The 57671-nt window shown below is 50.3% G+C and carries 28 protein-coding genes and 1 tRNA gene (1 of these 29 running past the window's edge); 22 read left to right on the top strand and 7 right to left on the bottom strand.

Annotation, left to right across the window (positions count from 1 at the left end; translation table 11 throughout):
• From ACQ9LF_RS07690 to ACQ9LF_RS07650, 9 genes are all read left to right on the top strand, one after another.
• A protein-coding gene (locus tag ACQ9LF_RS07690) for a LamG-like jellyroll fold domain-containing protein (RefSeq protein WP_462488805.1) crosses the window boundary here: on the top strand, positions 1-1893 show its 3' portion. Its footprint begins 216 nt before the window's first position; 1893 of the gene's 2109 nt are visible here — the last part of the coding sequence; its start codon lies beyond the left edge, outside the window; its stop codon occupies positions 1891-1893.
• Between the two features lie 479 nt (positions 1894-2372).
• Positions 2373-8498 (top strand): lamin tail domain-containing protein, encoded by a 6126-nt coding sequence (locus tag ACQ9LF_RS07685; protein WP_462488804.1) that lies wholly within the window; start codon positions 2373-2375, stop codon positions 8496-8498.
• A gap of 301 nt (positions 8499-8799) precedes the next feature.
• Entirely contained in the window at positions 8800-11220 is a 2421-nt protein-coding gene (locus tag ACQ9LF_RS07680; protein WP_462488803.1) for a glycoside hydrolase family 31 protein, read from the top strand.
• A 249-nt stretch (positions 11221-11469) separates the two neighbouring features.
• Positions 11470-14247 (top strand): beta-L-arabinofuranosidase domain-containing protein, encoded by a 2778-nt coding sequence (locus ACQ9LF_RS07675; protein ID WP_462488802.1) that lies wholly within the window; start codon positions 11470-11472, stop codon positions 14245-14247.
• Positions 14248-14608: 361 nt separating this feature from the next.
• Positions 14609-15574, top strand: a complete 966-nt coding sequence (locus ACQ9LF_RS07670) for an NAD-dependent epimerase/dehydratase family protein (protein ID WP_462488801.1) — start codon at positions 14609-14611, stop codon at positions 15572-15574.
• A 40-nt stretch (positions 15575-15614) separates the two neighbouring features.
• Positions 15615-17570, top strand: a complete 1956-nt coding sequence (gene xrt / locus ACQ9LF_RS07665) for an exosortase (protein ID WP_462488800.1) — start codon at positions 15615-15617, stop codon at positions 17568-17570.
• Positions 17567-19849, top strand: coding sequence for a polysaccharide biosynthesis tyrosine autokinase (locus tag ACQ9LF_RS07660; protein ID WP_462488799.1), 2283 nt, complete (start codon positions 17567-17569; stop codon positions 19847-19849). Before xrt ends, ACQ9LF_RS07660 begins: the two co-directional genes overlap by 4 nt.
• Positions 19850-19971: 122 nt before the next feature.
• Positions 19972-21576 (top strand): sugar transferase, encoded by a 1605-nt coding sequence (locus ACQ9LF_RS07655; RefSeq protein WP_462488798.1) that lies wholly within the window; start codon positions 19972-19974, stop codon positions 21574-21576.
• A 34-nt stretch (positions 21577-21610) separates the two neighbouring features.
• Positions 21611-25060: a tetratricopeptide repeat protein gene (locus ACQ9LF_RS07650; RefSeq protein ID WP_462488797.1), complete on the top strand. Its 3450-nt coding sequence runs from the start codon at positions 21611-21613 to the stop codon at positions 25058-25060.
• Positions 25061-25127: 67 nt separating this feature from the next.
• On the opposite strand, the gene ndk is transcribed toward ACQ9LF_RS07650, so the two are convergent.
• From ndk to ACQ9LF_RS07635, 3 genes are all read right to left on the bottom strand, one after another.
• Positions 25128-25586: a nucleoside-diphosphate kinase gene (gene ndk / locus ACQ9LF_RS07645; protein ID WP_462488796.1), complete on the bottom strand. Its 459-nt coding sequence runs from the start codon at positions 25584-25586 to the stop codon at positions 25128-25130.
• 8 nt (positions 25587-25594) lie between these two features.
• Positions 25595-26380, bottom strand: coding sequence for an OmpA/MotB family protein (locus ACQ9LF_RS07640; protein ID WP_462488795.1), 786 nt, complete (start codon positions 26378-26380; stop codon positions 25595-25597).
• Positions 26381-26519: 139 nt separating this feature from the next.
• Positions 26520-27518, bottom strand: coding sequence for a helix-turn-helix domain-containing protein (locus ACQ9LF_RS07635; protein WP_462488794.1), 999 nt, complete (start codon positions 27516-27518; stop codon positions 26520-26522).
• Between the two features lie 2088 nt (positions 27519-29606).
• Here ACQ9LF_RS07635 and ACQ9LF_RS07630 point away from each other — a divergent pair.
• The 6 genes from ACQ9LF_RS07630 (at position 29607) to ACQ9LF_RS07605 (ending at position 44927) form a co-directional block, all read left to right on the top strand.
• Positions 29607-31964, top strand: a complete 2358-nt coding sequence (locus ACQ9LF_RS07630; protein ID WP_462488793.1) for a LamG-like jellyroll fold domain-containing protein — start codon at positions 29607-29609, stop codon at positions 31962-31964.
• Between the two features lie 392 nt (positions 31965-32356).
• The gene (locus tag ACQ9LF_RS07625) at positions 32357-32878 is read left to right on the top strand and encodes a sigma-70 family RNA polymerase sigma factor (RefSeq protein ID WP_462488792.1); all 522 of its coding nucleotides are present in this window, start codon (positions 32357-32359) and stop codon (positions 32876-32878) included.
• Positions 32871-34532, top strand: coding sequence for an NPCBM/NEW2 domain-containing protein (locus ACQ9LF_RS07620; RefSeq protein WP_462488791.1), 1662 nt, complete (start codon positions 32871-32873; stop codon positions 34530-34532). The genes ACQ9LF_RS07625 and ACQ9LF_RS07620 overlap by 8 nt, the downstream gene beginning before the upstream one ends.
• Positions 34533-34609: 77 nt before the next feature.
• Complete coding sequence (locus ACQ9LF_RS07615; protein WP_462488790.1) at positions 34610-36985, top strand: LamG-like jellyroll fold domain-containing protein; 2376 nt, start codon at positions 34610-34612, stop codon at positions 36983-36985.
• Positions 36986-37150: 165 nt separating this feature from the next.
• Positions 37151-42610: a lamin tail domain-containing protein gene (locus ACQ9LF_RS07610; protein ID WP_462488789.1), complete on the top strand. Its 5460-nt coding sequence runs from the start codon at positions 37151-37153 to the stop codon at positions 42608-42610.
• A gap of 367 nt (positions 42611-42977) precedes the next feature.
• Positions 42978-44927, top strand: a complete 1950-nt coding sequence (locus ACQ9LF_RS07605; RefSeq protein ID WP_462488788.1) for an FG-GAP repeat domain-containing protein — start codon at positions 42978-42980, stop codon at positions 44925-44927.
• Positions 44928-45027: 100 nt separating this feature from the next.
• On the opposite strand, the gene ACQ9LF_RS07600 is transcribed toward ACQ9LF_RS07605, so the two are convergent.
• Positions 45028-45783 (bottom strand): SIR2 family NAD-dependent protein deacylase, encoded by a 756-nt coding sequence (locus tag ACQ9LF_RS07600; RefSeq protein ID WP_462488787.1) that lies wholly within the window; start codon positions 45781-45783, stop codon positions 45028-45030.
• A gap of 198 nt (positions 45784-45981) precedes the next feature.
• On the opposite strand from ACQ9LF_RS07600, the gene ACQ9LF_RS07595 reads away from it, so the two are divergent.
• The 3 genes from ACQ9LF_RS07595 to ACQ9LF_RS07585 all read left to right on the top strand — a co-directional run bounded on the left by ACQ9LF_RS07595 (position 45982) and on the right by ACQ9LF_RS07585 (position 50529).
• Positions 45982-47493, top strand: coding sequence for an oligosaccharide flippase family protein (locus ACQ9LF_RS07595; protein ID WP_462488786.1), 1512 nt, complete (start codon positions 45982-45984; stop codon positions 47491-47493).
• Between the two features lie 152 nt (positions 47494-47645).
• Entirely contained in the window at positions 47646-49265 is a 1620-nt protein-coding gene (locus ACQ9LF_RS07590) for an alkaline phosphatase family protein (RefSeq protein WP_462488785.1), read from the top strand.
• A gap of 1 nt (position 49266) precedes the next feature.
• The gene (locus tag ACQ9LF_RS07585; protein WP_462488784.1) at positions 49267-50529 is read left to right on the top strand and encodes a glycosyltransferase; all 1263 of its coding nucleotides are present in this window, start codon (positions 49267-49269) and stop codon (positions 50527-50529) included.
• A gap of 40 nt (positions 50530-50569) precedes the next feature.
• Here ACQ9LF_RS07585 and ACQ9LF_RS07580 read toward each other — a convergent pair whose 3' ends face one another.
• Both ACQ9LF_RS07580 and ACQ9LF_RS07575 read right to left on the bottom strand, forming a co-directional pair.
• Positions 50570-51124: a hypothetical protein gene (locus ACQ9LF_RS07580; protein ID WP_462488783.1), complete on the bottom strand. Its 555-nt coding sequence runs from the start codon at positions 51122-51124 to the stop codon at positions 50570-50572.
• A 328-nt stretch (positions 51125-51452) separates the two neighbouring features.
• The gene (locus ACQ9LF_RS07575) at positions 51453-52190 is read right to left on the bottom strand and encodes a polysaccharide biosynthesis/export family protein (RefSeq protein WP_462488782.1); all 738 of its coding nucleotides are present in this window, start codon (positions 52188-52190) and stop codon (positions 51453-51455) included.
• A gap of 221 nt (positions 52191-52411) precedes the next feature.
• On the opposite strand from ACQ9LF_RS07575, the gene ACQ9LF_RS07570 reads away from it, so the two are divergent.
• Both ACQ9LF_RS07570 and ACQ9LF_RS07565 read left to right on the top strand, forming a co-directional pair.
• Positions 52412-52502: transfer RNA gene (locus ACQ9LF_RS07570), tRNA-Ser, on the top strand.
• A 58-nt stretch (positions 52503-52560) separates the two neighbouring features.
• Positions 52561-53751 carry a sialidase family protein gene (locus tag ACQ9LF_RS07565; protein WP_462488781.1) on the top strand — a complete coding sequence of 397 codons (1191 nt, stop codon included), beginning with the start codon at positions 52561-52563 and terminating at the stop codon, positions 53749-53751.
• Positions 53752-53850: 99 nt separating this feature from the next.
• On the opposite strand, the gene ACQ9LF_RS07560 is transcribed toward ACQ9LF_RS07565, so the two are convergent.
• Complete coding sequence (locus tag ACQ9LF_RS07560) at positions 53851-54861, bottom strand: substrate-binding domain-containing protein (RefSeq protein ID WP_462488780.1); 1011 nt, start codon at positions 54859-54861, stop codon at positions 53851-53853.
• A 496-nt stretch (positions 54862-55357) separates the two neighbouring features.
• On the opposite strand from ACQ9LF_RS07560, the gene ACQ9LF_RS07555 reads away from it, so the two are divergent.
• Both ACQ9LF_RS07555 and ACQ9LF_RS07550 read left to right on the top strand, forming a co-directional pair.
• Complete coding sequence (locus tag ACQ9LF_RS07555) at positions 55358-56065, top strand: PEP-CTERM sorting domain-containing protein (RefSeq protein ID WP_462488779.1); 708 nt, start codon at positions 55358-55360, stop codon at positions 56063-56065.
• Between the two features lie 187 nt (positions 56066-56252).
• Positions 56253-57671 (top strand): PKD domain-containing protein (locus ACQ9LF_RS07550; RefSeq protein WP_462488778.1); only part of this gene is annotated, 1419 nt, incomplete at its 3' end.

The following is a 57671-nucleotide window of genomic DNA, read 5'->3' as shown; positions in this document are numbered from 1 at the left end:
TCCAATCTGATCGATGATACCGGCGCTGCCACGGGCGTGAATGTTTCCTGGAGAAGCTCGAATACGTGGTATACCGGTGAAGGTACCGGCAGCGACGAGGCCAAGCTGTCTGTCGGCTATCTGGATGACGGCGTGACCACCAGTCCGTATGGCGTCCAGGTGATCTTTACCAATATCCCGTATGCCCGGTATCGCGTATATGGTATGTATGCGTCAGATACGAACCAGAATACCTCGCCATATATTGTCACCATGCGGAATTTTGAGGTCAACGGTGTCTGGGTTCTGGGCGGAACGGATGCCACGACCGCACAGGCCTATGGCCGAGCGGATCGCAACTTTACGGCCAATGGTGCGTATTGGACCAAAATTGAGCCAGGTGTCAAGGTCGGCAATTATTGGACGATTGAAACCTCTGGGGCAACCCTGACCATCAGAGGGTTACCGAGAAATGGGTCTCAGCGAGGTTCGCTTTCCGGTGTGGTAATTCAGGAACTGGATCCGTTCCTGGGTTATGATCCTGATCCTGCGGTTGGCAAGGAAGTTCCGCTCAGCCAGGTGTTGAGCTGGAAACAGGTTCCCCAGGTCGGCGGTCTGGGCGTAACCTATAAGGTCTATTTCGGGACCGATCCCAATTCAGTGAATCTGCCTCTGGTCAAAACCACCACGACTGATTCGGCTGATTTCTTCTATGATCCCGATCTGGCCAACAGTATGAAATACTACTGGAGAGTGGATGCTCTGGAGCCTAATCTGGCGGGATCTCCGATTGTTCATACAGGCGATACATGGTGGTTTACCACCCAGCCGCCTTCACCACGCATCGAAACCAACCCGGTCAGTATGACGGTCCCGGCGGGTACAGCACAAGTGCAGTTTTCGGTGAAGGGCATCAATATCGCCACCTATCAATGGTACAAAGATGGAGTTGCCCTGACGGCAGCCCCGGCTCTGTATACAGGCCAGAATACCGATACCCTGACCATTCTGGATGTTCAGGTGGCCGATGAAGGCTTCTATTATTGCGTGGCTGATAACAGTCTGAATCAGCCTGCCACTTCGACTTCGGCTCAGCTTCTGACTAAACGCCTGGTTGGCTGGTGGAAACTTGACGGTGATTTGACGGATTCGGTTGATGAAGTGATAGCCGGTGCACCCGCTCACGACGGCGTCTCTGCCGATCCGAACTATGTCGTTGGCAAAGACGGCAGCGCATTGCAGTTCTTTGGCGGTACAGATGATATTGTTACGATCAACAACAGCGTGGACTTCTTCAATTTCTATCCGCGTGGTTATACCGTCAGTGCCTGGGTGAATATGCAGGAAAAAACCGGTGCTGACTGGGGTGCCTTTGTGGCCAAGCAGCAGCGCGAAGACGGAGCCAGCTGGAAAGGCTTTATTCTGAGCCATCAGTCTGCAGGCCAGGCAGTATCTACTCTGCGTCAGTCATTCAATGATCTGGGATCAGGTACCGATGTGGATGACAACAAATGGCATCTGGTCGTCGGAACCTATGATGCGGCTACCCAAGTGGGTAAGGTCTATGTGGATGGTGTTCTGAAGGGACAGGCTACCAATACCGCTGCGGTGGAGACGAATCCCAGAGCCCTGATTTTCGGGGAAGAAGTATCGACAAGCAGGATTTCGCCTTATATCGGCCAGCTTGATGACGTTCGCATCTGGAGTTATGCGATTGATCCGGTTACGGTTGCAGTGCTGTACACGGATTTCAATCCGGGTGCCGAAGTCTGCGTTGAAAATCCGGAATATGATGTGGCCGGCCCGGATGGCATTGGCGATGCATTCCGCGATTGCCGCGTCAATCTGTATGATTTTGTGCCGTTTGCGAACGCCTGGCTCGATTGCAATATCGTGCCGACCTGCATCCCCTAACCAGGATGTAAAATACATGGTATCGCATTTGTGAATTCAACGGGACTGGAAAGCCCTGAACTCTTGGGGCTTTCCAGTCTTTTGCGGCTTTGCTTGTTGATATGAGTTGATATTACAGGAGGGCTGCTCAGAGGTGGGGGTAGGGAAGGGGGAGTGTGCATCTATCAAAGAGGAAACGTCAGGTTAGTATTTGCTAATCTGTTCAGGAAATTATGCCCCACGTTGCTTGTTGCAAGTTAACAAGCAAAAAAAGTGCGTGGTTGATACTCTCGTGCTCAGTTGAAATGAGCTGGAAAATATAAAGCTGGATTCGGATGCATAACCCATAAATAATGGATGATCGTATTTGGGCGTGATTTTCCTGGTTTTGTGTTTTTCCGGTCAACTTCAGAGGTCATTTTGACGTATTCATGAGGGGGCATTTATCGAGATATAGTCCGGCAGGACAAATTCATTGTTTTCTGCACAGAGGAAAAAAGATGAATATGAATATCCATCGGCCGTTTTATCTTGCAGTTGTTACTTTATTGTTTTGTTATGTAACGGCCTGGGGCGGGTTATTTGAACCGCCGCTCCAAAACGCCAGCTTTGAAGATAACCCCCTCGCGCCGGGAGCTGTGACTTATACGTTCAACAACTGGCATGACATCAGCGGCTGGGTGGAATATACCACCGGCCCGGCCGGTAATGGCCTTCCTCTGACACCCTATGGCAATATCTGGGCGGGGTTTATAGGGAATGCCCCGAATCCCAATACGGGTTTAATTTACCAGCAGGTCGGGACCTGGTCGGAAAATATGGGGTGCGAAGTGATTTTTCTTTTTGGGAAACGAGCCGGCAAGGCGGCTTTCCCGATGCGAATTGCCCTCTGGGCTGGCGGCACCGTGGCCAGCGCTGCTGATGGCGTGTCACTGACGGCTATTGGGGCGACCATGATTGACAGTGTGATCATAACCCCCGATTTTGGCGGGCAGGATGTCGCAACCCTCGAAAGCCATGTTTTTTTGACTACAGGGACCGGCCGTTCAACAACGGATGCCTTATGGCTTGAATTTAAAAGCATGGGGACAATTGACAGCCAGATGTATATTGATCATGTCCAAATCAGGGCCGCGGTTCTTTGCAATACTCCCTTCCCGGCCAACGGCGCAGTCCGTGTCCGCCCGAGCCTCGAATTGAGCTGGCAGGAGCCTCCTCTGGAAAATGCGACTTATAATCTTTATTTTGGTCCTAATCCCGATGTTGCGTCCAATCCCACATGGACGAATGTTCATCCGCCGTTTAATCCCGGTATTCTGGATTATATGACTCCCTATTACTGGCGAGTCGATACGATTGTGGAAGGCACGATTATCAAGGGCGATGTCTGGACCTTTACCATCGGGGGCAAGACTTCAAATCCAACCCCCGCAAACGGGGCGATTAATCTGCCAATGACGGACAAGAATCTGACATGGACAGGCGACAGTTGGGCAACATCCTTCAAAGTGTATGCCGGCAGACAGTTTCCGCTGTCCTATCAGGGGGAAGTGACAACCCCGATGTATCCGAATTATCCGACTCCCTATGAATTGACGACCTATTATTGGCGTGTGGATGAATATGTTGATGGTCAGCTTGCTGTCGAGGGTGATGTCTGGCAGTTTTCCACGCGTCAACGCATGGATGTTTGTCCGGACGGGGATCTGAGCGGTGATTGTGTTGTCGGGCTGGCGGATCTTCTGCTGATGGCTGAGCAATGGCTGGATCCGTTTGGCTGCGATGGATTTCCCACTACCTGTGCGGACCTGGTCGGTCAGGATGGTGTGAATCTGTCGGATATGGCGGTGATTTCATCCAACTGGCAGCAGCGTGGGGAATCTACGATTGTCATCAATGAAATCCACTACAATCCGGACCTCAAAACCGATCTGGTTGAATTCATTGAATTGTATAATACCGGTCCGTTTGATGTGGATATTTCCGGCTGGCGTTTCTGTGACGGGGTGGATTATACCTTCCCGCAGGGCACGATTTTTCCGGCAGAAACCTATCTGGTGGTTGCTGAGGATCCGAGTCTGGCGTATAGTCCGGTGACCCTGACCCAGAAATACGGTACTCCGGCCCATCTGGTGATGGGGCCATTTTCGGGTTCGCTCAATAATGAAGGCGAAAATATAGAGTTATGCGACGCCAGGGGAAAGACTATTGATCGGGTCGATTATCAATTGGGCTTTCCCTGGCCGACGGTTGGCGATGCAGTGCCGGATGTGGCCCCCGGAGGAACTGGCCATTCGATCCAGCTGATTCATCCCAAGCTTGACAATAATCTGGCCGGAAGCTGGCGCAGCGCTTATCCAACCCCCGGGGATATGAACGTGGCTGTTTTTGCAGAGAATTGTCCCCCGCAGATTAGGCAAGTGGCCCATTTGCCCGAGCAGCCCAAAGGCGGGCAGGTTGTAACGATTACCGCCAGGGTAACGGATCCGGATGGCGTGGCTTCGGTCAATCTGCGTTATCAAGTGGTGAATCCGGGCAGCTATATCCCCATTACGCTGCCCAATCTCAATACCGCCACTCCGACGGTTCCGAATCCGGACTATGAAAACGCCGCCAACTGGACGACAGTGGCCATGCTCGATAACGGACAAAATGGGGATGTTGCGGCCGGGGATGATATTTATACCGTGCAGCTGCCCGCTTCGGTGCAGGTGCATCGGCGTCTGATTCGCTATCGCATTACGGTGACGGATAAGACCGGTTTGAGCCTGCGTGTTCCGTATGCCGATGACCCGCAGCCCAACTTTGCCTATTTTGTTTATGATGGGGTGCCCGCCTGGAGCGGTGCAATCAATCCGGGCGGCAGTGCTCCCCTGAATGTGGTGAAGGATTTCGATCCGGTTGTGATGCGGTCGCTGCCGGTCTATCATCTGATTGCGAGGGAAACGGATGTCCTGACCTGTCAGTATAATAGTTCCTGGGATGATACTCAGTATCATTTCGGCGGGACGCTGGTCTATGACGGCAAAGTCTATGACAACATTCACTACCGTATTCGCGGACAAGCCTCGACCTTCAATTGGGGGAAAAATAAATGGAAATTCGACTTTAACCGGGGTCATTACTTCCAGGCTCGGGATAACTATGGCAATCAATACGCCGAAAAATGGGACAAGATGAATGTCGGTATGGGCGGCTGTCCGTGGTGGCAGTATCCGCATCCCGGTACCTGGAATCAGGGGGCAGGCGGGCTGTTCCTGAATGAAACACTGGGCTATCGTCTCTACAACATGGCCGGCGTTCCCGCCAGCAATACCCATTATTTCCAGTTCCGCATTATCGATGCCGCAGAAGAAACCGGCTCTACACAATACGTTGGTGATTTCTGGGGGCTGTATCTGGCTATTGAAAATCCGGATGGTGCCTTTCTCGACGAACGTGGTCTGCCGGATGGCAATCTCTATCGCATGGACAGCGGCTATGATAAGAAAAATCAGGGTGCCACACAAGTCAAGGATAACTCGGATATCGCTTCCTTTGTGAGCGCTTCGACCGGATATAACAAGACCGAACCCTATCAACCCCTGTCCTGGTGGCAGGCCAATACCGATCTGAAGACCTATTACAGTTCCAAGGCGACAGGTATTGCGATTAATGATTCGGACCGAAGACCCGAAGCCAACTGCATCTATTACAGGAATCCTGTTCTGGGCAAGTGGGTGATGCTGCCCTGGGACCTTGATCTGACGTTCGAGTGGGGCACGCACTATACGGACTGGGAGCACTGGAAATATGTGCTCAGCTACACCGAAGCCAATATTGAGTATCAGAATCGATGCCGCGAGCTGCTGGATTTGCTGTTCAATCCCGAGCAGGTTGGTCAGGTGGTTGATGAAATCGCCGCCGTGATCAGCGATGCTGACCCAGCCAAATCGTTTATTGAGGCCGAACGTGCGATGTGGGATTATCATCCGCGCATCAGCAAGAAAGGGCTGTGGTATGCCAATAATGAATTCCTGACCAGTGCGTATGGAGGGACTCAGGACTGGGCGGGGATGCTGACCTATTATAAAACGGTTCTTTCTCCGACCGGGTACAACAACGGCTACAGCTATGGCGTCAAGGCATTAACTGCTGAGGCGATGGATGCTTCCATTCCGAATAAACCCACGGTGTCGTATATTGGTTCAGCCGGCTATCCGACCAATGATCTGCGGTTCCAGACGTCGGCTTTCAGCGATCCGCAGGGAGCGGGAACATTTGCTGCGATGAAATGGCGGATTGCCGAAGTGCGTCCCTTCAGCAAACAGCCGCTGCCGACCATTACCGCCGGGGGCGGGAGTACCGAACCGACCCCGATTACGCTGATTGCTCCGCAGATCAGCTGGAAATACTTCAAGGGGACTGCGGAGCCGTCCTGGCCGGTGGAAAGCTGGCGTGAGCCTGGCTTTAATGACAAGGACTGGGCGACGGGCCAGACCAGTATCGGCATGGGGGATAATGATGATAATACCATTTTAGCTGATATGCTTAAATCGTATTATACGGTGTACCTCAGAAATACCTTTGATATCTCTGATGTCAGCCGAATTCAAAACCTGACACTGCATGTGTATGTGGACGATGGCTGCATCATCTGGATTAATGGCACCGAAGTCAGCCGGCCGTATTGTCCGGATGGCTTTATCGCCTACAACCAGGCGATTGCCACCAATCATGAAGCAGCCAGCTATGAGACGGTCGTTTTGAAGGCCCCGTACACTTATCTGGTCAATGGGACCAATACGATTGCGGTTCAGGCCATTCAGTCCAGCCCCGCCAGCTCAGATTTTTCGATTGATGTCAGTCTGACAGCGGAACTGGCCCCACAGATTGGTCCTGATCCCTTCTATGAACCCTCTTATGCCTATCGCGTGACTCCGGGCAAGTATGAAATCGATGCTGTCTGGGAAAGCGATGAGCTGACTTCCTTCAGCAGCACGGTGGCCATCCCCGGCAGTGTTGTCAAGCCCGACCGGACTTACCGAGTCCGCTGCCGCATGAAAGACAACACCGGCCGCTGGAGCCATTGGTCCAATCCGGTGGAATTCGTCGCCGGGCAGCCCCTGGCCGGGGGAGTCCTTGATTCGCTCCGCATTACGGAATTGATGTATAATCCCGCACCGGATAGCGCTGGTGCTTATGACAGCCAGGAATACGAATTCATCGAGCTTAAAAACATCGGCTCGACTGCGATATCCCTGAGTACCGTTACCCTAAGCGACGGGATTAGCTTTGATTTTGCCACAGCTCCGGAAGGCTTGCGCATGCTGGGTGCAGGCCAGTATGTTCTGGTCGTTAAGAACAAGACTGCTTTTGAGTCTCGTTACGGCACGGGGGTTTCGGATCGGATAGCAGGTCAGTATTCAGGCAGGCTCTCCAACGCCGGTGAAACTCTGCTTGTTAGCGATTTCTGGAATGGTACCATTGTGCAGTTTGCCTTCAATGACGGCCTCGGCTGGCCGGCTGCTGCCGACGGCGGTGGGCACTCTCTGGTCGTTAAGGATTATGCCCTCGAAGATCAGCCCTTCGGAACGCTCAACTACGGCGGGAACTGGCGTGCCAGCACCTACCGTCATGGTTCTCCGGGCCAGGATGACCCCGCTGCCATTGTTGATGTTCGGCTCAATGAGGTGATTGCTCATACGGACTATTCAGATCCGGATCGCCCTGACTATGATTCCAATGACTATATCGAGCTGTTCAATGTGTCGGATTCCCCGGTTGCGATCAATGGTCACTGGTATCTGTCAGACGATATTGATCAGCTTAAAAAATGGCCGTTACCCGCATCGACGCTGGCTGCCGGCGGACGTATCGGCTACGATGAAGTCAGCGGTTTCCACAATCCCATTACCCAGGGCTTTGGTCTGGATAAGGCCGGCGAGCAGGTCTTCCTGTCCTATCTGCCCGGCACCAGCCAGGACCGCATTGTCGATTGCATCCGCTTTAAAGGGCAGGAAAATGGCGTTTCGCTGGGTCGTTATCCCGATGGTGGCGATTACTGGTTTACTATGCCGCCATCCCGACAGGCTGCCAATCAGACTCCCATTCAGGATGTGAAGATTTCAGAGCTGATGTATCATCCGCTGGAAGGTTCGACTCACGAAGAATACATTGAACTGTATAACCCTACGGGTGCATCGATCCTGCTGGCCAATGCAGACGGCTCCTGGCGGCTGGACAATGCTGTGTCGTACGTCTTTCCGGCCGGAGTATCGCTGGCTGCCGGCCATCGGCTGCTTGTGGTTCCCTTTGATCCGGCGGATTCCGTCCGTCTGGAAGCCTTTAAGACGGCTTATGGTACAACCTCGCTGACGCCCGGAGTAAACATTTTTGGGCCGTATGAGGGGGCGTTGTCCAATGGCGGCGAACGGTTGGCTCTCGAACGGCCGCAGGCGCCCGATGCGATCGGAGATCCGGTTTCCTGGGTTCAGGTGGATGAAATCTACTATGGCACGTATTCCCCCTGGCCGGTTCAGGCCGACGGTCTGGGCAAGTCGCTGGAACGGGTGTCTTGGAATTCTGCTGCAAGCGGTAACGATCCGCACAGCTGGCATGCTGCTGCCCCGTCTCCGGGGTATTAATACAGCCCTGGATTCAAAATCGGAATCCTATGTACTCTTTACCTGTTTACGCAGTGCAGTGACAGAGGGGATGCGTAGAGTGTTGATGTGTGTCCGTTTGGCGATGTCATAGGGTAATGAAAGCCGGGGCGGTTTCCCGGGTTTGTCCCCGGGAGGGCTTGTTTTGCAACAGAACCCATTCGACCCATCCGCCTGGAGTATCCTGATTTGCCATGCGATTTTTTTGGTTGCTCTTTGCTTGCGGTCAGTACTATAATATCCCTGAGTCAGATTTTGAGGAATAAGACCAAGGGAGACTGCCATGACCCAAAAAGGAAGTCGCATAGCGTGTTTCATCTACCTCCTGCTCAGTGTGTTTGTCTCTGTACCCACCCGTGCCCAGATGCCCGTCTATGCCCCGGATGAAAACACCCGCCTGCTGAATGAAATGATTGATATCAGTGCCGACTTTCGCAGCTTTGTCAACACTTATTACTGTGCCGACAAGCTTGTCGATTTCGATCCTGCCACCGGCCGGGGCAAACTCTGCTACCTGCGGCACGAGTACACCGCCCGGCAGGCCTTTGACAATATGCTGGGGGCCCTGAGTCCTGTTCAGGCCAACGAATTCCCCTCCATCGAATATGCCGCATCCCCTGAACTGCCCTTTGCGATTGAATTTATCTCGCCTCGTACCTTCCGTATCCGGGCCGTCTCCCGGTTTCAGGTCAAATCTGATGAACCGTCTTTGATGCTGGTCAACGGTACAGTCCAACAGGACCGCACCGGCTGGAAATACCAGACCGTCCAGGGGATGCACCGTTATACCAGCAGTTTCGGCTCTGTGACCCTTACGCCGTCTCCGTTTCATATCGAAGTACGCGATGCGCAGGGGCGAGTCCTGACCCATTCAATCCACATGCAGGATAGCAGCGAAACCTTTACTCCCTTGCTGCCGTTTTGCTTTGTACGCAGGGCGTCAGACTACTCTACCAGTTTTGCTGCCGTTTTTCGCCTGTCTGCCAATGAGAAAATATTCGGCTGCGGTGAATCCTTTACCGCGTTCAACAAACGGGGCCAGCGGGTGGTTCTCTATACCGATGATTCCAATGGCGTCCAGAACGAAACCATGTATAAACCTATTCCGTTTTACATGAGCAGCCGCGGTTACGGCGTCTTCATGCACACCTCTACCCCCATTACCTGTGATTTCGGCAAATACTACAATAGCGTGAATACCATGATGATTGGCGATGACCAACTGGACCTGTTTTTCTTTTTGGGGGCCCCCAAAGACATTCTCAGTGAATATACCGCCCTTACCGGCCGAGCCGCCATGCCTCCGCTGTGGTCGTTTGGTTTCTGGATGAGCCGGATCACTTATTTTTCCGAAAAAGAAGGCCGTACCGTCGCCCAGAAACTCCGCCAGAATCAGATTCCCAGCGACGTGATTCATTTTGATACCGGCTGGTTCGAGACCGACTGGCGGTGTGATTACCAGTTCTCCCCCTCCCGTTTTGAAAATCCGGCCCAAATGATCGCCGACCTCAAAGACCAGGGGTTGCGTGTCTGCCTGTGGCAATTGCCCTATTTTGTGCCCAAAAACTCTCTGTTTCCCGAAATTATCGAAAAAGGTCTGTTTGTCCGCGACCGCAAAGGCAACCTGCCGTACGAAGATGCGGTTTTGGATTTTTCTAATCCCGCAGCCATTCAGTGGTATCAGGATAAAATCGCCGGCCTGCTCAGGCAGGGCGTCAGCGTGATCAAGGTGGATTTCGGCGAAGCCGCACCTGCCAACGGCCTCTATGCATCCGGCAGAACCGGTTTTTATGAGCATAATTTGTATCCGCTGCGTTACAACAGGGCCGTCGCGGAAATTACCCAAAAAGTCACCGGTGACACCATCATCTGGGCCCGAAGTGCCTGGGCCGGAAGCCAGCGGTATCCTCTGCACTGGGGCGGGGATGCGGCCAATACCAATTCTGCGATGGCTTCCACACTTCGTGCCGGATTGTCGCTGGGCTTATGCGGTTTTTCATTCTGGTCCCATGACATGGGCGGATTTGTCAAAACGTCTCCCGAAGATATTTACCGCCGCTGGATGGCCTTCGGTATGCTTTGCTCCCATGCACGCAGCCATGGTGCTCCCCCCAAAGAGCCGTGGGAATACAGCGACGATTTCCTCAACACCTTCCGCAAAGCCGACCAGATGCGGTATCGGCTCATGCCCTATATCTATGCCCAGGCTAAAGACTGCAGCGAACGCGGCCTGCCCATGGTCAGGGCCTTGTTTGTCGAATACCCCAATGACCCCGGTTCATGGCTGGTCGATGACCAATATCTTTTCGGATCGGATATGCTGGTGGCGCCGCTTCTGGAAAACAGTCCCGCTCGCGATGTCTATTTGCCCCCGGGCAAATGGATTGACTACCAGAGCGGCAAAGTGTTTACCGCCGGCTGGAACCACATTGAAGCCGGCTCGGTTCCGGTGGTGATTCTGATTCGGGACGGAGCGGCTATCCCGCACATCAAACTGGCTCAATCGACGGCCTTTATGGACTGGTCTGCTCTGGAACTGGTAACTTACACCGCCGACAGCAAATCCGCCCAGGGCTTGGTCTGTCTGCCGTCAGATCAGAAACTGCATCGACTGGAATTGACCTCAGACGGCCAGCAGTTCCATCTGGTCTCCGATCCGCTGGCAGGTAAGGTCACCTGGACAATTCACGCTGCCGTGGAATAGAAAATCACCTTGCCGATAAGAAGAAAAAGCACATCGCATTTGTCTTGATTTGTGAAAAGCAGCGATGTATCCCAGAGCATACTTTCATAAATTACGTTATGCCCTGGAAATAATGAAACTTATTTGGGTTTGAACTCATCTGTTGACCTTAGATGCAATACAGTATAGTATAGCATAGCAGTGATGGTTTCTGGGTTATCTGGATGTGGTATAGCTATAAATTACAAATGATGATTTAAGGAGAACTCAATGAGACACGGTCCATTCCCCGCCAGCAGTTCATTTCTTGTGGCAAGCATGCTTTGGGTCAGTTGCATGGTGTATGCCGAATCCGCACCCGAATCACAATCTGCGGGAGCAGTCAATTTAGCCCTGGTTGCTGTGCCATCCAGCTCGTACGTATCGGGAGACACGTCTCTGGAGGCTCTCAATGACGGCTATGATCCAAGACGCTCCCTCGATAATCGTCGGGGCTCCTATGGCAACTGGAATCGCACCGGAACACAGTGGGTTCAATATGACTGGAGCCAGCCTGTCAGTGTCAATAAAATCGATGTGTACTGGTGGGCGGACCGCCAGGGTATTCGCGTGCCAAAAGCCTGTCGTCTGTTGTATTGGGATGGAAAGGCGTTTGTTCCCGTCCCCAACCCCTCCGGCCTGGGCGTCGAAGAAAACCGGTACAATACCACTACCTTTGACGAAGTTACCACCTCCAAGCTCAAGCTTGAAATGGATTCTGATGGCACGTTTTCGACCGGTATTTTGGAATGGAAAGTCTATGATTCCGGCAAATCTCCGGACTTTCCGCCCTCTGTTGAAGCGGGTGTTGACCGTGTGGTGGTTCTGGGCGGCAAGACTTATCTGTCCGGCCATGTCAAGACCCTGCAAGGCAAAGGCGGAGATGTGAAAGTCACCTGGTCCAAAATTTCCGGCCCCGGCACAGTGACCTTTGCAGATGCAGCCCGGACCGAAACGACGGCGGTCTTTTCAGACGTTGGCGACTATGTTCTCCAGTTGACGGCAGCCAGGGGGACGTTGTCTGCCTCTGATTCTTTAATGACCAAAGTGATTGCCCCTCCGCCGGCAACGCATCTGAGCCTGATTGATACCAGAGCTTATACGCTGGATAGCTCGCTATGGAACAGCCGGGCTAAGGCACTGATTGTCAATTGGATTCCTCATTGCATCGCTAAAATTTCCGACCCCGAAGTCAAAGAAGGCGGCATTAATAATTTTATCGACGCTGCCAACAAGCTGGCCGGCAAACCCGCCGGACCTCACCGCGGTTATGTTTTCTCCAATGCCTGGGTTTATAATACCATTGAGTCCATCTGTGTTGCTCTGATGGTGGATCCGCAGGGTGACAAGGAAATCATTGAGGCCCAGAAGGCGATGAAACAGACCCTCGAGGACTGGATTCCCAAGATTCTGGCTGCTCAAGAACCGGATGGTTATCTTCAGACGGCCTTTACTCTGAGCAATCGCAAACGCTGGTCGCCCGAATATCGCGGTGATCATGAAGGCTATGTCGCGGGTTATTTTCTGGAATGTGCCATTGCGCATTACATGCTGACCGAGAGGTCGGATGACCGGCTGTATCGAGCGGCCAAAAGGCTGGCGGATTGCTGGTACAATAACATTGGGCCGGCACCTAAAAAAGAATGGTATGACGGCCACCAGGAAATGGAGATTGCCCTGGTTCGTTTCGGTCGATTTGTGAATGACGTAGAAGGGAAAGGGGCCGGCGATAAATATATCCAACTGGCGAAATTCCTGCTGGATTGCCGCAAAGACGGCAGCGAATATGACCAGAGTCACCTGCCGGTGATTCAGCAGTACGAAGCCGTAGGCCATGCCGTGCGTGCCACGTATTCGTATGCTGCGATGTCGGATGTGGCCATGGAAACCGGCGATACCGATTACCAGAGTGCTGTGATGTCCTTGTGGGATAATATCGTCAATAAAAAATATTATGTGACCGGCGGCGTCGGAAGCGGAGAAACTTCGGAGGGCTATGGTCCCAATTATTCGCTGCCGCATAATGCCTATTGCGAATCCTGTTCCAGTTGCGGCGAGATTTTCTTCCAGCACAAACTGAACCTGGCTTATCATGATGCGCGATATGCCGACCTGTACGAAGAAACCCTGTATAATGCCTTGTTAGGCTCGATTGATCTGGAAGGCAAAAACTTCTATTATCAAAATCCGCTTGAGACTCGCGGTATGCGTTACCCCTGGCATGTCTGTCCGTGCTGTGTCGGCAATATCCCCCGCGTTTTGCTGATGCTTCCGACCTGGACGTATGTCAAGGATAAAGACAGTGTCTATGTGAACCTGTTTATCGGAAGCACGATGAAAGTGGGCGAGGTGGCAGGGACTGACGTTACGATGGTTCAGAAAACCGATTATCCCTGGAGCGGCGATGTGGCGATTACGGTCAATCCCGCCAAAGAATCCCAATTTGCTGTCAAAATTCGCGTCCCAAATCTTAGTGTCAGCGATTTGTATTCCAGCACCCCCGATGCGGATGGGATTGTGTCCATCAAAGTCAACGGCACACCCGTCACCCCGGCGATCGACAAAGGCTATGCGGCCATCGACAGAACCTGGAAAGCCGGCGACAAGATCGAACTGGTTCTGCCGATAAAAATCCAGCGTATCAAGGGGATTGACAAAATTGCCGCCACGCGAGGACGGGTTGCCCTGCGGGTTGGACCGCTGATTTACTGTGCCGAACGTGTGGATCAGGATATTACCAAAGTGCTTGATCCCAAATCGGAATTAACACTCCAGTGGCAGCCGGATTTGCTGGGCGGAGTGAATATCATCAAAGGCACATTTGCTGACCATTCGTCATTTCTGGCAATCCCGTACTACGCCCGCCAGAACCGCGATGAGCAGGCCGGTTCCAGTCGCGGCGAATTCGGCGGCCCGGATGCCGTGGGCGGCGGCAATACCGGAGTGCCTGACCCGCAGCGGCGCCGGGGTCGTTCAGGCGGTTCCACCGTCTGGCTCAAAGACCAGTAATCCCCAACGGGGATTGGTGTGTGGCAGCGTAAAAAACATAGCCTGGTCCATTGCTGGACCAGGCTGTTTTTTTGGGGGAAAAACAGGCACATTATAAAGGGGGGGGCTTTGGGAATAACACTGGATTGTTCCTAAAAAGAGTGTACAATTAGCCGATATATCCGATGGATGTTTGATGTCGCAAGGGAATATCAGCAGAATGCCTTCGGTATGGAATTGACCTCAGGCACGGAGGCTTGAGTTGCTTTCGCGGCATGATGAAGCAAGTAATTTGATCGTTGTCCTGCCTGACGGGGGAGGCTATTGCGGGGCAACTGAGAAATAGCAGCAGAAGTGAACATAAAATACGGCAGTAGGTGATATGAACATTCTCATTACAGGCGGTGCAGGTTTTATCGGGTCACATCTGGCAGAACATTTGCTGGAGCAGGGGCACTCGGTGATTGCCTTAGACAATCTCAGTACAGGCAGTCTGGGCAATATACGTCATTTGCTGAATCGCAAAGGGTTTAGTTTTGTGCAGGAGGATGTCCGCAACAGCCAGACGCTGCATGTGCTGGTGCCGCAGTGCGACAGTATTTTTCATCTGGCGGCAGCGGTGGGGGTTAAACTGATTGTCGAGCAGCCGGTTCATACGATTGAAACCAACATTCACGGTACTGAAGTCGTGCTGGCAGTAGCTAACAAATTCCGGAAGAAAGTGCTGATTGCCTCCACCAGCGAGGTTTATGGCAAAAGCGAAGCGATTCCCTTTTACGAAGATGATGATACAGTCCTGGGCAGTACGCGTTTTAGCCGGTGGTCATACGCCTGCAGCAAGGCGATTGATGAGTTTCTGGCGTTGGCGTATCACCAGCAATACGGGCTGGAGGCGGTGATAGTCCGGCTGTTTAATACGGTGGGACCTCGACAAACCGGACAATATGGAATGGTTGTGCCCAGATTTGTCGAAAAAGCCTTAAAAAATGAGCCGATTGAGATTTATGGTACCGGCCAGCAAAGCCGATGTTTCTGTTGTGTCTATGATGTGGTCCGCGCCCTGGGGCAATTGATGGCGAATCCGGATACGGCAGGGCGTGTATTTAATCTGGGAAGCGACCGGGAAATCACGATTGACCAGCTTGCGGATATGGTTATCGGACTGACTGGCAGCCGGAGTGAAAAAAAGTATCTTTCGTATGAGCAGGCATATGGCAAGCCATTTGACGATATGATACGTCGCGTGCCCGGCTTAAAGCGTATTCAGGAAGCGATTGGGTACCGGCCGGAGTTTGGTCTGGAACAGACGCTTGAGCTGATAATACAGGATATCAAGAGTCGGCTATAATTTTGGAGCATAATTGTCTAAGACCTACACAAATGAACAGGTGAAGGTAGTAATCCTTGTCGGCGGGAGGGATTTTGGTCGATGTCCGCTGGCAACGCGGATGAATCGTGCTCTTTGGCCAATAATCGACAAGCCTGCTCTTCAATATATGATTGAAGCGATTTTCCTGCAGGGATTTCGTCGATTTGTAATTTGCTGCGATGAACAGGGGCAGGACATCCAAAATGCGGTGAACCTGCCTGCGATGCTGGAGGTAGAATATCAATCTGAGACTTTGCCCAGAGGGACGGCGGGATGTTTAAAGGATGTGTTCCGGGAAGGTCAGGATGAGCTTTTGATCGTATTGCAAACCATGTTTATTCCTGCTCCCAACATTCACGATTTAATAGCTCAACATTGTGCTCGCGATTCCGAGATGACTGTATTTTTTTATCCAAAGGAAGATGGTCAATCTCCAGGCAGGTCGGCTCCGCTTTATCTGTGTGAGAAGTCCATTGTGGACTTTATTCCAGAGACAGGCTATTGCGATTTGAAAGAAGGCCTGATTCCGCAACTTGTTCGGGCAGGCAGGGCCATTGGTGTGGGATTGCTGGATGTTTCGTATCGGAGTTATCGAAATTGGCGGGATTATGTTGATGTTGTGAGTCAATTTATTTCCCAGCCGGTCATAGGGGGGCAATCAGCACCCGATAAAGCCGGTGAGGACGGGTCGGGAGTGCGGATAGGTGAAAATGTCAGGATTTCACCGACGAGTCGAATCATCGGTCCGGTTGTTGTAGGCGATAATGTTTGTATTGAAGATCATGCAGTCATTATTGGGCCGGCCGTGGTAAGTCGGCAAAGCAAGATTGGCGAGGGTGCCGTAATCGATCAGAGTGTGATCTGGGACGGTGCTCAAATTGGACCGGGTTGTCTGATTGAAAGGAGTCTTGTGGATTCGAATAAGGTTGTCAAATCGGACTCTTTATGTCAGGAAAAGCTGCTTGTCCAGGAAGAGGGATGGTCGGGGCGTCTGATGAACTGGTGTGCAGGTCAGATGAATCGATTCAGTTGGCAAAGGCATAAGCCGAAAAAGACTTTGGCTGAGTATCTTGCGGTTCCCCAGGGCAAGACTGCACTCATAGCCGGCACGATTGCTTTGGTGTGCTGTCTGCTGGGTGCGTATGCGGTTCCGACGTTTCTGGATTTGTGGAAAATATGGGTTAGCAGTGATGAGTATTCCAGCGGGATGCTGGTTCCGATATTGGCAGTGGTAGTGGTGTGGATGCGACGCAAACGTGTGCTCAACAGCGGATTCTATCCGGCGATCTGGTCAGGCGTCGGCTTGCTGCTGTTTGCTCAGGGCCTGCGGTTTTTTGGCCTGTATTATATGTTTGGCTCTTTGGAAAATATGTCGATGATTTTGACGGTGATTGCCCTGTGTCTGCTGATTTTAGGATACCGAGTGATGCTGCGGATAGGGTCTGTCCTGCTGTTTTTGTTTTTGATGCTGCCGCTGCCGAACCGGGTTCAGAATTATGTGGCTGAACCCCTGCAGCAATGGGCGACGGCATCGGCGGTATTTGTGCTGGAGACAGTTGGATTCAGTGTCATCCGTGAGGGCAATGTGATTAATCTGAATGGAACGATGGTTGCGGTAGCCGAGGCATGCAATGGGCTTCGGATGCTGACGGCATTTATTGTGGTCTCGGCCCTGGTGGTCTTGATTTCGGAACGGCCTTGTGTTCAAAAAATCATTTTGCTGGTATCGAGCATTCCCATTGCACTGCTATGCAACACGCTGCGGCTTGCGGTAACCTCGATTGCCTTTACGATGATTACCAGTGAGCGGTGGGAAAAAGCGTTTCATGATTACGGCGGACTGGCGATGATGCCGGTGGCACTGTGTATTGCGATTAGTGAGCTATGGCTGCTGTCGAAGCTGTTTTATGAGCAGCGGCTGATTGAGCAGCCGGTTTCTGATATGGTCTATAGAAAATCAAAGGATTCCTTATGAATGATAATCAAGCCAGGCAGGATTTAGAGTTCGGCAATCAGCAGATTGTCCAGTATGAAAGCGGAGCCGAAACGTATCCGCCGCCTATGGAGGCGGGATTTGATATTGCGGGGATGCTTAAGCGGCGTTGGCTGCTGATTGTGCTGATTCTGCTGCCGGTGTCGGGCGGCGGGCTGGCGGGGGCGCTGCGGTTTGTCGGTAAGCAGTACAAGACGCAGGCGGCTATTGAGATTGCTCCGATTATCCCGGCGATTCTGTATAAAAATGCCGACTCCGAGCGACCGCTTCCGAATTATGATGCCTTCAAAAACACCCAGGCGGTGGTGATGTCCAGCGATGTCGTTTTGAATCGTGTGGCGGATGAACTGTACAATCAGGGGCTAAAGTTTTTTGAAGGTGTTACTGACCCTCGCATGCGGCTGCGTGAGGCGGTGGCAAATGGGGAAATCATTATCCAGCCTCAAAAAAACAGTAACTTGATTTTGCTGGAAATGTCCAGCCCGGCAGAGTATTACCACGAATCGGAGAAAATTCTCAATTCGATTATTCAGAATTATAAAACCATTGCCGTCAGTTCGGAAAAAGAAGGTGAAGATACCAAGCTGGGCAACCTGGAACAGGAACGCAAGAATCTGCAAATCAAGATGGACAGCCAGCGGGAGACCATTCGCCGGCTGGTGGACGAATTTGGTTCCGGGGAATTAACTCCGCGTCAGCAGATGATGTTTGAGCAGGTGGCCAGTCTTCAAAAAGAATTGATTACGATCAATATTCGCAAGATGGCACTGGAAAGCCAGATTGCCATCCACAAAAATAGTGAGCCGAATGAGCCATTGTCTTATGAACTGATCAGCCGCAAGTCGGCGATTATCCAGTCTGACCCTGCCATTCAGGCTCTGGCAACGGATATTCGACGGTATGAAGAATTAGTCAATGCCGGTCAGCAGAATATGGTGGATACCCACCCGGAAATGCGGCGTCGGCGTGAGATGCTGCGGACACTGCAGCAGCGATATGATGAAAAGCTTAAGGAAGTCTCCTTGCAGGTGGAGGCGAATCTGCAGATGGAACAGGCCCGTTCCCAGCAACGCAAACTCTCGGAACTGGAAAACGAACTGATCCAGATGACCGAATATGAAAAGAAGCTGACTGACAAGATCAATGAACAGGATTTGGCCACGATCAATCTGGGACGGCGGCAGTTTAATATTGATGATGAGAAAGAACAGCTCGAGCAGACCAAGACGCGGTATAATGAAGTGGTTCGTCGTATTGAGGAACTGGTTATTGAAAGCAAACGTCCGGCGCGGATTTCCATCGCATTTCAGGCCAACAGTATTCCGGTTGAAGGCAAACTGAAGAAAATCGTGGCGGCTTCGTTGTTTGCTGGTTTTGCTCTGAGTTTTGGTCTGGCGTTTCTGCTGGAGAAGGCTGATAAGCGTCTGCATGCACCGGAAGAAGTGCCCCGTCGAATTGGGGTTCGGATTATCGGGACGACAACCTGTCCGAGAGAAATAGATCGCAAATTGCTGGGCCAGCAACTGGTGGATGACTTCCAGGCGATTCGGGCCAACCTGAGCCTGATGAGCGAAGAGGCACATAAAATCATTGTTGTCAGCAGTGCCGGCAAGGGCGACGGCAAGACGACGTTTTCGATTAATCTTGCCACCAGCTTTGCCCATGCTGGTCAGCGTACCCTTCTGATTGACGGTGACCTTCGCAAGCCGGACATTGCCTATAAGCTGGATTTGCCCGAGCATAATCGCGGACTTCAGGACTATCTATTTGGGGCAGACATTCATAAAGTGCTGACGAGTCTTAACGGGGATGGCCTGTCGATCCTGGCGGCGGATGAGCGAAATGCGACGGATGCCGCGGATCTGCTCAGTCAGAAATCCACGATTCAGCGGATTCGGGATCTGGCTAATCATTTTGATGTGGTGATCATTGATACGCCGCCGGTACTGGCCTTTGCCGATGCACTGCTGTGGGGCAAGATGGCCGACGGCATCGTGCTGGTGAGCTTTGTGGGCAGGACCTCGCATCCGGAGATACGGCAGGCCATTGAGCGGATCAATCTGGCAGGCATTCGTGTTCTGGGGACTGTGGTGAATAATGTCAAGCTGCACCAGAACTACCGTCGTTATGGTTACGGTTACGGCTACGGGTATGGCTATCATCAGCGTCCGGAAGCCAAACGGAAGCCGAAAAAGGAACAGTCAGATTTTCTGCTGCTGTCTCATGCGGCGGAGAAATCGCACGATGAGAAACCGGCATAATCAGGACTCGATATGCTCCCTATACGAGTCATTTCACGAGTCAAAGAAGCGAGTGATTCAAGATGCTGGATTTCGCTGCCCCGAAACAAACATTGTTATGATCAGGATGGAAGTCTGAGTCTATGCAGCTATTGATATTCCCTGAGATGTATGGGAGTGCAGGCAGGTTGAGGCTATGGAATCGGCTGGCTGCTGATGTGCCGGGCCGAGACAACCTGTGGACGGTTTTTTTGGCCAGGCAAACTCGCCGGGAATGGGGACCGACGAAACTCCTGATCCCCTTTTTGCAGGGAGATAAACGCGCAGCCGTACCTGGTGTGTTTGGCGGGCGAATTGCGACAAATCTGGATGGGGCCCCATCTGGTTCAAATTATCTGCTGATTCATAATGCCCGGTTTTTGACGACCCTGTCGTCGGAGGTATTTGATACCATCGCCGGAGGTATCGATGCTGATGTGATTACCATTCAGGCGGCGGAGGAATTGTCGGCATTTTATGAGACGGCTCGTCTGACGGACAAAGGGTATCTGGCCGGTGTCAGCAGACCCTATTATGATGGAATTGAACCCCGAATTGAGGCGCCAAGACAGCCGCATCATCTTCTGATTCATCGGCGGCTGCTGGCCCAAGAGCCATCCCTGGCTCAAATGTCCGATATGGAAACCTGGCTTCAACATGCCGGTCAAGCCGGGGCCAAATGTCTTCATTTCAGTGCGGCCGGGACGTCATGTGATCTGGACAGCGAAGAAGGGCTGCTGACGTTGTTATCGGATGAGGCTTTTGAGGAATGTGAGGTCCCCCAGCGGAAGGATTTGCCTGAATCCATCCGTGCGGCCGGAACCATACTGTTGGGACAGCATGTGAACGTCGATCCCGATGTGATTTTGACAGGCCCTGTCATTCTATGTGATGGTGTGACAATTCACGCGGGGGCAATTGTCAAGAACGCAGTAATCGGACCTGGTGTAAAGATTGCGTCGGGTACGGTGATTCGAAATCGAGTCGTCTGGACACAGCAGGACTGTGCATCCCAGTCAGGTCTTTTGGCAGCGTCGTCATATCCCTTCAAAGCAGCTGATGATGTCCAGTCCTTTCGGCGGTGGCCGGTTTTGTCTTATGCACGGGGCCTGAAGCGTATTGCCGATATTGTGTTTTCGCTGGTGGTTTTGATTTTATCGACGCCTATTTTTTTGATTGTGGCGGCTGTGATTAAATTGACTTCGCCGGGACCTGTATTTTATCCGGCCCGTCGGCAGGGGCAGTATGGGGTTGAGTTTAATTGTCTTAAATTCAGAACGATGATTGTGCAGGCGGATGCTCTGCAGGAACGACTGCGGGTGGTGAACCAGGTGGATGGGCCTCAGTTCAAGATCGAAGATGACCCTCGGATTACGGGGATAGGCAAATTTTTGCGGGATACCTGTATTGACGAAATTCCCCAGTTTATCAATGTTTTATTGGGGCAGATGAGTGTGGTGGGGCCACGCCCGTCGCCGGAGCGTGAAAATCGGACTTGTCCGGCATGGCGGGATGCGCGTCTTTCAGTGCGTCCTGGGATTACGGGGTTATGGCAAATCAACCGAACCCGAAAAATCGGGATGGATTTTCAGGAGTGGGTGTATTATGATATGGAATATGTCCGCAATTTAAATTTATGGATGGATGTGCGGATTTGTGTACGAACGGTGCTGCACCTGCTGCATCAGTTCCTTAAACAATTTGGTTAATCGTTGTCCGAAGGATTGAAACAGGGAGAAAGCTATGGCTCGGCTGAAAGTCAATTGGACGCTGCTGATTGTATTGGTGTTGTCACTTGTGGTTTTGGGATTAACAGTCCTGGGACTGCGGGGATGGAACCGTAATTATCGTGCCAAGATCGGCAAGGAGAAGGGGCTTGCGGCCTTTGAACAGAAACAGTGGCCCGAAGCGGCTCAGTATCTGGGACAATACCTGGGGGTGCACCCGACTGATACGGACATGCTTCTCAAATATGCTCAGGCCCAGATGAACACTAAACCCGTCAAGCAGGCCAATCTCAATCAGGCAGTCAATGCATATCGTGCTATTTTGCGTCAGGGTGAAAATGTCGAGGCAGCCAAAAATCTGATTGGAATCTATTTGTGGATTGCCGGTCTGCCGGGGGAAGGCCAGCTTACCGCGGAACGATTTCTTGAAAAGCAGAATCATGCCGAAATTCGTCAGCTGCTGGCGGCCTGCTTGATTCAGCAAAAACAGTATGACAAGGCGATTGAACAGCTCAATCAGGTGCTCAAGGATGATCCGACACTGGTGTCTGCCTATGATTTGCTGGCTCAGGTTATCGAGCAGCAAAGCGGGAATGCAGCTCAGACCGAGCTTTATTTGACGCAGGCTATCGAGAAAAACCCGACATCCGCCGTTGCGTATATCCAGCGGGCCAATTATCGTATTCGTTCGGGCAAACCGCAGGAGGCCGCCGAGGATTTGACCCAGGCCGGCAAATGTGATCTGGATAAAACCGATGTTAAAATACTCCTTGCGGAGGCATGGCTTAAGGCAAATCAACCTGAACAAACCCAAGCAATTTTGCAAAATGTTCTCAGTAAAGAGCCTGCGAATATATCCGCCTGGCTGCTTCGGGCGCGGATGGTGCTGGCGGCCGGCAAGTCAGAACAGATGGTTGCAATTGCCGAAGAAGGACTCAAGGCCCTTGGTGAAGATGCGACGGACTTTTTGCCGATTGCTGCGGAGTTGTTTATTCAGGGACAGAAGACCGACCGGGCGAAAGACTGTGTGGACAAGCTTCGCCAGGCTCAGGTCAATGAAGTGGTTCTGGTTTATCTCGAAGGGGTGATTGCTGAGAAAGACAAAGACTGGGGGCTTGCAGCCAGATCGTTTCGCAAGGCCTATGAGCTGGGTCGTAAGGATGAAGACACTGCGATTCGTACCGCGAATGCTTTGGTTCAAAGCGGGGATATTCTGGCAGCTTCGACAATCATCAGTGCATATTTGAACACGCAAAGCGAATCCTTCCGGGCACAACTTCTGGCCGGCGATTTGATGGCCCGCCAGCGGCAATGGACTCTGGCGATGACTCATTTAAGAAAAGCCTTGCTGCTTAATCCCAAAAGTGCCGAGACCGGAGCACTGATTTTGCAAACGCGGCTTCAGCGACTGTCTTCGGCCTCTGTGTCGGATGATTCCTGGGATATGTTAATTAAAGATATCACTCAGATTCTCCAGCAGCAGGATTCATTGTCTATTCGCGCGATGCTGTTCCGTGCTGCATTGCAATCCGGAAACAAAGACCTGGCGGCGCAGCAGGCTGCCCATATCAAGCAGCATTTTCCAAATGACCCCCAGGCGACGATGATTGAGGCCGAGTATCTGATTGCGGAAAACAAAACAGCGGAAGCGGCTGAACTGCTTCGCAAGGCGACGGCAAGCATGCCTAATTGGGAGCTGACGCGGGTGCTGGTGCTGATTCAAATGCGGCAGGGGGATGTCGGCGGAGCCGTGGCAACGCTGGATGATTTTATTGCCAGGACCGATCAGCCCCAGGGCAAACTGGATGCGGCGATGGAGAAAATCAATATCCAGACTCTGACCGGCAAGCGTGAACAGGCATACGAAGCGTTGAAGACTCTGGCGAAGGAGAATCCAAATCAGATTTCGGTTCTTCGCAAGCTGCTGGATGCGGGAATGGCTACCGAAAAGCCCGAAACACTGCAGCAATGGATCGATCAGATTAAGCAGATTGAAGGTCAGCAGGGGCGGCAATGGCGGTATGAACAGGCTCGGCTGTGGTTTACCCGCTTTGAGAAACAGAAATACTATACTCAGATTGTGGATCTTTTAAGTGAGGTGCTCCGGTCCTATCCCGATGACCGTCAGTGTATTCTTCTGCTGGCGGCAACGCATGAGGCATCTGCCAACCGTCAGCTTGCCCTGAAATCGTATTTGGAAGCGTTAAGTCGAGATCCGGAGGATTTGAATACGGCGGTGGTAGTGATTGCAGCCCTGTATCGCAATAATGAATATCGTCAGGGCTACGAAATCCTGACGGGGCTGACCCGCAAAGGCTACCAGGATTCACGCCTCAAACAGCTTGAAATGGAATATTTCATGCGTCAGGGGCAGTTGACCTCGGTATCGGATATTCTGGAGAAAGAATTAGAGAAATCGCCGCAGGATCAGGATCGTCAGCTTGCTCTGGCGTTAGTGAAAATCCGTGAGCAGGATTATGTCAAGGCTGAGCAGTTGATTGACCAGCTTCTGGCCGGACAGCCGGAATCGATGCCGGCGCTGGCGGCGAAAGTCCAGCTTTATATGGCTCAGGCCCAGAATGATAAGGCACTTCAGTTATGTAATGATGTTGTGGCCAAATTGAATACCCCTGCATCCTATATTCTGAGGTGTCAGACTCTGATTGGCCTGGAACGCCTTGAGGAAGCCAAAAAAGATATTGAGCTGCTTCGTGAGTCGATGGCGGACCGGGAAAAAGCTCAAACCGAGCTGGTTTGTGCTCAGCTTTACAGTTCTGCGGGTGACCAGAAAAAGGCCCTTGAAGGGATTCAGGCCGCTCTTCGAGAAGGGATGGACAAGTCGGAGGTTCAACGTTCTGCGGCGATGGCGATTAGTGTGGTGTTGCAGCGGATTGATATTAAAAAGGATGCTGCCATTGCCAAACAGGCCGAGCAGATGCTTAATGATTTATTGAATAAAGATGACCAGAACGTGCAGGCGGTATTTACCCTGGCGATGCTGTATCATGGGCAGGATTATATTGACCAGGCTGCCAAGATGTATGAACGGACGCTGGCCCTGGACCCGACCCAGGCGATTGCCGCCAATAATCTGGCGTGGATTCTGTGTCAGCATCAGAAAAAGCCGGAAAAGGCGCTGGAACTGGCCAATAAAGTCCTTCAGATTACCCCGAACTATGCAGACCTTGTGGATACGCGCGGGGTAATCTATATGACGCTGGGAGATTACCAGAAAGCAACGGAGGACTTTTTACGAAGCACAAAACTCTATACCGAAATGACACGAGTTAAGCCGGAGCTGACCGCCAGTACGTTCCGCCTTGGAAAATGTTATGCCAAATTAAACAAGGTTAAGGAGGCTCGCCAAGAGCTGCTCAAGGCTAAAGAATTGTCTCAAAAGCTGGGCGGATTGAGTTCGCAGGAACAGACAGAGCTGGATAGCATTCTGTCAGGGCTGCCGCAGTAATTTGCGGCAACGTTTGACATGTGTTCCGGTCTGAGACCACTGGGAATCGAATCGGTGAGCCAGAGGGTTATTGATTATTGTGATAAACCCAAGGTTCGTCGGAGATCGGATACGTGAGGATGTCTTCGGGGGAGAAATACAGGCCGATCTCATAGGCGGCAGATTCGGGGCTGTCTGAGCCGTGAACGAGGTTGTAGCCACGGCTGCACCCGAAATCGCCGCGGATAGTTCCCGGCTCGGCTTCACATCCAAAGGTTTTGCCCATCAGTTTGCGGCATATTTGAATTGCCCCGGGACCTGCCCATACCATGACCAGAGAAGGCGAGGAACTCAGGTATCGGGTAACGCTTTCAAAAAACGGTTTACCTTCGTGGACGGCATAATGACGGCGTGCCAGAGACTCCGAAATATGCATCAGTTTGGCGGCGACCAGCTGCAGGCCTTTGCGTTCAAACCGGTTTATAATCAACCCGATGAGGCGCCGCTGCACCCCATCGGGTTTGATAATAATTAATGTTTTTTCCATTTCCAGGGTTAGCGACTGCTTGGGATGATATAAATTTCAACACGACGGTTGACCGGATTACCCTGTTTGTTGGGCTTGTTGGGTTCGGCAGGGCGAAATTCGCCATAGCCTTTGGCACACATCCGTTCTTCAGAAATTTGATTCTGCGCCAGAATATTCAGCACAGAAATGGCACGGTGTACCGACAGATGCCAGTTTGTCGGATGCTTCTGTTTCGTATCGGCCCGGCTGATTCGCAGGTCATCGGTATGGCCGACGATGACCATGTCAAACTGCTTGGCCTCGGGCTGATTCATAATGCCAGCCAGGGTTTTCAAGGCATTGACGGCAGAGGCTGCGACTTCGTCACTGCCGGGGTTGAACAACAGGTCACTTTTGAATTTCAGTGAACCGGTGGCTTCATCAAAACTGACCAGGTCGGGGTTTTTGCCGGCAAAATCCTTGAGCAGGACATTCATTTCCATGGGCAGGGGGGCGCCGCCCTGAAGGAGCTGTTCCTGTAGCTTGGCAATCATGGCTTTTTTCTGTTCCAGGTCGGCTTCGAGGGCCGCGATATATGCATTTTTAGCTTGCAGGTCAGCTCCGCTCTTGCCGGTCAAAGCCTGCAATTCCTTATTTTTTTGATCCAGAGTCTGGTTGCAATCACCTAATTGGCTTTCCAATTGAGCAATCCGGTCCTGCTGAATCCGATTTTGAGCCTTCAGGTCATCCAGCTGAGCCTGAGAAACGCAACCGGTTCCCGCCACAGCAACGACCCCTAATACTGCTAATACCCACATCCTGCTTGTTTTCATTTGTTTTTTTTCCTTTCCAGAAAGTTCAATCCCTTGTGAAAAGCCCGCTGACAGGCTGAACACTGTCGATGCGGGCTTTAAAATTACGTATCTTATGTTTTATGTCGGCAAAATGAATCGATTTATTTCAATTTTGGGACTATGGTTTTTTCTGATACACATCAGTTTTGCCCTGGCCTTTTCCGGCAGCCAGCATGGCAAAGACCGAAAAGACAATCACTGTCAGCAGCAGAACAATCGCGATGATAAACCCCCAATTGATGTCGGCAAGTCCCTGGTAGGATAGGAACTTGACAATGGAAGGCAGTATCCCTCGCAGACCAGCGGTCGTGGCGATTCCGGCCAATATCAGTGCTAATAAGGGGAAAAACATCATTATGCCATAGATGTTCGAAGCTGGGTCCGGAGGGGCAACCGCGACTAATTGTGCTCCTGGAACCGTGACGCCGTTACTGATTGCGGCGACGGGAGCCGCCGCAATCGGCCCGGCGGCTTCGCCGGCCCCGCCGGGTTCATGCAGCAGGCCTTCGGCCTCTTTGGCAAAATCCACCGGAGCGGCGGCCTCGGCCTGAGCAGGGATATCCGGCCCGGTCGGCAGGATATCATCGAGGACCGCACCCAACGAGGTGTCGTCGGCCTGGAGGGACAAATCGAGCAGGCCGGAGCCGCTGCCTACACTTTCCAGGTTGGCATCTGCATCCAGGCTTTCGACCTCTTCCAGTTCTGCCGCCTTGGTTTCGGCTTTGGTATCCGAGGTCACTTTGTAATGATCATCCGTGTCGCCGAGAACATTGATGCCGACAGTGCCGACATTGGTGTCGGCCATGGTCAAATCGCCCATCTGGCTTAGCCCAAACCCGCCTTCGCTATCGGGCTTTTTGGAGGAATCCGGGCTGATATCCGGCTCAAGTTTGATTTCGGCGGTTTTTTCCAGTTCCAGGCCGATTTCCGAATCAGCAACCAGATCAATGGTGTCAGACTCTTCTGCGAGCTTGTTGATTTCATCTTGTTTGTAAAGCACTTTGGTTCCATCCCGGTACTCGCGGATTTTACCCTCTTTGATGAGTTCTCTAACCTGGGACTCTGTTTTTCCGAGCTTTTGCGCCGCTTCCTGAAGAGTGTAAAATGTTCCTGCCATGACACAATCTTTCCATAATGAGTCTATACGTACGTTTCTATCCAGTCACTGCTTTGCTCTTGGAATCTTAAGGGGCCCTCTACCAATTCATTTTGGCGGCCAAAGGACTCTATTTGTCTCTGGCGGCTTTTGCCTTCCTTGCCAGTAAACAAAAATCCTCTTTTTGCCGCTCAAAAGCAATGTATAGAGCCACCCTTAACTTATTTGCTTTACTTATGTTAATTATAGCCGACCTGTTACATGATGCAACTTGATTTTTTGTACTTTCCTGAAGGAGAATAGGATGATTAATGCCCAAAAAAGACAGGCTGTATCCGATAATTTAGGGTATTGCTGATTATCCTAAGAGTTCTATTAGGCGATACCGTGGTGCTTGAATCCCCAGATTCCGGGACGGTATGTGGGCCGGGGCACTAATGATATGGACTGTCAAACCCAGTGCTGTTGGCAGCATTGATTGTCTCAACTTTGTAATGCTGAATCTGACTACCGCCAGGACACGGCGTTGCTCGATATCGCCGACTCCATTGGTATTGTTGTCGGTGAGGACTGACAGTCAGGGAAGGATACGAGATCGGATGTTGTTGCACAAAAAAGGAAAGTTTCGCCGTGGCAGGGAAACTTTCCTTTTTGTTGGGTGTTTGTGCTTTTCTAAAAGCTCAAACTTATTTCTTTTTAGCGACTTTCTTCTTTGCGACTTTTTTCTTCGCAACTTTCTTTACGACTTTTTTCGCAACTTTCTTTTTCGCAGCTTTCTTTGCCATAGTCTGTTCACCTCCTTTCACAACTTATCCGAGATATACCTGTACAGGTTTTATTTCCTTTATAGTTATTATATAAACATCGTCACAGAGTTCAATTTTCTTGACGGTTTTTTTGACTTAACCGGCGATTCCAGAAGACTTTGGAGTCAACGCCATGGGATTCCAACCAGGCTATAGACCATTCTGAGGATGCAATTGAGCGCCAATACAAATTGACGAGAATTCTTTCAAACAGGTCAATGAATGCAATATATGGCAGAGAATGATTTTGGTGATTGCGATTTGGCAGTCTTCCGAATGCCGAAATCTTGATGTCATTCCGCACAAGCAGGAAAAAATTGAAAAACGAAAAAATTGTTTGTGTGGATGGATGAAAAAAACGAAATATAACAAGCGATTGTGAGTTTTGTCTGGGTGATCTCTTCCTGTGATGGGAGGGTTCCAGATGTGTTCGTCGATCCGATTCTGATTTTGTATGGGGAGGTGGTACCAAATAGTGTGTCCGTGCGGTTCTTAGGTTTGCTCCCATCTCTGCCAGACCGTGTTCATATCCGGGTCTCAGACACGCACAACAAAATCATTCATCAAGTCCCTGGCAGCAGAAGTCAAGTCCCTGGGAATTTGACTTCAGATTCTTGGCTGTTGCTTTTTTGACCCAGGCGGATTTGGGCATTGGCCGTTTACGGCCGGACAAAAAGGGGGATCCCCGGCGAGCGGTTGAGCCGTGAACATCACCGGTTGCTTTGCCTGGAGGTAGAGTGTTGGTCACCTGACTTGTATCCGGCAGCAAAATAACCTCTTTCGGCTGGCAGTTTGTCATACAGGTACGCTGTCTCATTGTTGGGTCCGTTAAATCGCTCTAATCTGGGTGCTAAACAGAACATCAGAGGTCCTTAATCTAGCCTGTTGTCTGCAGTCCTTTTTGTTCAAAATCAGGTATGATGTCCTTCCCGACTGGATCTTTTGTGCCAAGGCCAAATAATTTCCGATATATTTCGGCGTATTGTATCCAATTTAAGATAGAGCTGCTCACCTCCCCCTGGAATAGAGCCGCTGGTTCATCGTTGTGAATAGCTCATCATAAGGAAAGCTTCACTGAATGAATCCTGGCTATACATCTAAAAAACCCGTCCTGCAAGTTACAATAATCCAATAATTGATTCTTAATCACTATAGATTCGCCCTGTTGAATTAGCGATAATATACACAACATCGATAATTTGCGATGATGTGGTGCAGAGAGGAACAACGAGTGGTTCAGCGTTTTGGGGGTATCAAACGGAAGTCAACCGAAACTATTGTATGGATTTATTGGAGAAACAACATGGTACGAAGAAAAGCAGTCATTTCAGTTACATTAGGTCTGGTTATCCTGGGCGGGATTGTCTCCGCGGCGGCAATTGACCGGACGATTCCGGGGATTATTACCGGCAGTTCTCAGTTCGGCAATCATGAAGCCCCCCGATGGGTTTTTGATAACAGAACGGACACCAAATGGCTCTCGACGAGTCCGACAGGCTGGGTACAGTTTGAATTTCTGAACAATCAAGCCTTTGCAATCAATTCGTATGCCATCACATCGGCCAACGATTCTCCCGGCCGTGACCCGAAGGCCTGGACGCTTCTGGGCTCTAACGATGGGACCACCTGGACTGCTGTGGACAGCCGCAGCAATGAAAGCTGGGTGGCCCGATTTCAGCGTCGCGTTTTCAAGTGCACCAATACCACGCCTTATCGGATGTATCGGCTGAATGTCACCCAGAATAACGGTGACGGCATCATGCAGTTTTCCGAATTGGAACTGATTGAAAACGGTATTTCCAGAACGGCATATTATCAATTTTCCTGGAGCAGTCAGATTAGTAACAACGAAGGCGGAAAGCTGGTGCTTGACAGGATCACGGGTAGCAAATGGCTGACGGCAGGGGGGAATACTACCGGCTGGCTTGTGTACCAATTCCTCGGCAAGGGGGCTTATGCCATCAATCAGTATGCGATTACTTCGGCGAATGATGCCCCGGATCGCGACCCGAAAAACTGGACTTTGCAAGGCTCGCATGATGGCAAAATCTGGTTCCCCCTGGACACCCGTACGAATGAAACCTGGACGGATCGTCTCCAGCGGCGAGTGTTTGAATTCAGCAATGCCGTTGCATATTCCTATTACAAGCTGGATGTGACCGCCAACAATGGGTCTGGCGACCTGATGGGCTTTTCGGAATTTGAATTGCTGGAAAACAATCTTCCGGGTGCAGCCAAATATGTCAGCCCTGGCGAGGCGGTTTACGAAGTTCCGCTGAATGCTCAGTTGGATTGGGAAGCTGGGATTGATCCCAACAGCGGTACAGGGACATGGAATGCCATTGGCGGTCATTATGTGTATCTGGGGACCCATCCGGGCCAGATGACTCTTCTGACACCTACGGCATTGCCGGCGGCAACCACGGCATACAGCCCGACGTTGCAAGCTAATACCACCTATTACTGGATGGTCGAGGAAGCCCTCAAGAAAGCCGGCGGTGGGGTTTATCCGGCCGGTGATCCGAATAACGTGGCCGGGCGTGTCTGGCGGTTCAGCACTGAGACGACGCTGGTTCTGGTCAACCCGGAAAGTCCTGTCAATGCCTTTGCTCATCCCGGCGGCAGTGCGAGCTTTACGGTTGAAGCCAAGGATCCGCTGCAAGGAATAATTACCTATCAGTGGTACTATGACCCGGACACAGAGACCGATGGCAATGAAGTTCAGCTGACCGAAAGCAGCAAGTATCAGGGCGTCAATACTGCCACGCTCACGGTGAACAATGTCGCTGAAACGGATAAAGGCGCCTATTTCTGCGGTGTTGCCAACAGCACACAGTTTGTGGTCTATTCCAAGACAGCCAATCTGTATATCAAGAAAACGCTGGCTCACTGGACGCTGGATGCGGCCAGCTACAATGGCACAACCTATGCTGATGCAACAGGTCTGGGACATCACGCGGTGCTGGTTGGTACCCCCACTTTTGCGAACGGTATCGTTGATGGTAATAAGAATGCCGATAATGCGGTAGCCAATGGTGCAGTGTCTTTTGCTGACCCGAACAGCTGTGCGGATGCCGGCGGATTCAATCCGAGTGCGGAAACCAATGCGTTCTCGATTTCAGCGTGGGTGAACTGGCAGGGAACACAGGGTGTCACCAGTGCAATGATTGCCGCCAAACGGGATAACTGGCAGTCTGAAGATAATAACTACTGGATTTTCCTGGTGACCAGCTCTGGTATTGTCCGGATGCAGTCTCAGAATCGGACTACCTTGAACACGGCAGCCAACCTGATACAGAAAGACCAGTGGCATCTTGCCGTGGTAACCTACGAAGGTGGTATTGCCCGTATTTATGTGGATGGTTTGCAGGCCGCCGTGGGCAATTTTACCCTGGCCAACAAACCCGACGCCAAATTCTGGATTGGCAGAAATGAAAGCATAGGAGAGCGTTTTGATGGTCTGATTGACGACCTGAAGGCCTTTAATTATGCCTTGTCGCCGGAAGAAGTGGTTGATTTGTATTATGCCGAAACCGGCAGCCCGGTATGTATTTACGGTAACCCGGTCGGCGACATCAATCAGGACTGCAGAGTCACCATTGACGACTTTTCGGTGATGGCCCAGGAATGGCTGACAGATGGACTTTATCCCAATCTGTAATTCCAAATTAGACAATTAGCTCGATCTAGCGTACAGGTGGTTCCGAAATCATTTCGGAACCGCCTTTTTGAATTGTGGATAAAGGCGGTGTACAAGGATAGTCTGACCCTTCAGATGGGCCTCCGGCTGAGGGCGGCATCACCGGGCTCAAGTAAATATATGCCCTGGTTGGCCATCTGATGCCAGAAACATAGATTGGAGGCGAGATATGAAAGAGTGCGTACATTGTGTTTTTTGCGATTTTTTTTGAAAAATAGCTGAGTTGTAAGTTCCTGTAAAAAAGAGTATTATGATTTTTATTAAACAGCCCGGCCAATAAAAAAATACAAAATTTGGTATTGGCCAAAAGTAGTATACGGAGTCAGGTATTTTTGATGTCAGAGGGCTGGTCGATGTCGAATAAAGATGAGTTTTTTTCTCTGTTTCTGAAGCATAATAACCAGTTGTTTGCGTTTATTTTAACACTGGTGCCCAATTATGCCGACGCGGAAGATCTTTTCCAGGATACAGCTTCTATTCTCTGGGCAAAATTCGACCAATTCGACCCAGAACGCAGTTTTATCTCCTGGGCACGACAGATTGCCAAAAATCGCATTTTGAATTATTACACCCGGAAAAAATCCGTTTTCCAGCTGGATGAAGTGCTCATTGAAAAACTGGCCTCCCGTACGGTAGATGTTTCCGATGCCTGTGAACAGAAGAAAGCAGCGTTGAAAGACTGCATCAAGAAAATGAACCGCCAGGATGCGGCGATTATTCAGTTGCGATATCACCAGGGAGTCAGCATGCTGGATATCGCCAGCCGGCGCCAGCAATCGGTCAACACACTCTATAAGCGGATGGCATTTCTGCTGACGCTGCTGCATGCCTGTATCCAGAAGACGTTGCTGGAGTCAGGAGCTGTGTATGAATAATCTGAACAATCGCTATTTGTATGAGTTAATTGTACTCTCTATGGAGGGTGCGATGACTGATCATCAGGCGGTGGAACTGAAGCAATGGCTGGAAAGCAGCGAAGCGGCACGTCGGGAATATGTTGATTTTATTACCACCCTGAGCGTATTACGTGACCATGATTTCAGCTGTCCGGAAGCGATTCTGCCGGCAGTTACCGATTTGTCCGATTGTTCGCTGAATCTGGCGATGTGGAATGCCCTGCTGGAACAAGAACAAAAAGCTCCCCAGGTGGAAATTCAAAAGCCTATTCCTGTCGCCTCCGTTGCAGAAGAGGCCGGGCTGGTTCGGCAGTCTCTGATTCGATACAACAAAATTTCCGCACTGATTGCATTTGTGTCTGTAGCGGCTCTGTTTTTTATGATTGGCTATGTCAATCGCCTTTTGCCGGACCCTAAAACCTCGGTTGCGGTGGTAACGGATTTAATTGATGCCAGGTGGGGCAATGAGGAGGCTGTGCAGCAGGGGGCGGTGATGTATGTCTCCAAACAGCCCTGTGAACTCAAGAGCGGTCTGGTCAAATTTCAACTCAACAGCGGGGCAGAAATCATCGTCGAGTCCCCGGCCCGATTTCGATTCCAGTCGGAAAACCGGATGTATGCCGATAGTGGCAGATTTTATGCCAAAGTGTGCGACAGGGCTATTGGTTTTACCATTGAAACGCCATCCTCGTCGGTGATTGACCTGGGAACGGAGTTTGGAGTACACATTCTGCCCAGCGGCGATTCGGAGGTCTATCTGTATCGCGGCAAAGCATCTTTGATCGCCGGGCGTCAGGATCAGTCCAAATCCAGTCATATTCTGGAATCCTTCAATGCCCGATTTGTGTCGATGTCAGGACGGGTTAACCAGGTGGACTTTCGCCCCATGCAATTCGTACGGCAGATTGATTCGGCAAAAAACTGGGTCTGGAAGGGCCAAAATCTGGATCTGACCAGTTTGATTACCGGGGGAAATGGTTTTGATGCCCCGCAGAATTCCCAGGGTATCGATCTGTTGACAGGGCAGATGAACTGGACCGCGTTTGAAAAGAAAGAGCAGGGGACTGGTGATTATCTGAGCATCTCTTATAATCCGTTTGTCGATGGTGTATTTGTTCCAAATGGGGAGAATGGGGCGTCTCAGGTCAGCTCGGCTGGTCATATGTATTCCTTCCCGGCAACCTCAAGCGCCTACTATGTTCCAATTGGTCCTCGTACCGAGGTGGGGATGGTGACCCCCAGCAATATCCGTCCCCTGCGATTAAAAGGCTATTCGGCTCAATCCATATTATGTATGCACAGCAATGCGGGAATCACCTTTGATCTGGATGCCATCCGGAAAACACTGCCTGAAAATGTGGGGATCAAAAGCTTTACCGCAACCTATGGGATATCGGATACAGCGATTGTCGATGCCGGCCAGAGTGATCCCGATGCGGATTTCTTTGTGCTGCTGGATGGGCAGCCCAGGCTCTGCAGGAAAAATTATCACAAGACCGAAGGCGCTGTGGCTGTGGAGATTCCGATCCAGAGGAACGACCGCTTTCTGACCCTGGCCTGTACGGAGGCGACAGCAAATGCAGCGGATTGGACGTTGTTTGCCGATCCATCCCTGGTTTTGGAAAGGCAGTGATTCGGATCTGGTTTGGCGTAATACACAAATGAATACATTGTGTATAATTATTAACGTTTTTTTGTGGAGGATTAATTATGTGTAGGTTGAAATGGCAACTTGTGGTGATGGTTTTGGGAGTGGCAATCGGAGGGATTGCCTCTGCGGCCGTAATTGACCGGACGATTCAACCCGGCGTCATTACCGGCAGCTCTCAGTTCAGTAACCATGAAGCGCCCCGCTGGGTGTTTGACAACAGGGCTGATACCAAATGGCTGGCTAATGGCCCCATAGGCTGGGTTCAGTACGAATTCGCAAATAATCAGGCCTTTGCGATCAATTCGTATGCAATTACCTCAGCTAATGATGCTCCTGACCGTGATCCGAAGGATTGGACGCTTCTGGGGTCCAATGATGGGACTACCTGGACAGTGGTGGATAGTCGCACCGGACAGAGTTTTGCCGCCCGGTTCCAGCGTCGACTTTTCAAATGCACCAATACCACCCCGTACCGCATCTATCGGCTGAATGTGACCCTCAATAACGGCAGCAGCAATCTGATGCAGTTTGCGGAATTGGAACTGATTGAAAACGGCATTCCCAGAACCGCCTATTACCAGTTATACTGGAGTAGTCAAATCAGCAACACCGAAAGCGCCCGCCTGGTTCTGGACAGGATTACCACAAGCAAATGGCTGACTGCAAGCGGGAATGTTACCGGCTGGCTTGTGTTTCAGTTCCTCGGCAAGGGGGCCTATGCCATTAACGGGTATGCGATTACCTCGGCGAATGATGCCCCTGAGCGGGATCCGAAAAACTGGACCCTGCAGGGATCTTTTGATGGAAACCTCTGGACGGATATTGATACTCGCACCGGCGAAAGCTGGACTGGGCGTTACCAGCGTCGCGAATTTACCTTTACCAATAATGTCGCCTATCCGTATTATCGCCTGAATGTGACGGCGAATAATGGTTCAGGTAATCTGATGGGCTTTTGCGAGTGGGAATTGCTGGAACGGGAACTGCCGGGTTCGGCCAAGTATGTCAGCCCGGCCGAGGCAGCTTTAGAGGTTCCGCTGAATGCTCAATTGGATTGGGAAACCGGCGCGGATCCCAACAGCGGTGTCGGGACCTGGGATGCTATTGGGGGGCATTATGTCTATATGGGAACCCATCCCAGCCAGATGACTCTTCTGACCCCCACGGCACTGCCGGTGGCAACCACGGCATACAGTCCAACGCTGGAAGCCAATACCACCTATTACTGGATGGTAGAAGAAGCCCTCAAGAAAGCCGGCGGTGGGGTCTATCCGGCCGGTGATCCGAACAACGTGGCAGGCCGCGTCTGGCGGTTCAACACCAAGACGACCCTGGTTCTGGTCAATCCGGAATCGCCGGTGGATGCGTTCGCCAACCTCGGCGGCAGTGCAACCTTTACTGTTGACGCTACTGACCCGCTGAATGGCACCATTACCTATCAGTGGTACTATGATCCGGATACTGAAAAAGATGGCAATGAAGTGCAATTGACCGAAGGCAGCAAGTATCAGGGTGTCAATACTGCCACGCTTACGGTGAACAATGTGACTGAAGCGGATAAAGGTGCCTATTTGTGCGGTGTTGCCAACAGCACACAGTTTGTTGTCTATTCCAAGACGGCCAATCTGTATATCAAGAAGACCCTGGCTCACTGGACTCTGGATGCTGCCAGTTATGATGGCACCTCCTATGCCGATGCAACAGGTCTGGGGCATGATGCGGTTGTGGATGGCACACCGGTCTTTACTGATGGTATCGTCAATGGTGATAACAGTGCAAGCGATGCTGTTGCCAATGGAGCGATCAAGACCTCTGACCCGAACAGTTGTGCCAGCGCAGGCGCCTTCAATCCGAGCGAAGAGACCGGGGCGTTCTCCATTTCGGCCTGGGTCAAGTTCCTTGATGTTGTGGGTAATGATTTTGGTATGATTGCCGCCAAACGCGACGGCTGGGCTTCCGGGAATGAAAGCTACTGGCAATTCCTGGTGGTTCAGGGAACTGGAGCGTTGCGGATGCAGTCTTATGGTCTGACTTCTTTTGATACACCGGCCAATTTGATTAAGCAGGACGAATGGCATCATGCCGTGGTTACCTTTGACCGCAGCATTGCACGGATGTATGTGGATGGTTTACAGAAAGCCTATGCCGGCTTTACGCCTGCCAACAATCCGGCAGCGACCTTCTATATTGGTCGGAATAACAGCATCGGTGAACGGCTCGATGGTCTGCTGGACGATGTGCGGGCATTCAACTATGCTCTGAGTCCCGAGGAAGTAGTTGACCTGTTCTATGCCGAAACCGGCAAGAATGTCTGTATCTATGGCAATCCTGCTGCGGACCTCAACGGGGACTGCAAAGTGACTCTTGAAGACTTCTCCGTCCTGGCAGGGAACTGGCTGACTCATGGATTCTATCCTGAATTGGATATTAAATAACAGCATATAGTGATGGGATTTATCGAATCAGGCAAGCCGGGGGAAACCTCGGCTTGTCTGATTCTGTTATGCCTGTTTCTCAGATGGTAAAGAAGGACTGCTGCATCAGTAGGGATGTTGTTGAAATTACATGACTCTGGGGGTGGAAAGATGATGTTGGACTGTATGGCAAGAGGATGGAACAAAAAGGTATTGATCTATTTTATTTGTATTTTAGCCGGCCTGAAAATGACTCTGGTATATGCCGAGGTTCCTCTTGTGGATATTACGCAGCCCGGGGACACGATCATGGGAGTACCCAATGATAACGACTGGCCTCCTGCAGAAGCACCCCAATATGCCATTGATAATAATATTAATACAAAATACCTGCACTTTAAAGGCGAAACCCAGGCCACGGGTTTTTGCGTTACGCCCACGGACTCCCATGTCGTTGTTGTGGGGCTGTCCTTGACAACAGCCAATGATGTTGAGAGTCGGGACCCGGTAAGCTATGAACTTTACGGTTCCAATACCAGTATCACCGGGCCCTATTCCTTGATCGCCGCAGGTGATATCGTGGATTTTAATCAGGTCGTAGCCTGGCCTCGCTATACAAGAAATGCTACACCAATTCTGTTTTCGAATACCATTGCTTATAAACATTATAAACTGATTTTCCCGGCTGTGCGCAACCCATCCGGTGCCAACAGTATGCAGATTGCCGAGGTAGAGCTGCTTGGCCAGCCGGACGGGCAATGGCCTCCGGTTGTGAATGCCGGAGATGCTCAGGTTCTGGTACAGCCTCAGACTCGAACGCAGCTTGCAGGCGATGTTCAGCTTTATGGGACGGTATCGGATCCCTATCAGTATCAATGGACACTGACTGCTGGGCCGGATGGAGTGTCGATTGATGACTTGGCTTTCGAACCGAATCAACGTGTTCTAAATCCGATTGTGCAATTTCCTGCAGTTGCAGGCCTATATCAGATGACTTTGACGGTGTCTAATTCAAGTTTCTCGGTTGCGGACTCCGTTCCTATTGTAATTTCAGACTCATTGTGTCCTGTGGGGGATATTACCGGGGATTGTACGGTCGATGTGGCAGATTTTTTAATCCTGGCACAATCCTGGCTGGATGCGGATATTCTGGCCGGGCAGCGGCCGGATTTGGACGGGAATAATGGTGTAACTCTGTCGGATATGGCGGTGTTGGCACAGTCATGGCACAAGCAGGGGCCCTCTGTGGTCATCAGTGAATTTATGGCGCTGAATACGGCTAAACTACCTCTTCAGACCGGACAAATTCTCGATGAAGATTATCAATCTTCTGACTGGATTGAATTGTGTAATACTACGCCATGGCCGATTCATTTGGGTGGCTGGTATTTGACCGATGACCCGGCCAATCTGACCCGCTGGGAAATTCCGGATATTGTTCTGGACTCTGGAGCGTTTATTATCATTTTTGCATCCGGCAAAGACAGACGCACGCCGGGTGAAACGCTGCATACCAATTTCTCACTATCGTCCGGCTCGGGCTTTCTGGGGCTTGTTCTGCCTGATGGCAAAACAATTGTGCATCATTATAATTACCCGGCTCAGTTTGGTAATATCTCGTATGGATTGGCCAGCCCCACCGGTTTGACTTCTCAGGTAGTGGAGCTGATTGCACCGGGAGCTGCGGCATATGCCAAAATTCCGACTGTCAATGACGCCGGGATTCCCTGGACGGACAGCGATTTTATTCCCGAAGGCTGGAAAACGGGAACTACAGGGGTTGGGTATGAAACGCAATCAGGCTATGAATCGTTTATCGGATTGAATCTCCGGCAGGAGATGTATGGGAAAAACGCATCTGCTTATATCCGCATTCCTTTTTGGGTGGATGATTTGACCGGTTTACAGGATTTAAACCTGGAGATAATGTACGACGATGGATTTGTTGCGTATTTGAATACGGGTGGGGCGGTTGCTTCAGACAATGCGCCTGCGGTTCCAGTCTGGAATTCCCAGGCAAATGGTGACCGTAATGACACGCTGGCCGTACGGTATGCGTCCTTTGCCTTGTCGGATGAAGCCTGCGGGCGGTTGCGCAAGGGCTGGAATGTGCTATCCATTCAGGGCCTAAATAAAGGTGTCAGCAGTTCTGATTTTCTGATTTTGCCCAAATTGTCGGCGGTGCGTGTCCAGAATATAGCTATAACCTCTCTGCTGGAATCGTATTTCCAGAATCCCAGTCCCGGGCGTAAAAACAATCCCGGTCAATTTAACCTTGGGCCGGCGATTCGCGATGTGACACGCAATCCCGTGCCGCCGCTGGAATCGGATAATCTGGTTATTACCGCGGCGGTGACTGCGACTGCAAAGCCCATCCAGCAGGTGGAGTTGATTTACTGTGTCGGATTTGGCTCTGAGACGGTTTTGGCGATGAATGATGCCGGCCAGGGCGACGATCGTATTGCCGGCGATGGCATATTTTCCGGCACGATTCCGGCTTCGGCTTACCGCACGGGCGATATGGTGCGATGGGCTGTCCGGGCAACCGATACCGCGTCGGTCCAGACACGAGAGCCGGCCATTCTGTTTACCAGCGATGCACCGCGTTACTATGGAACTGTGGTGGCCGATCCGTCTGTTCAGACCAATCTGCCTGTATTCCGCTATTTTGTTCAGGATACCGCCGCCGAAGCAACCGAAACCGGCACCCGCTGCTCGGTCTTTTTCCGTAACGAGTTTTATGATAATGTGCGCATAGAGCTGCGCGGCGGCAATTATACCAAAGGCCGTAAAATTCATTTTAATGAGGGGTATCATTTTCTGTTTGATCCGAAGTATGAACGGGTGGACGAGATAAATCTCAATGAACAGGGTGCAGACCCAACCTATCTGCGTCCTTCTCTGGCGTTCAATACGTTTGCTGCGGCGGGATTGCCGTGCAGCATCGTATTTCCCATGCGTGTGATCCGCAATAACGGTGATCCGTATGTTCGTGTATTTGTCGAACAGCCGGACCGGCATCTGCTGCGACGTACCGGACTGGATGACGATGGGGCTTTTTATAAAGTGTATTCCGATTTAAACGCGACTCTGTCCGGCGAACAGGTGGAACGGAAAATTACACGGCTGTATGAGGATAACAGCGATTTAAAGGCGCTGGCGGTCGGAATCGACCCCGCAAACCCTACACGCGGCACATTTCTTTTTGATAATGTCAATCTTCCCGCCGTCATTACCTATCTGGCGGTATGTACCCTGGTTCATGAGAATGACCATACCCACAAGAACTATTTTCTTTATCGTGACACGAATGGTTCCGGGGAATGGATGTTCATTCCATGGGACAAGGATTTGACATTCGGACTCAACCACAACATTTCCGGTATTACTGCCGCTCAGGACTGGCCTGGCGACATTCGTTCGCCCAGTCATCCGTTTTTCGGCAGCCAGAATCATCAGAAAGTTGATTATAAATGGAATCGTCTTTTTGATGCTGTGTATGCAGATTCGGTGGCTCGGCAAATGTACCTGCGGCACCTCCGGACACTGATGGATGCCTATTTGCAGGCCCCGGGAACCCCAGCCGCTCAGTTGTACTATGAAAAACAAATCGATGAGCTGGCTTCCCTGATGGCATATGAAGGCGTGTCCGATTTGACCGCGAACCTTAATGCGATAAAAAATTCGTATTTGCCGGTCCGTCGGACCCATTTGTATGTCAATCATTTGGAGGGTTCAACCTGGCCGGATGAGCCTGCTGGCATTCCTGCTGCCCAGCCCCAGCAGGTGGATCTGCAAATCGGTGATATTGATTACAATCCTGTGTCATGGAATCAGGATGAAGAATACATTCAGATTCTTAATCCCAACCCCTTTGCCGCAGATGTCAGTGGCTGGACAGTGTCCGGCGGGGTGACACACACCTTCGCTCCGGGTACAGTGATTCCTGCCAACGGTGCGATGTATCTGTGCCCCAATGCCAAAGCCTTCAGGGCACGTGCTGTGTCTCCCAAAGGAGGACAGCATTTGTTTGTCCAGGGCGGATACAAGGGGCACCTGTCCAGCTGGGGCGAAACCCTCGAAATCCGCGATACCGCTCAGCGGCTGGCAGCGTCCAAAACTTATCCTGGTAATCCCAGTGATGCCCAGCGTTATTTGCGTATTACGGAGCTGATGTACCATCCGGCCGACAATCCCTCTTTGGAGTATTCCGCCGAAGACTATGAATATATTGAGCTGACTAACATGGGAACCGGGCCTTTAGTGCTTGACGGTGTCAAATTCACCAAGGGCATTACATATCAATTCCCGGACAACATAACCCTGCAAGCCGGACAATATCTGCTGCTGGTGAAAAATCCGGCGGCGTTCGCAGCCGGTTATACGGTTCCGGAAAATACGCTGATTTTGGGCGGTTATCTGGGGTCTCTGGCGAACAGCGGAGAAACCATCAGTCTGGATGACCAGACCAACAGTACGATTCTTGAATTTACCTATGATGACAAGTGGGATGACATTACCGATGGCAAGGGATTCTCGCTGGTCTTCTGTGGAGATTTAAACGGCCTTCCGGAAATATGGAATAATAAAACGTCGTGGCGGGCAAGCGTGGTGATGGGTGGCTCTCCTGGGCTGGCTGAGCAGGGACTGGCTGCTGACAGTATTGTATTCAATGAAATCCTGGCTCATTCTCATGCCAGCCAGCCCGATTGGATTGAACTGTATAATAAAACCGACCAGGATATCCATATCGGCGGCTGGTTCCTGACGGATGACAATACGGATCTCAATACCATTCGTAAATATGAGATTCCGGCCGGGACCATCCTTCCTGGCGGCAGCTATCTGGTGTTCTATCAGCATACCTCGTTCGGCAGTCTTTCACAGCCGATTGAAAAACGTTTTGCTCTCAGTGAGGCAGGCGAGACGGTCTATTTGTATTCTGGTGAGAATGGGGAGGTGACAGGCTACTATCAAACCCGACAAAAATTTGATGCATCCGAAACGGGGATTTCTTTGGGCCGGTATGAAAAAGCCTCTTTGAGCAATGGGTATGATTTTGTCCGGATGCAGACGCCGACGCCGCAGCAGCCCAACAGCACCCCTCTGGTTGCCCCGCTGGTGATAACCGAGATTATGTATAATCCCGTGCAAGGGGCTGATTACGAGTATCTTGAGCTGTATAACCGTTCTTCTGAAGCGGTGTCTCTGATGGCCACAGTGTCAACGGAAAATCCTCAGGGAGTCTTTAATTCGCAGGATTTGCCCTGGACAATTGATGGAATTGGGTATGTATTCCCGTCCGGAATTGTGGTTATGCCTGGCGAGTATATCATTGTTGCCAAAAATCCTTCGTTGTTCAGCAGTGCTTATGGTTCTATTTTGCCAGTCGGTACACGCGTGTTTGGTCCCTATACCGGAAAGCTGGATAATAAAGGGGAAGAAATCGCCATCCAGATTCCGGGTGACCAGGAATGGGATAAGCCAAGGATTTATATTCCGGTCGAAATAATTGATTATTCGGATTCATCACCCTGGCCGACAGGCCCCAACGGCGGGGGGCAATCTCTGCAGCGGATTAATATAAGTGCATATTCCAATGACCCGGAAATTTGGATAGGGCAGAGTCCTCAACCGGGGAAATAAAAATTAATATCCCAAGAATTTTGGCTCATTAGCGGATATCCGAGGGCTTTTTATGGGGGGCATGTTTGGGGATGAAGTTCTGCGGTGTTTTTATCGGACGAATCACATATGGCGTTGCCATATACATTTAATACAAGACAGTGTATATATAATAACACTATATTTAGCGAAAACACATTTGAATTAAAAACCTCGTTTTGGTATAATCCATTTCTGGATATTTCATTTTTTCTGGGGATACGTGATGAGCAAATGCGATCGAACCTCAAAGCGTAGTTGTTGGTATTCTTGGCGGGCTATGGTTTTTGATGCTTACGCCAATCGAAATGACGAAAAAACGAATAAAACAATGTTGAAGGGAGGTTTTATGATGAATAAGTTATTTTTGGCACTCGTGATTGGGTTGGTGGCATGTTTATCCACCGTCTCCCAGGCTGCAGTCTATGGCGGCGGCAGTGGAACACAAGAAGATCCCTATCAGATTATGACTGCTGAGCAGATGAATACCATCGGTCTGAATTCAGATGACTGGGATAAGTATTTTGTCCTGGTGGCAGATATTGATATGTCTGCGTATACCGGTACACAATACAACATCATTGGTAATGCGGTGACCAAGTTTACCGGTACCTTTGATGGCAATGGTTATGTCATAGCCAATCTAAGCTATGCAACCAGTGATATGGTAAACCATGTGGGGCTGTTTGGATATCTTGGTGCAACGGCCAAAATCAATTATCTGGGGCTGGACAATATTTCGATTGTGGCTCCCAATGCCACTTCTGTTGGCGGTTTGGCGGGAGCGACTGAGCTTGGTGCTCTGATTACCGGATGTTATACAGCAGGGGCCATTGAGGGCAACTCTCAGGTGGGAGGATTGGTGGGATCTAATAATGGGGCGGCAACCGCCTGTTACTCAAATTGTTCTATTCAGGGACAGAATAATGTTGGCGGTTTGATAGGATATGATACAGGAGTGATTGTTATTTGTTATGCGTGCGGATCTGTCAGCGGAAACACCAATACGGGTGGCCTTATAGGTGATCGTAGTGGTGGGACTGTCAATAGCAGTTTCTGGGATATGGATACAAGCGGTCAAGCAACCAGTGCTGGGGGGACAGGCAAAACAACCCTGCAGATGAAATCACGGGCGATGTTTGTTAATGCGGGCTGGGATTTTGTTGGCGAATCAGCCAACGGCAACAATGATTTCTGGAAAATGTCTCAAATGACCCATTATCCTATTCTGAGTTGGCAGAAAGAGGTTGTGTATCCCGACTTCAACGGGGATAGCATGGAAGATCTTTTATGGCGGAATGTGAAAACCGGTGAATATCTGTTTTCTCCCATGGGAGTTGACCCCAACGGCCTGCTGGAGATGGGGACTACTGAAAGTCTGGGCGGCAGCCGCAAAACATCTGAAATAAAAGGTATTGTGGATTTCAATGGCGACAAAAAGTCGGATATTTTGTGGCGGAATGTCAAAACAGGAGTATTTTGGGGTTCTTTGATGGATGGCAGTACGGCTATTCTGAATCAGGATTTGGCTGCAAACAGCAAAACGATGCAGATAATTGGCTTTGTGGATTTGAATGCTGACGGGAAAACGGACCTGGTTTGGCGTGAAATCAAAACGGGGGCTTATCAGGGCTGGCTGATGGATGGTTTGACAGTGCTGCAAGCTCAATCGCTGGGTGGCAGCAAAAAGACGGTTCAGATTGCCGGTTTTGCGGATTTGAATGCGGATGGAATGTCAGATATTATTTGGCGGAATGTGAAAACGGGCGCTTATCAGGGTGCCTTGATGGATGGCCTGACTGTTTTGGCCACTGGGGATCTGGGCGGTACAACCAGAACGATCCAAATAGCCGGCTTTGCGGATTTGAATGCGGATGGAATGTCAGATATCATTTGGCGGAATGTCAGAACTGGCGCTTATCAGGGGGCATTAATGGAAGGTCTGACTGTTTTGGCCACTGGGGATCTGGGCGGCACAACCAGAACGATCCAGATAGCCGGTTTCGCGGATTTCGATGCGGATGAGATGTCGGATATTGTGTGGCGGAATGTCAGAACTGGTGCTTATGAGATTGCATTAATGGATGGCCTGTCTGTTGTTGGAAGGGGGAATATAGGCGGTACGACCAGAACGATCCAGATAGCCGGTTTTGCGGATTTCAATGCGGATGGAATGTCAGATATCATTTGGCGGAATGTGAGAACTGGCGCTTATCAGGGTACATTAATGGAAGGTGTTGATGTCTTTGATACTCTGGATTTAGGCGGCAGTACCAGAACCCAGCAGATTGTAAACTAAAGATTACAGCCTCTATATCATCCTGCTCAGCCGGAGCGTTTGTCTTCGGCTGAGTTTTTTTGTGCAGACCCAAGATATTTCTGGAGTGGGGCAACGGGCTTCAATGTTCTTGGGGAGGGAGTATGTCCATGACGGCTTGAGAAAAAGCAGCCAATTCGGTGTGGCAAACCCAATCGGCCAGGGTATCCATGGCGGTGGGTTCGCGATTGATAATAAAAAGTCTGGCCCCATACCGCCTGGCGAGGCTTGCCATTCCGGCCGCAGGGTGCACCTGAAGCGAAGTCCCCATGACTATAAAAACTTTGGCAGAGCCGGAAGATAGCTGAGCCGCATTTAAAGATTCCTGCGGTATCATATCACCAAAGAATACAATGTCTGGACGAATCAATGACTGGCACTGGCAATATGGGACCTGGTGGGTCCGAATCTGTTTGTCAACGTAGGCTCGATCATATGTTTTACCACAGTGAATACAGTGAAAGCCGGTCACGTTTCCGTGGAATTCGATCACGTTGGTCGCCCCGGCCTTCTGATGTAGCCCATCGATATTCTGGGTAATAATGGCGTCCAGGAGGTTTTGGTGTTGCAAGGCTGCCAGCATTCGGTGAGTAATATTCGGTTCTTTGTCGGCCAGAGGGTGAATGTACTCAATGGCAATTTTGTAATACTCCTGCGGCTGATTCAGAAAAAAATCCAGTTCGAAGGTGTCCTGCGAGATTTTGGAATACAGGCCGTTGGGGCTGCGAAAATCCGGAATCCCGGAATCTGTTGATACGCCGGCACCGGTCAGGGCCACAGAATAGTCGGACTGACGGACGGCTTCTAAAAAATGTCTTGCATATTCTTTGATATCCATAGTGGATTTCCAAACCAGTCGATCCATTTTATGCCGAATTATAAGTTATTGACAATAATATTTTTATCGTATTTAATACGCGGCGATGATTAGATTTTTTGCGACGGTCGTATGCTGTTTGCATGGCACAATTACCTAAATTCGGATGTGCTTGACGAACATTTATAATTAAAAAAGATAATAACCTAACACTAATTTATGGTACAAAAAACCAAGGAAAACTCCAATTTATTTTATCAATCCCTGAAAGGGGGGTTTTGGGTTACAGTTTTGCGAATCGCGTCACATGCCATAGGCGTAATCAAGACTATCATCATCGCTAATGCTTTGTTTGTTGAAGACTTCGGTATTATGAGTGCCGCTTTTCTGTTGATGACTTTTTTGGCGGTTATTTCCGAGACCGGCTACAATATGGCCTTGGTCCAGAAAAAAGGTCATATCCTTGATTATCTTGACACGGCATGGACAGTCGGTGTAATTCGAAGTATTTTGCTTTATTTGCTTTTTTATATCCTGACTCCGTTTTTTGTATCGATAGGCATCAAGGATGAATCCCATCGGGTGCTGGCTATCCATGTGATGCGCGTGATGGGGTGTGGGTTCCTTTTCCAGGGATTATCCAATATTGGGGTACTGTTTTTTACTCGCAATATCAATTTTCGTCCGCTAACCTATGTCAAAATAGCCGAAATATTGATTGACTGTACCGTTTCACTGGTATGGTTATATCTCTATCGCAATGTGTGGGCCTATGTGGCCGGATGGATAGCAGCTGGTGCATTTGGTTGTATCATGGGATATGTCATTTGTGATTATCGTCCCAAATTGAAGCTGGATTCTGCAAAGGCCAAAGAGCTCTGGCAATTCGGTAAATGGGTCTATGTGATGTCCATTCTTGGATTTATCCTCACGTTTGGCGACCAGCTTATCGTTTGGGGAGTGCTGGGTATTGGGTCTATTGCACTGTATTATCAGGCATCCCGATATGCTACCCTGCTTTTTTCGGAGATCACAACTATTGTGGGCCAGGTTATGTTTCCGGCTTTTTCCATGCTCCAAGATGATATTGTGCGGTTACGGGATGCATACCTTAAGCTGATTGGTCTGGTTTCATTTGTTGCTGCACCCTTGTCCATTGGGATTATTCTACTGGGGCCCGTTTTTGTGAGGCTTGTGCTCAAACAGGAATATCATGCCATGACTCCAGTGCTGCAGATTCTTGCCTTGAGGGGGTTGTTTCTGGCGATTGGCGGCACACGTGGCCCTTTGTTTAATGCGATCGGAAAACCTCATGCAAATCGCTATAATACGCTGTTGCGAATTGTGATCTTTGCCGTTGCCTTGTATCCATTAAGCCGGCTGTACGGGATAACAGGGATTGCCCTGACGATGCTGGCAATTAGTGTGGTTGTTAATCCGCTGGATTTTTATTTGACACGGCGTCTTTTACAATCGAGCAACTGGGCCATGTATCGTCCTTTTTTTTATCCATTGGCTGCATCATTGTGCATGGGCTTGATTGTATATGCATGCCAGATGTTTTTTTTTCAGAAAGACTCCATTCCTGGACTTTGCATTATGATGATTATTGGAGCGGTGAGTTATCTGGGATTAGCGTATCTGATTGATATTGTATTCAAATCAAAGACCATGGATACAGTGGCAGAAATTATTGCCTTGTGTCGCAGCCGGATGACGCGATCTTCATGATATCGGCGTCTTTTGGCTCAGTGTGTCCCAGGAAGAAGATTGATTGAGAGCATTTGAAAAGATACGGTGTGGGAATGAATGAAACCCATTGCTGAAATTCATAATTGATGATAATATTTGTCAAACACTGAATCTGAAAAAAACCAAAGCATATGACAAAAAATAAAATTTTGTTGATCGGTATTGACGGTGGTTCATGGTCGGTACTCAAACCCGCATTTGAAGCCGGCCAGATGCCGTTCCTGCAGAGTATGTGCCGCAACGGAGTGTCTGGGGTGCTTACATCCACCATTCCAGCGATTACGCCGGCGGCATGGGGGGTTTTCCAGTCCGGCAGAAATCCCGGGCAGACGGGTGTGTTTGATTTTGAATACTGGGATAAAGAGCAAAAGCGGAGTTTTTTTGTCAGTTCCGACTGCCTGGGACAGACCGTGTGGGATATATTGAGCCGAGAGGGATACCGTGTGGGGCTGATCAATGTTCCGATGACTTATCCGCCCCGGCCGGTCAATGGTGTTGTGGTTAGCGGGCTGCCGACACCGTCCATGGATTCGGCTTTCACCTATCCCCAGGAAATCAAAGAGCAATTGATGTTGAAATTCCCGGGCTACCACATATTTAATATTCAGTTTATCTCTCAAAATCTCATTGATGATCCCATTCTGCTGACAGAGGCGTTGTGTGATATTGTCAGAACTCGTGCCAGTGCGGCCTGCTGGCTTTTGGATTCACAGGCATTCGATGTGTTTATGGTTCATTTTCAAGCCAATGATGTGATCCAGCACATGCTCTGGCATTATCTGGATCCCCGTCATCCCGGGTTTTCCGGATCCCTGCAGATGGAACTATTTAGGCGATTTTACCGAGTGCTTGATGAACAGATTCAGCGAGTCTATGCAGCATTTGAAAAAAAGAACGGTGCAATAGATCTGGCCTGTGTGCTTTCGGATCACGGGTTTGGACCTCATTTCAAACGGTTCAATCTGGGCAACTGGCTGGTTCAGGAGGGCTATCTCAGTAAGCCTGGCACCGAGAACACATCGTTGTTGAAAAAAATGACCAGGACACTGAGAGTGGGGACACTTCTAAAGGCATTTATTCCCAGGGACAACGTGGATCGGATTGAAAACGCTGTGCTGAAAAGCCGAGCCGGAGCATGGGATCGTGTGCGTGCGTTTTCTGTCGGACGGAGTAATGAAGGATTTATATATCTCCTGGAACACGAGCCTGCCTTACGTGACGTGCTGGCAAGAGAAATCATCGACAAACTGCAGAGGCTTACAGATCCCGACAATGGCAGTAACGTTGTCCGTGCGGTATATCGCAAGGAGGACATTTACAAGGGCCAGCGAATGAACCATCTTCCCGATTTGATTGTCGATCCGGAAGAAGGATATTCTTTTACGGGGCACTATCAGGCCGATAGCGGTCTGTTCAGTATGGTTCAGCCGTCCACGGATCGACATGTCGGGAAACATCACAAGGATGGTATTTTTATCTTCCAGGGAAAACATATTGTTTCAAGAGGCACAATCACCGCTTCTTTGTATGATATTATGCCGACTCTGCTGTATATGCTGCGAATAGGGATTCCGGGGAATTTGGATGGCCGAATTCTGCAGGAGATTTTCAGTGACGATTTTGTCAAACAGAATCCTCCGATCATGCAGGATGACCAGGCCCTGAAGACCGACAACGGGCATGGACATACGTACTCCGATGAGGATGAGAAAAATATAGAACAGCGGCTTCGTGATCTGGGATACTTGTGAGATGGACCAAACTAATAAGAAAAGGTTTGAGATTGTGGTTGTGACGGGGGCGTTTCCTGTTCTGTCCGAGACATTTATTGTCAATCCGATTATACAGTTGATTGAAACGGGACATCGCATCAGAATCATTCCCTTATCGCCGAAACCGCAAACAGCCAGGATACATGATGATATTAAGAAATACCGACTGATGGACTCTGTAACATACCCTGCGGCTATGGCTCCAGGAAAGTGGGGTAAGCGGTGCAAAGCGGTCTTGGGTTTTTTGAAATTGTTCTTCAGAAGGGGATGGCGTGCAGTCCAAATTCTCCGGGCTAATCTTCGCTGTGAGAACGGTTTTTGCTATACGCGGCTGTTTTTTTCTTTTGATTTGTTCAAGACAGACTTTGATCTGGTACACTGCCACTTTGGCCCTAATGCCGCCATGCTGGTGGATTTGAAAAAGGCCGGACTTGATATCCCCTTGATTACTTCTTTTCATGGTTATGATGTCAACAGCTATCCTCGTCAGGCAGGGCAGAAATGTTATCAAGACCTGTTTGCTCTTGGTGAGCTGTTTACGGCCAATACCCATTTTACAAAAAATAAAATGCTCCGGCTGGGGTGTCCTGAGCACAAAATACATATCATTCACGAAAGCCTGCGATGTGACACATTTTTTGTTCCCTTATCAGAACGCCCTGCTTCGGGTGAGGTTGTGACCCTTCTCACAGTAGGACGCATGGTCGAAAAGAAAGGATACGCCTATTCCCTTAAAGCGATGGCCCTGCTCAAGTCGCGAGGTTATCGATTCCGCTACTGGATGGTTGGAGATGGACCGCTGATGGGCCATTATAAACAGATGGCTGCAGAATTAAATATTACCGAGGATGTCACTTTCCTGGGCGAGCAGACACAAGCAGAGGTATTAAATCTGTATCGACAGGCTGATATATTCATTCTTCCAAGCATCGAAGCAGCGGATGGAGATTGTGAGGGTCAGGGGCTGGTGCTGCAGGAGGCTCAAATGGCCGGAATCCCTGTCGTATCTACACTGCATAATGGAATACCGGATGGTGTACAGAATGGCATTACAGGCTTGCTTGTTCCTGAAAAAGATCCCATACAGCTTGCGGATAAAATCGAATATCTGATACAAAATCCCCATGTTCGTCTTGAAATGGGGCAACGGGGGCAGGAATTCGTTCGGAGTAAGTTTGATGTAGGGCGGGTGACTGAAGCATTGATTGATTTATTTGAGAAAGCTGCCGGCAGGACAAATTAATTTGTTCCGGGGTATAGCACTGTGTTTATGTTTATGCAGTTTATCGATTATGCACAAGCTGGCTGAAATGGGGTTTCTGCCAGGTCCCGATGCCATCCCACCACAACGCCAGATAGTCCATCTCAATCTGTCCAGTCTTGTTGAGTACCATCTGGTGCAGATGACGCATACAGATAATGCCCCCAAGCTGCCAGGCCTGTGCGCCGGCCTGGACAATGGTTCTGTGGGCCTGTTCATCGAGTAGGTGCGGACGGGAAAGCAGTTCCGCCAGCTGGGCAGCCGTCGGTTCCAGCGTCTGGTTCCATAAACGTATGTCCTGAGCCTCTTTTTGCTCAAGACTGGCCAGTAATTGCTGTTTTTCCTCTTCTTTAAGACGTTTCTGCTCCGCTTCGGCTTCTAAACGCTGTTTGCGGTGCTGGGCGCATTGCGGCAGCAGATTTTCAATAAATCCCAGCAACGGATCAAAGACAATCCATACCAGAAACGTAAACGTCAGGGTCCCTTCGGCAACGGTGGACAATATGCCCAGAATGCCCAGTTCCGGCAAGGTGATTGAACATAAGAAACCCGCCACGCTTCCGAGAAATGGACTCACGTCGTACAGTACTATATAATATGCCGAGGTTGTTAAGGGATGCTCAAGAATGGTTTGATGACGTGAGACGCCACGAAAAATGGCAAATACATAAACATTGACAAAAAACAGAAAAAAAACAAGAGAATACCCCGAAAATGAGAAGACCACCCACCATTTGAATCCTGCCTGATGCAGTGCCAGTGATAACAAAAATATTGCACAGGTAACAAACCAAATTGTTCCAAGGACATGGATTCGTTTTAAGGTTGTTTTCGATGAGATCATAGTGTAAAGCTGGCAGTCCTTCAGACTGCCAGCATGACGGAATTCTAAGCGTTGATATTGACTATGGGGCCGCGAACATATTCACAGCGCTGCCGCCCTGCAGGATCGGGCCGACGATTTCCTGGACAGTCAAACCAATTGAGGCAAGAATAGTCGGTGGAACATAGATAATATCTCCTTCCTGCAGAAGAACGTTACAGGTCATATCTCCCTGCTCGACCAGTTTGCGATAATCCAGGGCAAACACTTTTGAGGGTTCTTTGGGATTGGTTGAAGGCCGGATAATCTGTATCTGATCCTTCCAGGCCAGATTATTGGGTACTGCCTTGGTTAGGGCTGACAGAGTTGTTTCCCGGCCGGTGAAGATCTGAGCCCCAGGCTTATTGACCATGCCGACTACATAATAATAATGGCTCATATTCCGGACGCGTACTTCAATGGGGTTGTCGCCGGTCATTTTGTACATGCCCGCGATACGTTCTGCGATTAATTGAGCAACCTGGCGTGGGGTTTTGCCAGCGACGGTAATTTCACCGACTCGTTCAAAGGAAATCACGCCATCCGGGCGAACGGTCTGGGTCTGTCCAAGCATCGAGCCTGTCCCCATCAGTTCCGGGACCGAGGTACAAATGACCGTGACGTCATCCGGCGGCAGAATTACATAGTCACTCGCTGTGACTGTTGCATCGTTTGGGTATGTGAACGCCTTTAGATTTTTCGGGTCGGCCTTAAAGCATCCCGAAACAGAGGCCATCACCAAACAAGCGATAATGGCGACACAATTCAACCTGTATTTCATGGCTCAGCCCTTTCAATAAATTAGTAGTGTTATTACCTCTTCTTCGGCAAAAATAGAGTGTCAGATTAGCGACTAATGTAATCGATTATTGGATTTTGTCAATGAGTAAAGTCTGGCCGAGGAAGACAAAATAGCCTTTTTTGATGAAAAATTTCGGATTTAGACTAAACGCTCTTGCAATCTGGCCAATCCAGAGGTAAATTACGGGTCTGATATCACTTGGAGAGGTGGCCGAGAGGCTGAAGGCAACGGTTTGCTAAACCGTCGTACGGGTAATAACCCGTACCGAGGGTTCGAATCCCTCCCTCTCCGTTTTTTTTCATCGCTGAAACCACAACTATATACACTTTTTATTGCTCAGGTGTGCACAATGATGAAAAAGGAAGGGTTGTTTGCGGTTATCATATTGCATGGAATCCTGGCTTGGTTGAATGCCTGCGCACAAACAGCTTTGGCTGAAAACAGTGCCCCTTCTGTTTCGCGGGGTTATTCGATACCTCTCATTGACTTGTCAGATCATTATTATCGTCAAACCCTTGTGGATTATGAGGCAGGGCAATACCTGGGGCATCCCACGACTGTGCTGCTTGAGGATGACAAAACCATGATTTGTGTCTATCCCAAAGGCCATGGCCGGGGAGCGATTATCATGAAACGCAGTACCGACGCTGGCCTGACCTGGAGTGACCGTCTTGTTACGCCGGCCAATTGGACGACGTCCAAAGAGGTGCCGACCATTCATCGGGTCGTGGATCCGCAGGGTAAAAAACGATTAATCCTGTTTTCCGGCCTATATCCGGTTCGCATGGCGGTCTCGGAAGATGATGGACTAACCTGGTCTCCATTGCAGAAAGTCGGCGACTGGGGTGGAATTGTGGTGATGGGATGTCTAACCGAACTCAAGACCGGCAGGGGCCATTACATCGCAATGTTTCATGACGATGGACGGTTTATCAAAGAAGAGGGTAAAGCAGCTGGAATGTTCACTTTGTATAAGACTTTTTCGAACGATGGGGGCTTGAGCTGGTCTTTGCCCGAAGTGGTGTATCAGTCCGACCAGATTCATCTATGCGAACCGGGGATTATCCGCTCCCCGGACGGCAGACAGCTGGCCGTCCTGCTTCGCGAAAACGCTCGTAGGAAGAATTCCCATGTCATTTTTTCTGAGGATGAAGGCAAAACATGGAGCCAGCCGCGTGAACTTCCCGGCGCCCTGACCGGTGACCGACACACGGGTAAATATGCCCCCGATGGCCGACTGTTTATTTCCTTCCGAGATACCACCTTCGAAAGCCCCACCCGGGGAGATTGGGTCGGCTGGGTTGGTACCTATGAGGATATTGTTGAGGGAAGAGAAGGCCAGTATCGCCTCCGTCTGATGGACAACAAACACGACTGGGACTGCGCCTATCCCGGCGTGGAAGTACGGCAGGATGGAACCTTCATCGCAACGACTTACGGCCACTGGACCGCGGGAGAACAACCCTACATCATGTCCGTACGATTTACGCTCCAGGAACTGGACCAAATGGCTCAAAAACTTGTCAAGTCGGGAAAATAACTGAATTGAGGCATGTTGGAGCCTATCGCTTCGCACGGAGTGACAGTGCCTTGTGATTTGCCAGCGATATTCTTCGGCAAGGGGGGCGAAAAATCAATGTTATGTTTTGCGATGAATATTACGCCAGAGATGGGGGAGCTGTCCGGTCAGTTCTTTAAAGGCACGGCGCATATTGGTTGTAGAGTTAAAGCCTGCACGGGCAGCAATAACGTCCAGAGGCAGATCGGTGTCAATCAACAGAGTCCTTGCAACATCATAATGAGCATGGATGATTTCATCATGGATGGAACGTCCGAGGGTCTTTCTGAATTTCATCTGCAGGGACCGCTTGCTAATGCATAGATGGCGGGCAATATCATCTACCTGCATGGCCTGGCTGCGGTTATCATAGATAAACTTCAGCGCCTCAACCATATCGGGATCATCAACAGCAAAAATATCGGTTGAGCCGCGGCTTTTAACCTCGGCCGGCTGCATGCGGATACATTGGCCGCGGAGTGTATCACGTCCCGAAATGATGGCATCCAGCAGGGCCGCGGCGTCATATCCGGCCTTGCTCAGGTTGAATGAGATGCTCGACAGCGGCGGATCACAAATAGTGCAGACCGCCTCATCATTATCCACACCAAGGATTGCAATGTCTTCGGGAATGGCAAGGCCTGCTTCGCGAGCCGTATTGATCAGATAACAAGCCAGGATGTCGCAACTGACTAAAATCGCTACGGGCTTGGGCAACTGCTTGAGCCAGTCCACCAGCCCCTGCTGGCCGTGATTGAGGGTCATGCCGATCCAGAGCTGATTGAATGGAACCAGGTCATTGGCCAGCGGAATCTGGCCCCCCTTATAGACGTGCAGTGTTCGTCCATCGGCAGCAGCACATCGGGCAAAATGGTTCATACGTTCCAGAGACCAGCGTGCCTCAGTCAGTCCAAAGAAGGCAAAATTGGTAAATCGTCTTCGGACAAAATAGTCATAGGCGGTCTGGGCGACTTTTTCGGAGTCCGCGCTGATATAAGGTAATGAATGCATGGTTTGCAGCGTTGAAAAGGCGACGACTGGAATCCCGATATCAAGAATCTGCTGGGCCTTGGTAGAGGTTTGGACGCTCACAAAAGCTCCTTTGCAATTTCGCCTCTTCAAAAACGCAAGGGATTCGATGGAACTATCCGGCCAGACAATCAATTGCCAGTTTGTGTTGGCTTTAACATAGTCTGTAATTCCGGACATGATTTTCTAGGTATTTTGGGTGATGCTGTTATGAACAAACGCAATTTTTGTCTTTTCCTGCATGGGCACTTGTCCGACAGGGTCCTTACAGTTATGCCGCAACACGCTATATTCGCTCGTTTACCATGTTTATCAAGGGTTGTCAAGGCGTTCCGGCAAATCATTCTTTGGTTAAATGCAAGAGTATGTCTTTTATTTGCGCAAAAAAGTGGTTATTTCTGCGCAACATTGCCTTATTTTGATGCATTGAGTGTGAGATAATATAAAATCAAGAAAAACCAACGGCGGGTCATTTTAGGCATTAGGGATTCCGGAAGGCGTTGTGCCTGAGTGGAGCAATTTACGATGTGCAATGCATTGAATTGAGAGGAGAGGTAAAATGAACAAAATGACTTATTATCAGGTGTTGATTGTGCTGCTCATCACGATCATGGTGTTTTCCAGTCCTACCCAGGGGAGTGTTGTTATCTCTGCAACTCAGGGAAAAGCAATCCAGTACAAGAACGACTCGGGGGCTTGGGTTTCTGAAACGCGTCTGAAAACTCGCACGGCCGGAGTCTGGGACGACGATCCGGCACTCAATACGCTGGATGCCAACAAGTCTTATCTTCAGTTCGATCTTACAAGTCTATATGCAGCAAATCCCGGGTTGAAGGGTAATATTTCCAGTGCAACCCTCACCATTTATGCTATCACCGACGCCAAATCTTATGTGGTCAGCGGTTTGAAGGATGGCGGTAATGAGGCCTGGAGTGCGGACACCATTGACTGGTTCTCTGCTCCGGGTAATGATACGACCAGTGGTACGGCACTGCTTGCTGATCAGACTGTTATGCTGTACACCGTCAATCCGACCGTCGCTAATGGGGCGGCGACCCAGGATGTGACAGCATTTCTGAATACGGATACAGACGGACTGGTAACCTTTATCTTTACTGCAGGCGGAACTACCTATATGTATAATGTTCTGCCAGGCGCTTACTATAATGCAGACTACGTGCCCGTATTGACCCTGGTCATTCCGGAGCCGGCGAGCCTGATGCTGTTTGCATTGGGTGGGTTGGCGATGCTGAACAGACGCCGTTAAAGAGCGGGAGAATCTCCACATACCGCAATAGCTATTTATTTAAGCTTCGGATACCAGTAAAAAACAGGTGTCTGGCGGTTATCGAAAGCTGGAAAACGTGACAGACGTGTCGTGCAGCGCAGGGAGAGGCGCTGCCGAAATGAGTCTGCGATATCTCGATCAGTAACATAATTGAGGAGACCCTAATATGAAGAAATTATGTTTCCTGACGGCTGGGTTATTGACATTCCTGCTTGTATTTCATTCCATTGCCAAGGCAGACAGAACGGTTTCTGTCAAAGCCTCACAGGGTAAAGCGACAGACTGGCGAACGCCGGACACGGTTATGGGCAATACCACCCAATTGATGACGCGTAGTGTTTCGGGCAGCAATGATTGCAAAAAATCATGGCTGCAATTTGATCTGACCTCTTTGTATGCGGAAGATTCCAGTATTCCGGGCAATATTCTTGATGCCAAACTGATCTTTTATGGCGGCAAGTCCGAAACAGGTGCCAAAAGCTATGTCGTTAGTGGTCTCAATGATGCGGCCGGTCTGGAGGACTGGGTTGCATCGACACTAACCTGGAATAATGCGCCGGGTAATGACATTAACAGCGGTACCGGTTTGATTGCATCCAAGACGACCTCGCTGTACTCTGCATCGATCCCTGTGCCTGTGCTGGATGTGATGTCGGAAACACCGGCGGCCAACCGGCCAGCACTGACAACATTTTTAAACACTGACACCGATGGCAAAATTACCTTTATCTTTACTGCCGGCAGCACGACATACCTGTGGAACGTCGGGCAGCCTCTGGAACCGGTGCTGACTCTGACCTACGCATTGGGAAAAAATCCTGATAAAGCTCACAATCCCAGTCCGGCCGATGAGGCGGTTGTCGAGACTGATTTGGCATCGTTGTCGTGGACCAACCCGGAACCCAATTCCCCCGGCGGCGTGTTGGTTTGCGACGTGTATCTGGGAACAGAACCCAATGTTCTGACGATGGATAAAAAGACGTTGACAGCGGGTATTTCCACCGTGGCCGTGAATCAGGTTAATTTTCCTAAATATGGAGCACTCAATAATCAACAGACCTATTACTGGAAGGTGGATGTGCATGACAGCAGTTCGCCGGATGTGATTTACGGTCAGATGTGGAGTTTCTTTACCAATAATAATGCAGCGCCGGAAGTGGACGCCGGTCCAGACCAGGTGGTATGGCTGGGCAAAAGCGGCATACCGGGACAGGAACTTGTTGTTCTGGACGGAACGACATCGGATGATGGCATGCCAACGCCTGGGTATTCAGTTCAGTGGAGTCAGATTAGCGGTCCAGCTGTCACCATCAGCCCGAGTAATACGGATGATACCTCGGTAACAATCACTACCCGTGGTACTTATCTCTTTGAGTTGAAAGCCGATGACGGTAACCGGCAGGCAGCCGATACAGTTGTGATTATTGTTGGAACCGATTCCTGTGATGCATCCCATATGAGTACTGGTCAGCCGTATGATGCCGGAGATCAGAATCATGACTGCATGGTGAACCTGCAGGATTTTGCAGTGCTGATTTCCGCGAACTGGCTGAATTGTACCGATACGCTGACGGACTGTGCTGAC

It is taken from the genome of Anaeroglomus insulsum, from assembly GCF_050689095.1.
Lineage (GTDB): Bacteria > Planctomycetota > Phycisphaerae > Sedimentisphaerales > Anaerohalosphaeraceae > Anaeroglomus > Anaeroglomus insulsum.
The sequence above is the reverse complement of the archived record's forward strand: the minus strand, read 5'-3'. Positions and strand labels throughout refer to the sequence as shown.

What these genes read in the sequence shown, in the direction of transcription:
- ACQ9LF_RS07615 (WP_462488790.1), top strand. Translation starts at nt 34,610, where the DNA reads ATGTGTAGGTTGAAATGGCAACTTGTGGTGATGGTTTTGGGAGTGGCA.
- ACQ9LF_RS07655 (WP_462488798.1), top strand. Translation starts at nt 19,972, where the DNA reads ATGCAGCTATTGATATTCCCTGAGATGTATGGGAGTGCAGGCAGGTTG.
- ACQ9LF_RS07595 (WP_462488786.1), top strand. Translation starts at nt 45,982, where the DNA reads ATGGTACAAAAAACCAAGGAAAACTCCAATTTATTTTATCAATCCCTG.
- ACQ9LF_RS07630 (WP_462488793.1), top strand. Translation starts at nt 29,607, where the DNA reads ATGGTACGAAGAAAAGCAGTCATTTCAGTTACATTAGGTCTGGTTATC.
- ACQ9LF_RS07605 (WP_462488788.1), top strand. Translation starts at nt 42,978, where the DNA reads ATGATGAATAAGTTATTTTTGGCACTCGTGATTGGGTTGGTGGCATGT.
- ACQ9LF_RS07600 (WP_462488787.1), bottom strand. Translation starts at nt 45,783, where the DNA reads ATGGATATCAAAGAATATGCAAGACATTTTTTAGAAGCCGTCCGTCAG.
- ACQ9LF_RS07670 (WP_462488801.1), top strand. Translation starts at nt 14,609, where the DNA reads ATGAACATTCTCATTACAGGCGGTGCAGGTTTTATCGGGTCACATCTG.
- ACQ9LF_RS07585 (WP_462488784.1), top strand. Translation starts at nt 49,267, where the DNA reads ATGGACCAAACTAATAAGAAAAGGTTTGAGATTGTGGTTGTGACGGGG.
- ndk (WP_462488796.1), bottom strand. Translation starts at nt 25,586, where the DNA reads ATGGAAAAAACATTAATTATTATCAAACCCGATGGGGTGCAGCGGCGC.
- ACQ9LF_RS07565 (WP_462488781.1), top strand. Translation starts at nt 52,561, where the DNA reads ATGATGAAAAAGGAAGGGTTGTTTGCGGTTATCATATTGCATGGAATC.
- ACQ9LF_RS07660 (WP_462488799.1), top strand. Translation starts at nt 17,567, where the DNA reads ATGAATGATAATCAAGCCAGGCAGGATTTAGAGTTCGGCAATCAGCAG.
- ACQ9LF_RS07640 (WP_462488795.1), bottom strand. Translation starts at nt 26,380, where the DNA reads ATGAAAACAAGCAGGATGTGGGTATTAGCAGTATTAGGGGTCGTTGCT.
- ACQ9LF_RS07620 (WP_462488791.1), top strand. Translation starts at nt 32,871, where the DNA reads ATGAATAATCTGAACAATCGCTATTTGTATGAGTTAATTGTACTCTCT.
- ACQ9LF_RS07590 (WP_462488785.1), top strand. Translation starts at nt 47,646, where the DNA reads ATGACAAAAAATAAAATTTTGTTGATCGGTATTGACGGTGGTTCATGG.
- ACQ9LF_RS07555 (WP_462488779.1), top strand. Translation starts at nt 55,358, where the DNA reads ATGAACAAAATGACTTATTATCAGGTGTTGATTGTGCTGCTCATCACG.
- ACQ9LF_RS07685 (WP_462488804.1), top strand. Translation starts at nt 2,373, where the DNA reads ATGAATATGAATATCCATCGGCCGTTTTATCTTGCAGTTGTTACTTTA.
- ACQ9LF_RS07625 (WP_462488792.1), top strand. Translation starts at nt 32,357, where the DNA reads ATGTCGAATAAAGATGAGTTTTTTTCTCTGTTTCTGAAGCATAATAAC.
- ACQ9LF_RS07610 (WP_462488789.1), top strand. Translation starts at nt 37,151, where the DNA reads ATGGCAAGAGGATGGAACAAAAAGGTATTGATCTATTTTATTTGTATT.
- ACQ9LF_RS07680 (WP_462488803.1), top strand. Translation starts at nt 8,800, where the DNA reads ATGACCCAAAAAGGAAGTCGCATAGCGTGTTTCATCTACCTCCTGCTC.
- ACQ9LF_RS07675 (WP_462488802.1), top strand. Translation starts at nt 11,470, where the DNA reads ATGAGACACGGTCCATTCCCCGCCAGCAGTTCATTTCTTGTGGCAAGC.
- ACQ9LF_RS07635 (WP_462488794.1), bottom strand. Translation starts at nt 27,518, where the DNA reads ATGGCAGGAACATTTTACACTCTTCAGGAAGCGGCGCAAAAGCTCGGA.
- ACQ9LF_RS07650 (WP_462488797.1), top strand. Translation starts at nt 21,611, where the DNA reads ATGGCTCGGCTGAAAGTCAATTGGACGCTGCTGATTGTATTGGTGTTG.
- ACQ9LF_RS07575 (WP_462488782.1), bottom strand. Translation starts at nt 52,190, where the DNA reads ATGAAATACAGGTTGAATTGTGTCGCCATTATCGCTTGTTTGGTGATG.